Source organism: Mesorhizobium sp. B2-4-7, assembly GCF_006442685.1.
Classification (GTDB): domain Bacteria; phylum Pseudomonadota; class Alphaproteobacteria; order Rhizobiales; family Rhizobiaceae; genus Mesorhizobium.
This window is the reverse complement of the sequence record NZ_VFVH01000001.1, coordinates 110,374-167,855: the sequence shown is the minus strand read 5'-3', so window position 1 is coordinate 167,855 and position 57,482 is coordinate 110,374. Positions and strand designations below refer to the sequence as shown.

The window sequence follows — 57,482 nt, the reverse complement described above, 5'->3', positions numbered from 1 at the left end:
GCAACTTCCGTCCTTCCGACGACAGCGTGATCCCCCATTTCCGCAAAGTGACGGAAGCGATCCGCGGCAATGGCGCCGTCGCCATCCAGCAGCTCTATCATGTCGGTCAGCACGCGGACGCGGACAACTCGTTCCATGCCGGCTGGTCCCCTTCCGGACTGCCGAGTTATCACGACTCTGACGGTTCGCATCGAATGTCCGAAGCCGAGATCGAGGAAACGATCGACGGTTTCGTACAGGCGGCGCGCCGTTGCCGCGAGGCCGGTTTCGATGGCGTCGAGGTCTGGGCGGCGTATCATTCGATGCTGGACCAGTTCTGGACGCCCTGGTCGAATCGCCGCGACGACCGGTGGGGCGGCAGCCTTCAAAATCGCACCCGGATGAGCCGTGAGGTGATGAGCAGAATTCGCCGGGAATGCGGCGATGATTTCATCATCGGCCTTGCGGTCAACGACGAACCGGAAGTCGAAGTGGCGCTGAAGCGCGAAGCATTGGCCGAGATAATCGACCTCCACGACCGCCATTCTTTGATGGATTATGTGACTTGTGGAACGGGCTCCTACTTCGATTTCTCCAAAATCATCCCGACCTTTGTTTATCCGGAAAAGCTCGGCGCCGACCTGGCGTCCGTGCTCAAATCCACCGTGCGCCACGCGTTGGTCACCGCCGAGAGTCACATCCGTACCCCGCAGAATGCCGAAAGTGTGCTGAGCGAAGGCCACGCTGATCTGGTTTCCATCGTGCGGGGGCAGATCGCCGATCCGCACCTGGCCGCAAAGGCCGCCGCCGGACGGCCGGAAGACATTCGCGGGTGCCTGTCCTGCAACCAGATGTGTTGGGGCCGACGCAGCCGCGACTACTGGATCAGCTGCGTCATCAATCCCTCGGCGGGGCGGGAATGGGAATGGGGCGGAGATCGCTTCGCCCCGGCTAGCCAACCCAAGCGCGTACTGGTCGTCGGCGGCGGTCCCGCCGGCCTCGAAGCGGCGCGTGTAGCAGCCGAACGCGGTCACCGTGTCACGCTGGCCGAGGCTTCCGACCGTCTTGGGGGGCAGTTCCGCCTTGCGGGGCTGCAACCGCGCCGCGCCCAGATTCTGGATCTGATCGACTGGTACCAGCGCCAGCTCAGCCAGCTTCAGGTCGACGTCCAGTACGGACAATATGTCGAGGCGGAGGATGTCGAGCGCGAAGGCGCGGACCACGTCATCATCGCAACCGGCTCGATGCCGTCAGACGGCGCTTTCCAACGGGCATTGCCGCAGTGGGAAAGCATCCCGGGCGGCGGGCTGGTTCTCTCGGCCGAAGCCGTGATGGCCCGTGAGGCGAGACCAGGCAAAAATGTTATCTTGCTCGACGATGGCGGCAATTGGAAAGGGTGCGGCACCGCCTGGAAACTCGCCGAGGACGGTCACAATGTGACGCTTGTGACACCCGACGCCCTGGTTGGCAAAGAGCTTCAGCGAATGGCAGTCGACGCGCCGCTGCGCCGCGCACTCGCCAGGCTGCGGGTGCGGTTTTTGACCGAGAGCGCCATCGTTCATTGGGACGGGAAGGCCGCCAGGGTCGCTTCCCTGCTCGACGGAACCGAGCAGGACGTCGAAGCCGATGCGCTGGTCTTCGCCACGACGAATATGGCAGCCGACATGCTTTCCGTCGAACTCGACAGGCGCAAAATTGCCCACACGTCGATTGGTGATTGTACCGCCTCAAGGCAGGCGGCTTTTGCCATCCATGATGGCCGCAAGGTGGCGCTTGGTCTCTGATCGCAGTCTTGGCACGCACGACTGTCGGATGACCTGCATCGGCCGCGACGCGGCCGCGGGCTTCATGAGCCGCAAAAAAGCCGATATGCAGGATGCGTGCTACTGGATTGCGCCAAGCCATCAAAAGCCGGAGATTCTGCATGAGACTGACAGTGCTCCTTGCCGCCCTTGCGACGGCCTTTCCCGCTGTCGCCCTGGCCGGTCCGGCGTCGGACGCCGTGAAGTTCTTCTATGTTCCGGATGTCAAGTTCGAGGCCGACGCAAAATACCGGGATCGCTTCACCGAGCCGGTGACGAGACTGTTCGACCTCAACGATCAGGCAACGAGGAAGAATCCGGACCAGGTCGCCTGCATCGATTTCGATCCGGGCCTCGATGCGCAGGATTTCGACCAGAAGACCGTCTCCAAGACCCTGAAAGTGTCCGAGATGGTGGATGGCGATACTGCCCAGGTGGTGGCGAGCTTCAGCCTCTTTCCCGAAGGAGACGATGCACAACGCGAAATGCATTGGTCGCTGAAGAAGATCGACGGCAAGTGGAGGATATCGGACATCGCATCGAAGACCAGCGATTGGACGCTGAGCCAGCTCGAATGCCTGGCGGGCCAAGATCCGGAGTGATCCGATGGCCCGCCGCCGGTTCCTGGCACTGTCGGCCGTGTGCATTATGGCGGCGGACTTGAGTGGCGGCGCCGCGCAGGGGCTGCTCGGCGCGCCGCCGGCAAACGCTCCGGCGGCCACCGCGCCCGACGACAACGGGTCGCCGCCAGCGCCTGCACCTCGCGCAGCCGCCGAGCCGGCAACACCACCGGCTGCCTCGCCGAGCGAACCTGCCGCCCCAATTCAGCCGGGCTCGCCGACAGCGGTGGTCCGGCCATTCTACGACCAGGTCGGCTTGGAGGTCGATCCGTCGCAGCGCCGCCATTTCGTCGATCCGGCGAAAACGGTGCTCGACAAGAGCGATGCGCTGCGCAAATCCGGGCAGGGCGAGTGCCTCGACCCCAACATGGCGCTCGACAATGCCGACTATGATAAGGCCGAGATCGACAAGAGCCTGAAGACGCTCGAGGCGATCAATGGCGACCAGGCCAAGGTCATCGTCGCCTTCGTCGTCGCCGGCAACCCGCACCGCCTTGAGTGGAAGTTCAAAAGGGTCGACGGCGAATGGAAGATATCGGACCTGCTATCGGTGACCGGTGAATGGGCGCTCAGCCAGTACCAATGCGAATAATGGTTCGAGCTAGCCTCGCCCGCGATAGGGCGCCACTCCGGTCTCGGGCAGCCAGGCGCCTTCCGGCGGCGCGCCCGTCTGCCAGAACACATCGATCGGAATGCCGCCGCGTGGATACCAATAGCCGCCGATGCGCAACCATAGCGGGCTCGTTGCCGCCACGATGCGGCGGCCGATCATGACGGTGCAATCCTCATGGAAAGCACCATGATTACGGAACGAGGTCATGAACAGCTTGAGCGACTTCGATTCCACCAGAGCCGCGTCGGGTGCGTAGTCGATGACGATATGGGCGAAATCAGGCTGGCCGGTGACCGGGCACAGCGAGGTGAATTCCGGGCAGGTGAAGCGCACGATGGCCGGCGGGCCGTCGCCGCGCGAAAACGGCACGGTTTCCAGGACCGCCGCTTCCGGGCTCTGTGGCGTCTCGACATGCGCGCCGAGCTGGGTGAGGGTTTTGGTATCGATCATGGACGGCTCCTTGCCTGCCTGTCGCCGGAAGCACGCTTCCATGGCGGTCGGCGCGAACGAAGATTGGAATAAACGCCGCAATCCACTCAGGGGCGGCGCATCTGGCCGCTCAATAACACAATTTGAAACCGCAGGAAGACGATGACCAGCAACGATCCGCTTCTCCAGCCCTATCAGCTCAAGCATCTGACGTTGAAGAACCGGGTGATGTCGACCAGCCACGAGCCTGCCTATTCGGAAGACGGCATGCCCAAGGCGCGGTACCGGCTCTACCACACGGAGAAGGCCAAGGGCGGCATGGCGCTGACAATGACCGCCGGCTCGGCCATCGTTTCACGCGACAGCCCGGCCGCCTTCGGCAATTTGCATCTCTATGATGACGGGATCGTGCCATGGCTCGCGGAACTGACCGACGCCTGCCACGAGCATGAATGCAAGGTGATGATCCAGATCACCCATCTCGGCCGTCGAACCGGTTGGAACAAGGCCGACTGGCTGCCCGTCCTGTCGGCTTCGCCGGTGCGGGAGCCGGCGCATCGCGCCTTTCCCAAGACCATCGAGGATTGGGATATCGAACGCATCGTTTCCGACTATGCTTCCGCCGCCCAGCGCTGCCAGGCCGCCGGTCTCGACGGCATCGAATTCGAGGCTTACGGCCATCTGATGGACGGCTTCTGGTCTCCGTCCACCAACCATCGGGAGGACGAGTTCGGCGGCTCGCTCGACAACCGGCTGCGGTTCACCGACATGGTGCTCGACGCCGTGCGGGCGGCCGTCGGCGAAAAATTCGTCGTCGGCATACGCATGGTCGCCGACGAGGATTTTTCGCAAGGCCTGTCGAAAGAGGAGGGCGTCGAGATCGCCAGGCGGCTTGCCTCATCAGGCAAGGTCGATTTCCTCAACATCATCCGGGGCTCGATCGAGACCGACGCGGCACTGACCAAGGTCATTCCGGTGACCGGCATGCGCTCATCGCCGCATCTCGACTTCGCCGGCGAGGTGAGGGCGGCGACGAAATTCCCGACCTTCCACGCGGCGCGAATTTCCGACGTCGCAACTGCGCGCCACGCCATCGCCGCCGGCAAGCTCGACATGGTCGGCATGACCCGCGCCCACATCGCCGATCCGCACATCGTCCGCAAAGTGATGGAAGGGCGCGAGCACGAAATCCGCCCGTGTGTCGGAGCCACCTACTGCCTCGACCGCATCTACGAAGGCGGCGAGGCGCTCTGCGTCCACAATGCGGCGACCGGCCGCGAGGCGGACATTCCGCATATCATCACCAAGGCCGAGGGACCAAAGCGAAAAGTCGTCGTCATCGGCGCTGGTGCAGGCGGACTGGAAATAGCGCGCGTGGCCGCGGAGCGCGGCCATCAGGTGACGGTGCTGGAGGCATCGGGCCAGGCCGGCGGACAGGTCAGGCTGGCGACGCAGAACCCGCGCCGCAAGGAATTGATCGGCATCGTCGACTGGCGGTTGGCCGAACTCGACCGGCTCGGCGTCGAGATCCGCTACGACAGTTGGGCCGAGAAGGACGACGTTCTGGCGTTGTCGCCCGATGTCGTGGTGATCGCCACCGGCGGACTGCCGCAGAATCCGCCGCTGACGGCGGGCGACACTCTTGTCACATCGAGCTGGGACATCATGGCTGGCAGCGTCAAGCCGGCTGAAAACGTGCTGCTCTATGACGACAATGGAGGCCATCAGGGAATGGGCGCTGCGGAACTCGTCGCGGCTGCCGGTTCGAAGCTGGAACTGGTTTCGCCGGAGCGATTCTTCGCGCCGGAAATGGGCGGCATGAACCACGTACCCTACATGCGCGCCTTCCAGGAGAAGGGGGTCACCATCACTATCAACACAAGGCTGCGCTCGGTGCGCCGCGAGGGCAATCAACTGGTTGCCGAGCTTGCCTCCGATTTCGCCGACGGCTGGCGCGGCGAGCGGCGGGTCGACCAGGTGGTGGTCGAGCATGGCACGGCGCCGCTAGACGACCTTTATCTCTCGCTGAAGCCATTGGCGACGAACGGCGGCGCCATAGACTATGAGCGGCTGGTGAGTGGCGGCGACATTTTTCCCGAGCGCAATCCGCAAGGATCTTTCGTGCTGTTCCGCATCGGCGATGCCGTCGCCTCGCGCAACATCCACGCCGCCATCTATGACGGCATCCGGTTCGGGCTAAGGATTTGAAAGGCTGCTGTCGCTAACAATTTCGAGGAGGCGCGCAACGGAACCTCCGCAAGGAGAGCCATCTGCTGCCTTGGTTCGTTGCGCGCCGCGTACGCCGCCTGCTTGCGCCGGCACCGTACGATCCGTGATCAGAACATTCTGGCGGTGGCCATGCAGAGCACGGTGAGAACCAGCAGCCAGGCGGCGATTCGCTCGCCTTGGGCCATCTTCGCGCGCAGGGCAGGTTCGGTGGCCGCGTCGGCGCCAACAAGCTGCGTGCTGGTGCGGCGGACCATGGCGCTGAGCACTCCAGCCGCGGCGAAAGCGGCAACGATGCCGAGGGCCAGCACCATTTCCATCGAGCCGAAATAGGCACCATGGAAAAAATACCAGAGCAGCGCACCGGTGAGAAACACCATGCCGGCCGCTCCCATTTGCGGTCCAATGAAGCGTTCAGCCCGGATCTCGGGGTCGCGCGCCAGCGTGATGGTGGTGCCGGCCCAGAACACCCCCGCCATGACGTGAAGACCGATGGTGATGATGTAGACATATTGCATACCAGCTCTCCTCTCTTGCCCGCCGTCGCCTAAATAGTTAGATATCTAACTGTTAGATGTCAATGTATAAATGAGTGCCAGTTCCATCCGTGCAAAACACCGTCTAGTGTCTTGCCATGACGCCCTTTGAACGCCCGCCGGTTGGCATGAATCTCGGCCGCACCGCCAAGCTTGTTGCACAGGCCTTCGACACCGCGTTGGTTGAAGCGGGCGGCACGTTGCCCGTCTGGCTTACTCTGCTGTCGGTCAAATCGAGCGAGCTAGCCAACCAGCGCGAGCTCGCCGGAATGATCGGCATACAGGGAGCGACGCTCACCCATCATCTAAACGCGATGGAGGCGCAAGGATTGCTGACGCGCCGCCGCGATCCCGTCAACCGCCGGGTCCATCTGGTCGAATTGACAGAGGCCGGAGAAGCGATGTTCGAGACACTGCGCAAGGCGGCGCTTGCCTTCGACAAGCGGCTGCGCGTGGGCCTGTCAGACGACAGGCTGGCGGAGTTTGCGCAAGTGCTGGCGACCTTGCGGGCCAACGTGGAAAGCTGACGATGTCCAAGGCGCGCCGCGTGAATCTCTTCGACACTACGCGCTGTAGGAAAGCCGGATCACCGCCTCAGTCGTCATAACTCTGGATTGTCCCAAAGGCATAGCCGCGCTGCTTCAGCGCGGTAATCAGCATGGCCAGTTTCGTCTTGCCGTCGAAGCCGTCCTGGAACATCTCGTCATGCATGAGCAGGATCATCTTTCCGTGCTTGACGAAGCGGCCATAGCCGAACAGGTGATCGATCTCGCTGACCAGGTGGTCGACGCTCTGCACCGGCTTGCCTGTGTCGTCATGCACCCACTCATGGTCCCAGCCATAGAGATAGAAGCCGGAAGCGGCGACGAATTCGTAGTCCGGCTCCTCCCGGCCTTCCTGCGCAAGGCCGAGCGAGGTGTCGTTCTTCGACATTGAGGGCAGTCTGAACACGTCGCGCCCAGGCAGCCTCGCATGAACCTCCGGAGCGAGCCCGAGCACGGCGTTGGCCCGCAGCATGTCTGCCACCACGCCTTCCGTATCGGCATAGAAATGTTGGTAGCGGTTGTTGGCGTGGCTGTAGCTGTGATTGCCGACCGTCACCAGCGGCAGAGCTTTTGCGCGTCTGACTAATGCCTTGTTGCCCGCGCTCGCCTGCGCATGCATGCCGACCATGAACAACGTCGCCGGCACCTGCTGCGCTTCCAGCACGTCGAGGATGTTGCTGGTGCCGTTCAGCGGTCCGTCATCGAAAGTCAGATAGATGGTGCGATCCACTGCATAAGCGGGAAATGCGGCGAGCATGGTCAGCAAAGCAAGCAGAAGCGGCATCGGGACTACCCGTTTGCGATCGTCACAGGGCGCCATCTCGGTGATGAGTCGTCAAGCGCGGGTGAGGGCTGCCTACGCCAGGCTTCCCTGCAGCACCGTTAGCCTGGCCTTCTTCGGCATGCGGGCGCTCAGCCAGTCACGGGCTTTGTCCTGCGGCATCGGGAAGGCGATGGAGTAGCCCTGCACCTGGTCGCATCCGATGGCCATCAGTGAATCGAGTTCGGCTTCGGTCTCGGCGCCCTCCGCGACGATCGAGATACCAAGGCCGCGCGCGAGCTCGGTGATGGCGCGCACGATCTTGGAGTTGTCACCGTTCTCATGGATGTTCTGGACGAAGCGGCGATCGATCTTCAGCCGGTCGATCTCGTTGGGATTGACGTGGCTGAGCGATGCGTAACCGGTGCCGAAATCGTCGAGCTCAAGATGAACGCCGGCGGCCCTGATATGGCGTAGCTTTGCCGCGATGCCTGTCTTCTCGTCATCGAGAATGACGGATTCGACGATTTCCAGCGACAGTTTCTGCGGCGGCAGGCCGGCCTTCTCAAGCGTCTCGAACAGGAAAGCATCGAAGTCGTGCTCGCGCAATTCGGTTCCGGATACGTTGACCGCAAGTCGTCCGAAAGCAATGCCGTCGCGGTTCCATTCGGCGGCTTCGTTGATCGCCTTGCTGATGACGATGCGGCCGATATCAGGCATGAAACCGCATTTCTCGGCGACGGGAATGAATTCGCCAGGCGAGATCATGCCGCGCTCGGCATGGTTCCAGCGCACCAGCGCCTCGATGCCACTGATCGTGCCGTCGCTCAGTGAAACCTGCGGCTGGAAATAGACCTGGAATGCCTGCTGTGAAATGGCAACCTTGATGTCGTGCTCGAGTTGCTTGCGATAATCGAGTTCGCGACGCAATTCCTCGGAGAAGAACGAGAAATTGCCGCCGCCCATCTTCTTGGCGGAGTAAAGCGCCAGATCGGCGTGAACCAGCAGGTCCTGGGCGTTGTCGGCGTCGATCGGATAGACGGCGATGCCGCCGCTGGCGCCCGGTAGAATGGTCGTGCCCTGGAAGACGATCGGCTCGTTGATGTGCGCAAGAATGCGCCGTGCCAGCATGTTGATGTCTTCGCTGCCGCCGGCGCCGTTGAGGATCATCACGAACTCGTCGCCACCGAGGCGCACGCACAGATCCGACGCCCGACAGGAATCGCGCATGCGCTGGGCCGTGATGACCAGCACATAGTCGCCGGCGGCGTGGCCGAGCGTGTCGTTGATCTGCTTGAACCGGTCGAGATCAAGCTGCACCACCGCAAGACGTTCGCGCCGACGATGCGCGCTCTTGATCAGCGTGTCGAAATGGTCGGTCAGGAATGTGCGGTTGTGCAGACCTGTCAGCCCGTCATGAACGGCGATGAAGGCCATCGAATTGCGCGCATCGACGAGTTCGCGCGTCTTGCGCAGGATCGCGTTTGACATGGGCCGGAAGATGAACAGCGCCACCAGAACGATGACGCCGATCGTGGCGTAAAACAGCGTGCGGTGCAGATCGAGCATCTTTTCGGATCGTTCGTCGGCGAAAGCGCTGATGCGCTGGCCCAGCGCCGAATAGCCCGACAATGTTGCGTTGGCGACCGAGGCGTCGAGGGTGACGCGCTCGTAACCGCCCTTGTAGCCGCCATTGTCGCCGAGTGCGAGTTGGGACGAGAAGGCCGATACCAGGCGTTCGCCATTGGCGACCAGCCCGACGGAAAAATAGTCGAGATGGAAAGGCTTGCCGAAAAGGACGTTCTCGATCGTCTTCGGATCGAGCCTGGCCGGCGACTTTGGATCGGCGGCCGTCTGCTTGAGCAGCAGGTCATAGTTGGTTTCGAACTCCGCCGTCGCCTGCTTGAGCGCGTTGACGAGCGCCGGCTGCTTGTCGCGCGAAGCAGCACCGGTCGCACCGGCGAGGAAGACGATGCGCTGCGACAGCGTCTTTTGCGTGCTGACGATATCGAGCAGCGTATGGTTGTGCCGTTGGGTGGCCATCACCTGCTGCAGCAGGATGAAGGAAGCCACCACCATGGCGGCGATGATCAGCAGCGCCAGCCAATAACCAGCCTTGATCAGCAGTATGAGCTTGCCTGAAACGGTTTGCACCGGCTGCTGCGACATCTTGGGGGGCGGCCCTCTCGCCAACGGATTCCTGTATGAGCATCATTGAACTGCAAACATTAACAGGACTGGAAATCGACAGCTGGCCGACAAGGGGAAAGGCTTAAAGGTCGCGAAATGGTTATCGGCCTCTTTCGCGGCCGGTCCGCATTTGAACATTCGCCGGCCCATGTGATCCGGATCGTCCCTCGAGCCATGCCTGCGGCATCCGTTCGACATTACCCAGCCACCTGATCCGGTCGCTTTTGCGGTGGATTTTTTGTGCGTGCGGGACGACAGTCGGCCCACGTCAAACGAGGCACGATCATGACCGCAGCATTTCTCTCCCATATCGACGGCGAACTTGAGGGGCTCAGATCGGCCGGACTGTACAAGTCCGAGCGGGTAATTTCCTCCACGCAGTCGGCTGAGATCGAGGTCGGCGGCGAGAAGGTGCTGAATTTCTGCGCCAACAACTATCTCGGCCTCGCCGACAGCCCCGACCTGCGCGAGGCGGCAAAGCACGCGCTCGACCGCTACGGCTACGGCATGGCTTCGGTGCGTTTCATCTGCGGCACGCAGGAGGAGCACAAGCAGTTGGAAGCGACGATATCGTCCTTCCTCGGGATGGACGACACCGTCCTCTACGGCTCCTGCTTCGATGCCAATGGTGGACTGTTCGAGACGCTTCTGGGCGAGGAGGACGCGATCATCTCCGATGCGCTGAACCACGCCTCCATCATCGACGGGGTCAGGCTGTCCAAGACCAAGCGCTTCCGCTACGCCAACAACGATATGGCGGATCTCGAGGCGCGGCTGAAGGAGGCGAAGGATTGCCGGTTCCGGCTGATCGCCACCGACGGCGTGTTCTCGATGGATGGCATCATCGCCAATCTCGCGGGTGTGTGCGATCTGGCCGAAAAATACGATGCCATGGTCATGGTCGACGACAGTCACGCGGTCGGCTTCGTCGGCAGGAACGGCCGCGGCTCGGCTGAGCATTGCGGCGTCGAGGGCAGGGTCGACATCATCACCGGTACGCTCGGCAAGGCGCTGGGCGGCGCTTCCGGCGGCTACACGTCCGGCAAGAAACAGGTGGTCGACTGGCTGCGCCAGCGCTCGCGGCCCTATCTGTTTTCCAACACGCTGATGCCGGCGATCGCCGGCGCCTCGATCAGAGTGTTCGACATGATCCGCAATGGCGATGCCCTGCGCGAGCGCCTATATGCCAATGCGGAACGGTTTCGGACACAGATGGGGAAGCTCGGCTTCACGCTGGCAGGCGCCGGCCATCCGATCATCCCGGTCATGCTGGGCGATGCCAGCTTGGCGCAGGAGATGGCGGCGCGCATGCTGCAACGCGGCATCTATGTCATCGGCTTCTCCTTCCCGGTGGTGCCCAAGGGCCAGGCGCGCATCCGCACGCAGATGTCGGCTGCGCATTCCAGCGCCGACATTGATCGGGCGGTCGAGGCTTTCGGTGCGGTTGGCAAGGAACTAGGTGTGATTTCCTGAGCGACCGGCGCCGCAAACCGCTTCCGGATCAAGAGATTCAAGGGACAAAAGAATGTCGAACATGATGAAGGCGCTGGTGAAGGCCAAGGCCGAGCCGGGCATCTGGATGGAAGAGGTGCCGGTGCCGGAAATCGGCCCCAACGACGTCCTGATCAAGGTGAAGAAGACCGCGATCTGCGGCACCGACGTCCACATCTACAATTGGGACCAGTGGGCGCAGAAGACGGTGCCCGTGCCGATGGTGACCGGCCATGAATTCGTCGGCACCGTCGCGGATTTCGGCGCCGCGGTCACCGAATACAAGGTCGGCCAACGCGTGTCTGGCGAAGGCCACATCGTCTGCGGACATTGCCGCAACTGCCGCGCGGGCAGGGGGCATCTGTGCCGCAACACGCTCGGCGTCGGCGTCAATCGCCCGGGCGCCTTCGGCGAGTACCTGGCGATCCCACAGCACAATGTCGTGCCGATCCCCGACGATGTGCCGGACGAGATCGCCGCGATCTTCGATCCCCTGGGCAATGCGGTTCACACCGCATTGTCATTCGATCTGGTCGGCGAGGACGTGCTGGTCACCGGCGCCGGACCGATCGGCATCATGGGCGCGCTGGTGGCGCAATGCGTCGGCGCCAGGAAGGTCGTTATCACCGATATCAATCCGGTTCGGCTGGATCTTGCGCGCAAGCTTGGCGTCCAGCACGTCGTCGACGCCTCCAAGGAAAAACTGCGCGACGTGATGCCGGCGCTCGGCATGACGGAGGGTTTTGATGTCGGCCTGGAAATGTCGGGGGCAGCCCCCGCCTTCCGCGACATGATCGACACCATGAACAATGGCGGCAAGATCGCCATCCTCGGCATTGCGCCGACCGGGTTCGAGATCGACTGGAACAAGGTCATCTTCAAGATGCTGCATCTCAAGGGCATCTATGGCCGCGAGATGTTCGAGACCTGGTACAAGATGATCGCGCTGGTCCAGGGCCCGCTCGACGTCTCAGGCCTGATCACGCACCGCATCGGCATCGATGATTTCCAGGTTGGATTCGACGCGATGCGCAGCGGCAGTTCGGGCAAGGTGGTGATGGACTGGTGATCGATGCGCCGGGAGTCTCAGGCTTCGAGGCTGGCGATGCTAGGGTCGCCTGGTTTTCAGCCATCGCACCTGTCGCCATGCGCGCCGCAACGCAGTTGCGGCGGCGCCGATGGCAATGGCGGCGAGCGCAAGCGTCAAGACTTCGTTGTGGCCATTCCAAAGGAATTCTCCGGTAGATAGCAGTGCCGCGACGGTTGCGACTGCCATGCGATGTGGCTTGGCCATCGGTCCGGTGAAATCGCTCGGCGTCTCGTTGGCCCGCCCCAATTCCCGCACATAGGCGGTGAGAACCGAAAAACAGGCCGCTGCCCAGCCAAGGCCAGGCATGCCGATGCCGTAACCTATGCCGGCCATGATGGCGATATCGGCGAGCCTGTCCGGGAACTCGTTCCAGAACGGCCCGTCGGCCGACGCCTTGCCGCCCTCGACGGCGACCATGCCATCGAACAGATTGCACAGCAGCCGCAGTTGGCAAAACAGCGCCGCGCCCAGCAACAGCAGCGAACGAGAAGTGCCGCCGCTCTGCCCGCCAAGCCAGAAAGCCGTGCCTGCCAGCGCGCCGGCGAGGATACTGGCCTGCGAAATCTGGTTGGGGGTCACGGAGAGTGCGGCGAGACGTCTGGCCGTCGCTTGTGCCCAGCGCGTGTCGCGGCTTGCAAGTGGTCTGCGATCGCCCGTGTTCATCACTGCCTCATCCCGGTGACCAGAAATAACGAGTGAGATGGAAGAAGATCGGAGCGGAGAAAACCACCGAATCCAGCCGATCTATCAGGCCGCCATGGCCGTCGATCAGATGGCCCCAATCCTTCACGCCGCGGTCACGTTTGATGGCGGACATCACAAGGCCGCCGAAAAAACCCATCAGCGTGATCAGGAAGGCCATCGCGCCCGCCTGAAGCGGAGAGAACGGCGTGATCCACCACAGGCCAGCGCCGATGAGGCTGGCGCTTGCAACGCCGCCGAGGAAACCTTCAAGCGTCTTGGACGGCGAAAGCTTTGGTGCGATCTTCGTATGCCCGATCGCCTTTCCCCAGATGTATTGCAGTACGTCGCTCAATTGCACGACGATGACAAGGAAGGCTATCAGAAGCACATTGCGACCCTCGTAGCCGGGAATATGCAACGTCAGAAGAGCCGGGACGTGGGAGGCGCAGAAAACGCAGATCATCAACGCCCATTGCACCTCGGCAATTCGAACGAGGAAGTGCTGGGTGTCGCCCCGTGTGGCTGAGATGATTGGCATCAACAGGAAGGCGTAGACCGGGATGAAAACAGAAAAGATCCCGTAGTCCTCGATCCAGAGCAGCACATACTGTACCGGCAGCACGACGAAAAACGCCGTGGCCAGCGCCCAGTGGTCGGCACGCCGGGTGTTGGTCAGCGTCACGAATTCGCGAAGTGCGGCGAAGGAACAGAAGCCGAAGAGAAGCAGGACGCCGATCCGCCCGGCGATGAATGCTATGGCGATGAGGATCGCCATTACCCACCAGGCATTGATACGGGCGTTGAGGTTCTCGATGGCTGGGTTGGAGCCTTCTGGCGACAGCCGTCGCTCCAGGATATGCCCCACGAAAGAGGCCACGAGCAGGATCCCGCAGACGCCGAGCACGAGAACCATCATATCGAATTGGGTTGAGCTCATTCCGCTGCCTTTTTCGGTGCCAGCGCCAGCAGCGCCCCACGTGCCCGCTCGAGGAACATATCCTTGCTCTCGCCATCAGCCAGGTTCATTGGCTCGCCGAACGTCACGGTGCAGATCAGCGGGATAGGCACGAATTCCCCTTTCGGCATCACCCGGTTGAGATTGGCGATCCATACCGGCACCAACTCGAAATCCGGGTGCGATGCCGCTAAATGGAACAGGCCGGACTTGAATGGCTGCAAGGACGCGTCGGATTGGTTGCGCGTGCCTTCCGGGAAGAGAATGAGCGAAGAGCCTTCCCTCATCGCCTCTCCCATGCTTTCGACAGGATCCATCGTGCGTCCATCGCGATTGCGCTCGATCAGGACGGCATTGAAAACGTCACGGCCGATGAAGGCTCGGACTTTTGATTTCAGCCAGTAGTCGGCACCCGCTACGGGACGCACCCGCCGCCGCAGGCGCGGCGGCAGAACAGCCCAGATCAAGATGAAATCGCCATGGCTGGAATGATTGGCAAAGAAGATCGAGCGACGCCGAGGCAATCTGCCTTCATGCCAAAACGGCCGCACAGCGGTGATGGCTCTGGCAAACAGCAAGACGACCACGGCCACCGGCCTCGCGAGCAGCGACTTCATCCTTCCCCCCAATTCGCCCGTCGATGATCACCGGCTTACATACAGCGCTGAAAATCCGCCACCGAGCAAGCAGCGATCGAAAATGACCGCCAGACAGTCTCTGCTTCAAGGCGCAGTCGCGTCGAGCCACCGTCTCATATTCTATCTGCCGATAGCCGCTATCTCAGACCCAACGCGCTTTCCAATGACGCAACGCCTTTGACGATGGAGGCTTGCTGGTCGGCGCTCAGCTGGGCCAGCAGCTCCCGTTCGAAAGCCTTTGCCAGTGGCACCATCTCGCTATAGGCCGCAAGTCCGGCTCTGGTCAGCGCCAGGTGCTCGACGCGGCGATCGTTCTCGTCAGTGGTTCGGATGAGCCAGCGGCGACGCTCAAGCTCCGCCACGGCACGCGAAACCTTTGTCTTGTGCATCGCCGACTGCGCGCCGAGTTCCGTCGCGGTCATTGTGCCGCGCTGGCCAAGCCCCGAAAGCGTACGCCATTCCGGCCGTGTGAGGCCGTGACGCTCCTTGTAGATCCGAGAGAATTCGCGGCTCAGCGCATCGGCCAGCCGATACAGCCGGTAGGGCAGAAAGCTTTCGAGTTCCAGGATTTCGGATTCCATGACCAGCCATCGAGAAATGCCCGCGCACGGCATTGATAGTTACATTTTGGATGGTTACAAATGAAACCAATTTGGTCAAGCATTCGCGAGGAGGAAGCGATGGCCTTTTCCTACATGCCGGGTTTCGGTAACGATTTCGAAACCGAAAGCCTGCCGGGTTCGCTGCCGCACGGGCGTAATTCACCGCAGCGGCCGGCCTACGGCCTCTATGCCGAGCAGCTCTCCGGTTCGCCCTTCACCGCGCCGCGCGGCACCAATGAGCGCTCCTGGCTTTACCGCATCAGGCCGAGCGTCAGACATACCGGGCGCTTCAAGTCGGTGAGCTATCCCTTCTGGAAAAGTGCGCCCAATGTCGGCGATCATGAGCTGGCGCTCGGCCAGTATCGCTGGAGCCCGGTGCCGATGCCGAAGGAGCCGACTGACTTCATCGCCGGCATGCGCTCGATCACCACCGCCGGCGACGTGCTTGGGCAGACCGGCATGGCGGCGCATGTCTATGTCGCCAACAGGTCGATGGTCGACGACCATTTCTTCAACGCCGACGGCGAGTTGCTGGTGGTGCCGCAGGTGGGCGCCTTGCGCTTCGTCACCGAGATGGGAGTCATCGAGCTCAGGCCCGGCGAGATCGCGGTCCTGCCGCGCGGCCTCGTCTTCAAGGTCGAACTGGTCGATGCCGAAGTGCGCGGCTATGTCTGCGAGAACTACGGCGCCAAGCTGACGATGCCCGACCGCGGCCCGATCGGCGCCAACTGCCTGGCCAATCCGCGCGATTTCAAGACGCCCTGCGCCTGGTTTGAGGAGAAGGAGACGCACTGCCGGCTGATCGTCAAATGGTGCGGACATTTTCATGTCACGGAAATCGGCCATTCGCCCCTCGATGTTGTGGCGTGGCACGGCAACTATGCACCCTATAAATATGATCTGGCGGCGTTTTCGCCGGTTGGTGCGATCCTCTTTGACCACCCCGATCCGTCGATTTTCACGGTGCTGACGGCGCCGAGCGGCGAGGAGGGCACCGCCAACATCGATTTCGTCATCTTTCCGCCGCGCTGGCTGGTGGCGGAGGATACGTTCCGCCCGCCCTGGTATCACCGCAACATCATGAGCGAGTTCATGGGGCTGATTCACGGCCAGTACGACGCCAAGGAAGAAGGGTTCGTTCCCGGCGGCATCAGTCTGCACAATCTGATGCTGGCCCATGGCCCGGATGCACCTGGCTTCGAAAAGGCCTCGCGCGCGGATCTGAAGCCCGTCAAGCTCGACAACACCATGGCCTTCATGTTCGAGACCCGGTTCCCGCAGATGCTGACCCGCTACGCTGCCGAACTCGACACCAGGCAGGACAATTACATCGACTGCTGGGCCGATCTGAAGAAGCGCTTCAATGGCACGCCCGAGGGCGATTGGTCCTGAATGGATCGCTGCCGTCGGAAAACTGCCTTCAGGAAAGTTGAGCCGGCGGCTTGACGATCGCCCATAACAGCTTTGTTGTGGGCCAAGCGGCGCAAGGCCGCGTCAGGAGAGGAAACCGCATGAAGCTTGCTACATTGAAGAACGGGACGCGCGACGGAAAGCTCGTCGTCGTCTCGCGCGATCTTACACGCTTCACCGACGCCTCCTTCCTGGTGCCGACGCTGCAGGCGGCGCTCGACGATTGGCGGCGGATTTCGCCGCATTTGGCCGCAATGGCGGAGTCGCTCGAGAGCAATGCGGTGCCGTCGGCGCGCTTTCACGAACATAATGCCCATTCGCCGCTGCCGCGCGCCTATCAATGGGCTGACGGTTCGGCCTATGTGAACCATGTCGAGCTGGTGCGAAAAGCACGCGGCGCCGAAATGCCGGCAAGCTTCTGGACCGACCCGCTGATCTATCAGGGCGGCTCCGACAGCTTCATCCCGCCGCGAGACCCGATCCGCACGGCCGACGAGGCCTTTGGCATCGACATGGAGGCGGAAGTCGCGGTCGTTGTCGATGATGTGCCGATGGGCGCTGGCCTTGAAAAAGCGCGGGAGGCGATTCGCCTGGTGATGCTGGTCAACGACGTGACGCTGCGTGCCATTACCGGACCGGAACTCGCCAAGGGGTTCGGCTTCTTTCAATCCAAGCCGTCCTCGGCCTTCTCGCCGGTCGCGGTGACGTCGGACGAGTTGGGCGAGGCCTGGGATGGCGGCAAGGTCAGCCTGCCGCTGCTTGCCGACCTCAACGGCAAACCTTTCGGCCGGGCGAATGCCGGCGTCGACATGACGTTCGATTTCCCTGCGCTCATCGTGCACGCGGCGAAAACACGGCCGCTGGCGGCCGGCACCATCATCGGCTCCGGCACCGTCTCCAACAAGCTCGGCGGTGAGCCTGGCAAACCTGTCTCGGCCGGCGGCGCTGGCTATTCCTGCATCGCTGAACTGCGCATGATCGAGACCATCGAGAGCGGCGAGCCGAAGACGCCGTTTCTGCGTTTCGGCGACACGGTGCGCATAGAGATGAAGGACAAGGCCGGGCATTCGATCTTCGGCGCCATCGAGCAGACGGTCGAGAAATATGAAGGGTGAGAGCGCAAGAAGTTGAAGGATGAACCTGCTTGATCATCTGCGCCGAATGGCCCGCAACAACCGCTGGTCGAACGACCGGCTCTACCGCGCCGTGCTTATGCTGGGGCCTGGTGAATTCGAAGCCAATCGCATCAGCTTCTTCCCGTCGATAAGGGCGACGCTCAACCACATCCTTGCGGTCGATCTTCTCTATCTCGATTTTCTGGAGCAGGGCGGTATCGGCGCCGCGGTGTACGATGATTTCGTGCCGTTCGATAACGCAGCCGATTTGTCAGTGGCCCAGATCAAGTTCGACCGCAGGCTGATCACCTTCTGCGATGCCTTGTTGGAAGCCGACCTCGACCGCCATGTCATCACTGACCGGCGTGGAGACGGCATGATCCCGGAAAAGATCGGCGATATCCTCGCCCATGTTTTCCTGCATGACATCCACCATCGCGGCCAGGTGCACGCGATGCTGTCCGGCACGTCGGTCGCGCCGCCGCAACTCGACGAGTTCCTGCTCGATTATGATTTGAAGCTGAGGCAGGAGGAGGTTGGACGGCTGGGTTTGTGAGACCACTGCTTATGTCAGGGCGACGTCGTAGCGGGCGAAATGCGGGTCGGATGTCATGATGGTTAGTTTGTCCATTTGCGCCTGCGCAATCAGTAGTCTGTCGAATGGATCGCCATGGTGGTGGGGTAGGCCAGCGACAGCGTTCGCATGCTGGAAGGTGACGGCGAGCGGCTGAAATTGCATCCTTGGAAGCAGTGTTGGCAGATCATCCGGCGCATCGAGTTTTCTGATTGAGCGCTTGATGGCAATTTCCCAGACGCTTGCCGCGCTGGCGAACACCACCGCTTCCGAAGCCAGGATGGCGCGGTAGTGCTTGCTGAGACGTCGATCGTCCGAAATCGACCAAAGGATGATATGTGTATCGGCGAGAAACGGGCCGATCATCATTTGACGTACTCGTCCCATTCGGGGCCGAGTTCGTCAAAATCGTCCGCAATCCAGATCTTGCCTTTCAACGCGCCGATACGCGGCAAGGGTTCCGCCGTTGCCGGAGGCACGATACGCGCAGCTACCTTGCCGTGACGCGTGAGTACAATCTCTTCACCGGCTTCCGCGCGGCTGACGAGTTCCGACAATTTGGCCTTGGCCTCGGCGATGGAAACATTCATGGCTCGATCCTTTGTGACCATAATTTAGGTCATAATTTATCGAACCGCAAGCCGCCGGTCGGGATCGATCTACTCCGCGGCCTGCACCTTGATCACGCCGCGCTTGATCTGGTCCTGCTCGATCGATTCGAACAGTGCGCGGAAATTTCCTTCGCCAAAGCCTTCGTCGCCCTTGCGCTGGATGAATTCGAAGAAGATTGGTCCGATCAGGGTCTTGGAGAAGATCTGCAAGAGGATCTTCGTCGTGCCGCCGTCGACCACGCCTTCACCGTCGATCAAAATGCCATGCTTCTTCATGCGTTCGAGCGGCTCGTCATGGCCGCTCACGCGTGCATGCGACATCTCGTAATAGGTCTCCGGCGGGCCGGGCATGAATTTCAGCCCGTTGGCGGCAAGCTTGTCGGTGGCCTCGTAGATCGCGTCGGTGCCCACCGCTATGTGCTGGATGCCCTCGCCATTGTACTTCTTCAGATATTCGGCGATCTGGCTGGTGTCGTCCTTGGACTCGTTGAGCGGAATGCGGATCTTGCCGCAGGGCGAGGTGATCGCCCGGCTGACCAGCCCGGTGATCTTGCCGTCGATGTCGAAGAAATGGATCTGCTTGAAGCCAAACAGGTCGCGGTAGAAATCCCACCATTTGTCCATGTTGCCGCGGTAGACATTATGCGTGAGGTGGTCGAGGAAATAGAAGCCGACGCCTTCCGGCCTGGGGTCGCGTTTGCCCAGCCATTCGAATTCGGCATCATAGGCCGAACCCCTCTCGCCATAGGTTTCGATGAAGTAGAGCAGCGAGCCGCCGATGCCAACGATCGCCGGCACGTCAAGCGTCTTGTCGGCGCCTTCGTAAGGCGTGGCTCCTTTCGATACCGCGTGTTCGAAGGCATGCTTGGCGTCCACGACCCGCCACGCCATCGAGGAGGCGCATGGGCCATGCTTGTCGACGAACTTCATCGCATGCGAGCTGGGCTCGGCGTTGACGACATAGTTGATGTCGCCTTGCCGCCAGACGGTGATGTCCTTCGTGCGATGCCTGGCCACGGCTACGTAGCCCATGCGGGTGAACAACTCGGCCAGCTTCCGCGGCTCCGGATGCGCGAATTCGACGAACTCGAAACCGTCGGTGCCGGCGGGGTTGGTCTTGCTGATCTTGGCGGGCGGGGCGTCGTGCGGGAAGGGACCCATGATAATCCTCCGGAAGCTGGCTTGGCCTGCATAGGCCATCTCAACTCATCATAGCGCGGGCAGGTCGCACGGTGCTTGCATTCAAACGCTTGAAATGTTTATCTGATGCATGAAATGTGCATGGTTTTTGGAAGTATCATGAATGATACGCGTCTTGATCAGTTTGATCGCAAGATATTGGCGCTGTTGCAGTGTGACGCACGGCTCACCAACAACGACCTTTCGGAGCGGGTGAACCTCTCGGCCTCGCAATGCTCGCGCCGCCGCCAGCGGCTTGAGGAGGACGGCTATATCAAGGGCTATCGCGCCGTGCTTGACCGCGACCGGCTGGGCTTTTCGCTGGTCAACGTCATCTCGGTGACCTTGGCCACTCACAACCGCGACAATGCGCGGCGCTTCGGCGAACTGGTGGCGCGGCTGCCCGAAGTGCAGGAGGCGCACGCGCTGACCGGCGAAATGGATTATATCCTGAAGGTGGTTACGCCCGACCTGAAATCATTGTCGGAGTTCGTCAATGGCGTGCTCTTGCCCCACGAATCTGTGCAGCACGTCAAGACGGCGATTGTGCTCGAGACGCTCAAGGAGACGGGCGCGCTGCCAATCTAACCCTTCGACTGCTGAATCAGCCCATAGAGATTGGTGCAGCGGGCGCCGGAACGGCAGTAGGCGAACACCGGGCCTTCCAGCTCGTCGAGCGCTTGTCCCTGGTCCTCGACATTCTCCGCCGTGATCTGGCCGCTGATGACGGGGATGTAGCGGAAGGCAAGCCCGGCAGCCTCGACTGCGGCCTTGAGCGTGTCGGCCGAAGGCTGGCCGGGCTGCTCGTCGTCCGGCCGGTTGCAGATCACGCTCTTGAAGCCGGCTGCCTTGATGGCGGCGACGTCCTCGGGCTGGATCTGGCCCGAGACCGAATAGTCCTCGCTGATCTCGCGGTATTCCATTGTGGTGTCCTCGCAATCTGGTTGGGCAGTCTTGCCACTCCCCGGCACGGCCGGCAATCCACGCCGAGGGATTTCTCTGCCAAATAGCGAGTGCTGACCGGAAAATCCAACCGGGCCGCGAGGGCCCGGTTGGGTCGGAGCGGCTCAACTGCCGAGGATCGCGCCTTTGATCTGCGTGATGTTGTTGTGCATCATGTCGACATAGGTCGAGGCCGGGCCTTCGGGCTGCGACAGCGCGTCGGAATAGAGCGTGCCGCCGACCTTGATGCCGGTCTCGCTGGCGATCTGCTCGATCAGGCGCGGATTGGTGATGTTCTCGACGAAGATCGCCGCCGCTTTGTCCTGCTTGACCTGCTCGACCAGCTTGGCGACGTCGGCGGCCGACGGTTCGGAATCCGTCGAGACGCCCTCCGGCGCTAGGAAGGTCAGGCCGTATTCGTGCTCGAAATAGCCGAACGCGTCATGCGAGGTGATGACAACGCGTTTTGCCTCGGGGATGGACTGGATCGCCGCCTTCACTTCACCTTCGAGCGCGTCGAGCTTCTTTGTGTAAGCCGCGGCGTTGGTCTGGTAGCTGACGCAGCCATCATTGTCGGCCGCGCAGAACGCTTCGGCAATGTTCTTCACATAGATCTTGGCGTTGGCGATCGACTGGAAGGCATGTGGGTCGGTGACCGTCTTGCCGCCGCCGGTACCCGCGCCCTCCGCCGCGTCCGCATCGGCGAATTCCGGTTTGAAGTCGATCGCCGCCACGCCCTTGGTCAGGGTGACGATCGAGGCCTTAGTGGCGCTGGCATCGACCAGCCGCTGTAGAAAGCCCTCGAAATGCAGGCCGTTGACCAGCACCAGATCGGCGCCCGCCATGGCTACCGCATCAGCCGGGCTCGGCTCGTAGACATGCGCATCGCCGTCGGGTCCCACGATGGTGGTGATGTTGACGCGGTCGCCGCCAACATTCCTGGCGAAATCAGCAATGACGGTAAAACTTGCGACCACTTTCAAGGGCGCCGCAAAGGCCGACGACGCGTCGAGAGCAGTTAATGTTATAACGCTCATCGTAAGGGCGGCGCGGATCGATTTCAACATGGGCGGTCTCCTTGGAGGCTGGGGTGGATCAGGCCGTCCGATGACGGTGATGGATGATGCGGGCGCGCAGCGCGCCGCGTGTGCCGAACAGGATCGAGGCGAAATAGACGACGCCTGCCGACAGGATGATCGCCGGGCCTGAGGGCAGCGAGGCGTGGTAGGACAGAAGCAGTCCGGCGATGCAGGAGGCAAAGCCGATCAGCACGGCCAGCACGCACATCGGTTCGACGCGCACGGTCCAGAAACGGGCCGCGGCGGCCGGCAGCATCATCAGTCCGACCGACAGAAGCGTGCCCAGCGCCTGGAAGCCGCCAACGAGGTTGAGCACGACGAGGCCGAGGAAAATGAAATGCACCGGACTGCCCCACCGGCTGACCGAGCGCAGGAACAGCGGGTCGAGGCATTCGGCGACCAAGGCCCGCCAGAAGACGGCGAGACTGGCAAGCGTCACCAGCACGATGCCGCCGATCAGCGTCAGCGCTTCATCGTTGAGCGCCAGCACCGTACCGAACAGCACATGCATGAGGTCGACGCTGGAGCCACGGACCGAAACCATCAGCACGCCGACGGCGAGCGAAATCAGGTAGAAGGCGGCCATCGAGGCGTCTTCGCGCTGGATGGTGAATCGCGAGACGGCGCCCGCGCCGAGTGCAACGACGATGCCGGCGATCAGGCCGCCAATGGTCATCGGCAGGATTTCCAGCCCGTAAAGCAGGAAGCCGGCGGCGGCGCCCGGCAGGATCGCGTGCGCCATGGCGTCACCCGAGAGGCTCATGCGCCGCAACATCAGGAACACGCCGACCGGACAGGCGCCGAGCGACAGCATCAACGAGCCGAACAGCGCCCGCTGCATGAAGGCGAAATCGGCGAAAGGCGCGATGAAGAGTTCGTAGAAGACGTTCATCATGCAGCCCTTGGTCCGGCGCCATGATGGTGGTGACGATCCTGTGCATGGGCAGGCTCATCATGATTGTGATCATGTCCGTCATGGTCATGATCGGGTCCGCCCGGCTCGCACCATGGCGCGTTCTCTTCCCACGCTTCATGGAAGCGCCTGGCCCGCAGGAGATTCTCAGGCCGCAGCGTCTCCTTCGTCTCGCCCCAGGCGACAGGCTGGCGGGCCAGCAGCAGCGTTTCGGGAAAATTCTGCCGGACAAGGTCGAGGTCGTGGACGACGACCATGATTGTGCGTTCCTCGCCATGCCAGCGCTTGATCAGCGCAATAAGATCGCCCATCGTCTTTGCATCGACGGCGTTGAACGGCTCGTCGAGCAGGATTAGATCCGCATCCTGCAACAGCACGCGGGCAAACAAGGTGCGCTGCAACTGGCCGCCCGACAGCGTGTCGATCGGGCGGGTCTCGAAGCCGCCAAGGCCGACCGCCATCAACGCCTCGCTGACGGATTGGCGATCCTCCTTGGTATGGCGGCCGAGCAGCCCGCGTTTCGGCCACAGGCCGAGCGAGACCAGATCGACGACCCGGGCCGGAAAGCTGCGGTCGAGTTCCGACTGCTGCGGCAGATAGGCGGCGCGCACGCCAGGCGCCCGCGTCACAGCGCCGGCCATCGGCTTCAGCACGCCGACGATACCCTTCATCAACGTCGACTTGCCCGAACCATTGGCGCCAACGACGGCGGTCAGCGAGCCTTTGCGTATGATGCCGTCCAGATGATGGATCGCCGGATGGCTGTTATAGCCAAGCGTCAGGTCACGGAATGTCAGGCAGGTTTCGGTCATTTGACGGTCCGTGGGGCGGTAGTGCGGCTGCCGGGCAGCGCCGATTGGATATGTGATGTTATTACATTAGTCAACAAGCCAATCGAGCGGAATTGTGGCTGCCGGCTCAACTTGCCGTGACCCTCCGGCGCTGCTGGTCCAAGGGGATTTGGAACGCTCGGCCTTGCCCGAAGCCGGTGCCAACTCTAAAGAGGCGCGACCACAAAGGAAGGAAACCTCCCATGAGCATTCGTCGCATCGATGTTGGCCCGCGCATGAGCCAGATCGTCATTCACGGCAATACCGTCTATCTGGCCGGCCAGGTCGGAGAGCCGGGCGGCAATGTCGCCTCGCAGACCCGCGATATTCTGGCGACGATCGACGAATTGCTGGCCAAGGCCGGCACCGACAAGACCAAGATCGTCCAGGCGATCATCTGGCTGGCCGACATGGGCACCTTCGCCGAGATGAACTCGGAATGGGACAAGTGGGTGCCGCAGGGCCACACACCCGCACGCGCCACCGGCGAAGCCAAGCTCGCCGGTCCGGAATATCTGGTCGAGATCATTATCACCGCGGCGATCTGAGGCGCTGCGCTTTCCCTTCTCCCCTTCCTTGCGAGGCAAAAAGGGGAGAAGGGAAGAGATGCTATCCGTGTGACGGCGTGAATCTTGCCACCAACGTGTGGCTCTCGGCTGCATAGGTGAAGCGCACATGGGTGACCGGGTGCTCGGCGCTCCATGTCCGGCGCTCGACCACAAGACAGGCCGCGCTCAGGTCGATGTCGAGGGCATCGGCAACACGCTCGTCGGCGGCAACAGCACGAATGCGATGCTCGGCCTCGCTCCATGGCACACGGCCGATCAGCCACGGGCCCGGTGCAATGTCGAGGAACTCTTCCTCGCCGGCTTCCGTGACGGCGGAGAGATTGATCAGCCGCTCTTCGAGCGCGAACGGTCGCTCTCCGGCGAAATGCAGGCATTCCAGCGATAGTACCCAACCCGAGGCAGAAAGCCCGAGCAGCGACCGGTCTTGCGCGCTGCTGCGCCGCTTCAGGCGCGCCAGCCGCTCATAGCGATAGGGCAGGCCGAGCGCTTCGACCTCGATCCTGATGTCGTGGATTTCCAGCACCGCCGCTTGCGATTGCGGCTGACGCACGAAGCTGCCTGAGCGCCGGCGGCGTTCGATCAGTCCTGACTTGGCAAGCTGCGACAGTGCTTTGTTCACCGTCATGCGCGAGCAATCATATTCGGTCGTCAGCTCGTGCTCGAACGGGATGCGATGCCCCGGCGCCCAGGCGCCGGACAGGATTTTCTCGCTTATGTCGGACAGGATACGCTGATGCAGCGACACCGTCTCGCCGCCCTCCGTCTCCGCTGTCGCCACCATGCTCATGGGCTGTCCCTGATCAGCCTGCCGAAAGCGCGGTCATGACATTGCGGAAACGCGCCGCGATGGCGTCGCGCCTGGCGTGCCTGCCGCCGCTGACTTGCTTTTGGCCGTGCACCCAGACGCAATCGATCTTGGTGCCGTTGGCGAAGATCCAGGCGTCGAGGATCGCGTCTCCGGCCTTGCCGGCAAGCGAAGCCTGGCTGTGGTCGAGCGAGACGAGATCGGCGGATGCGCCAATGGCGATCCGCGAGGCGCCGGCGCCAAGGGCGACGCTGCCGCCGTCAAGCGCTGCGTCGAACAGCGCGCGGCCGGTCGAGCCGCCGGCGACCGCCAGCACGTTGCGGGCGCGGTGGGCAAGACGCTGCGAATATTCGAGTTGCCGAAGCTCGTCCGGCAGGCCGATCAGCACGTTGGAATCGGAGCCCACGCCGAAGCGGCCGCCATGTTGCGCGAACAGCGGCGCCGCAAAAATGCCATCACCGAGATTGGCTTCGGTGATCGGGCACAGCCCCGCGATCGCGCCGCTTTTTGCCATCGCCATGGTCTCGGCATCGGTCATATGGGTGGCATGGATCAGGCACCAGCGCCGGTCGACATTGGCATGGCCAAGCAGAAACTCGACTGGACGCGCGCCCGACCAGGCAATGCAGTCCTCGACCTCCTTCACTTGTTCCGCGACGTGGATGTGGATCGGTCCGTCCGGCGTCATCGCAGCGACTTGTCGCAACTCCTCGACCGTCGCCGCACGCAAACTATGGGGGGCGACGCCGATGACCGCTTGATTCAAGGCGCGAACGCATTCGCGACTTTTCTCAACCAGGCGTGAGAACCGGTTAACATCATTGAGGAATCTGCGCTGACCTTCGTTGGGAGCCGCGCCGCCGAAAGAAGAGTGTGCATAGAAGACCGGCAGCAGCGTCAAGCCTATGCCGGTTTCTGCGGCGGCGGCCGCGATGCGCTCGGCCATTTCGGCAATGTTGGCGTAGGGCTTTCCGTCGCGGTCGTGATGCAGATAATGAAATTCGCCCACACGCGAAAAGCCGGCCTCCAGCATCTCGACATAGAGCTGGGCGGCTACCGCCTCGACCTGGTCGGGCGTCATCGACAGCGCGAAACGGTACATCACCTCGCGCCAACTCCAGAAACTGTCGGCCGACGGGCCGCGCAACTCGGCAAGTCCGGCCATGCCGCGCTGGAACGCGTGGCTATGCAGGTTGGGCATGCCCGGCAGGACGATGGCGTGGCGCTCGTCGCCGGTGTTCGGCGCAACCCCGGCGTCGATTGCCGCAACGCGGCCTCCGCCCAGGGCGATGCGCACATTGCTTCGCCAGCCTTCCGGCAGAAGCGCCTGTTCCGCAAAGATCGCCGTCACGTTGTTCTCCGAATCCTGGCTTATGATGACAATAGCACTTGCGGTGCTTTTTAATATGTATATACATAACCGCCATCCTTTCAAAGGGAAAATATGATGGCTGGAGAAAGCAGGAGCCGGGCGGCGGCGGTTCGCATATGGCGCAATGCGCGCCTGGCGACTTTTGCCGAAGGGGCAGGGCAGGGCGTCGTCGAAAAGGGCGCCGTCACCGCGCGTGACGGCATCATCGTCTATGCCGGCGCCGAAGCCGATATTCCGGCGGCGTTCGAGCAGCGTGCCGAGATCGTCGATTGCGAGGGCCGCTGGATCACGCCCGGCCTGATCGACTGCCACACCCATCTCGTCCATGCCGGCGACCGCGCCAACGAGTTCGAGATGCGGCTGGCCGGCGCCACCTATGAGGAGGTCGCCAGGGCCGGCGGCGGCATCGTCTCGTCGGTTAGGGCCTTGCGTGCCGCGGGTGAGGACGAACTGGTCGCTCAGACACTGCCGCGTCTCGATGCGCTGATCGCCGAGGGCGCCACCACCGTCGAGGTCAAGTCCGGCTATGGCCTTGACCTGGAAAACGAGAAAAAGTCGCTGCGCGCGGCGCGCCGCCTGGGCGCCGAGCGCCCGGTGACGATCCGCACGACCTTTCTCGGCGCCCATGCCTTGCCGCCGGAAGCCAAGGGCGACAAGGACGCCTTCATCGATCTCATCACCGCCACGATCCTGCCGGCCATTGCTGCCGACGGGCTTGCCGACGCCGTCGATGGTTTCTGCGAAGGCATCGCGTTTTCGGTCGAGCAGATGGCACGGGTCTTCGAAGCCGCAAAGGCGCTTGGCCTCCCGGTAAAGCTCCATGCCGACCAATTGTCGAACCTGCATGGCGCCGAACTCGCCGCGCGCTATGGCGCGTTGTCGGCCGATCATCTCGAATACACCGATGAGGCAGGCGCGGCGGCAATGGCTGCATCGGGCAGCGTGGCGACGATCCTGCCCGGCGCCTACTATTTTATTCGCGAAACGAAGAAACCTCCGATCGAATTATTCCGCAGGCATGACGTCAGGATGGCCGTCGCCACCGACAACAATCCCGGCACCTCGCCGCTGACGTCGTTGCTGCTGACCATGAACATGGCGGCGACCTTGTTCGGCATGACGGTCGATGAATGCCTCGCGGGCGTGACCCGCGAAGCCGCCCGCGCACTGGGTCTGCTCGGACAGACCGGCACGCTGGAGGCGGGGAAATCCGCCGATCTAGCGATCTGGAGCATCGAGCGCCCTGCCGAACTCGTCTACCGCATGGGCTTCAACCCCTTGCACGCGCGCATCTGGAGAGGACAATGACCGAACTCGTACTGAAACCCGGCAACGTGACCCTGGCCGACTGGCGCGCCATCTATCGCGGCGCCGTGCCCAGGCTCGACGATGCCTGCCGGCCAAGGATCAAGGCGAGTGCGGAGGCTGTCGCACGCATCGTCGCCAAGGGCGAGCCGGTCTATGGCATCAACACCGGTTTCGGCAAACTGGCCAGCGTCCGCATTCCTGCCCAGGATCTCGAAACGCTCCAGCGCAACATCGTGCTCTCGCACGCCGCCGGCGTCGGCGAGCCGATGCCGGTCGCTGTTTGCAGGCTGATGATGGCCCTGAAGCTTGCCAGCCTGGCGCAAGGCGCCTCCGGTGTGCGGTCGCGTACCATCGAGCTGCTGGAAGCGATGCTGGCCAACGATGTCATCCCGGTGGTGCCGGCGCAAGGTTCGGTCGGCGCCTCCGGCGACCTCGCGCCCCTGGCGCACATGACGGCCGTGATGGTCGGCGTCGGCGAATGCTTCACCCCGCATGGCCGCTTCCCGGCCAAGGTCGCCTTCGTGTCGCATGGGCTGGAGCCTGTCATCCTTGGCGCCAAGGAAGGGCTGGCGCTGCTTAACGGCACGCAATTCTCGACCGCCTACGCGCTGGCGGCCCTGTTCGAGGCCGAGGTTCTCTACCAGTCGGCACTGGTCGCGGGTGCATTGTCCACCGACGCCGCGAGGGGCTCGGACGCCCCCTTCGATCCGCGCATCCATCTCTTGAGAAGGCATCGCGGCCAGATCGAGACGGCGGATGCGCTGCGCAGTCTGATGGCCGGCAGCGCCATCCGCGAATCCCACCGCGTCGGCGACGAACGCGTACAGGATCCCTATTGCCTGCGCTGCCAGCCGCAGGTGATGGGGGCGGCCCTCGACGTGTTGCGCAAGGCGGCCGACACGCTCGGCACGGAAGCCAATGGCGTCACCGACAATCCCTTGATCTTCGCCGAGGACGACACGGCCTTGTCGGGCGGCAATTTCCATGCCGAGCCGGTGGCTTTCGCCGCCGACATGATTGCACTCGCCGTCTGCGAGATCGGCTCGCTGTCGGAGCGCCGCATCGCCATGCTGGTCGACCCTGCGCTGTCGGGCATGCCCGCCTTTTTGACGCCGAAGCCCGGCCTGAACTCCGGTTTCATGATCCCGCAGGTGACGGCGGCGGCACTGGTTTCCGAAAACAAGCAGAAGGCCTATCCAGCAAGCGTCGATTCGATCCCGACCTCGGCCAACCAGGAGGATCACGTCTCGATGGCCGCACATGGTGCGCGCCGGCTGATCGGCATGGTCGAGAACGCCACGGCCGTCATCGGCATCGAGTTGCTGGCCGCGACCCAGGGCTGCGATTTCCACGCGCCGCTCGCTTCCAGCACCGCACTCGAAGCGGTGCGCAAATTGGTCAGGGCGGAGGTGCCGCATCTCGACAACGACCGGCATTTCCATCCCGACATGGAGAAAGCCATCGCCATGGTGCGCAGCGGTGCAGCGGTGAAGGCGGCGAGCGCGGTGGCGCTGCCGGGAATTGCCTCATGAGAGTGCTTGGCATGGTAGGTTGCGTTCCTTCTCATCCCAGCCGTAGAGCTCCAACATGCGGAGGCCTCGCATGACACCTCCTTGGCTGACGGTAAAACAAGGCACCGCGCCGCTGCTGGTTTCCATGCCGCACACCGGCATCGATCTCGCCGGTCTCGACAACCGGCTGGTCTCGAGCTGGCTTGGCCAGCGCGACTGCGACTGGTGGATCGACAAGCTCTATGATTTCGCCGCAGGTCTTGGCGCCACCGTCGTGCACACCGCCATCTCGCGCACCGTCATCGACGTCAATCGCGATCCGTCCGGCGCCTCGCTCTACCCTGGTCAGGCGACGACCGGGCTGTGCCCGACCGAAACCTTCGACGGCGATCCGCTCTACCGTACAGGCGAGGAACCGGGGCCGTCGGAAATCGACGAGCGCCGCCGAAAATTCTTCATGCCCTATCATGCCGCGCTCCAGGCCGAGATCGACCGGCTGCGCGGATTGCATGGCAAAATCGTCCTCTATGACTGCCACTCGATCCGCTCTGTGCTGCCGCGCCTGTTCGATGGCACGCTGCCGGTCTTCAATCTCGGCACCAATGACGGCAAGAGCACGGATCCGGCGCTGCAGGAAAAGGTCGCCGGGATCCTGGCCGAGACCGGCGAGACCTTCGTGGTCAATGGCCGCTTCAAGGGCGGGTGGATCACGCGCCATTTCGGCCAGCCGCAAAACGGCGTCCATGCGCTGCAGATGGAACTGTCCAACCGCGGCTACATGCGAGAGCCCGAAGGCAAGGGCGCGCCCGACAACTGGCCGGTGCCTTACGACGCCGCCTTCGCCGCGCCGATCCGCGCCACGCTGACATCCATCCTCGAGACCGCGATTTCGTGGGTCGAGAGCTGACGCCTCGCCGCACTCATCTGAAAGGGAAGTGACGACATGACCGATCCTCGCCACAACATCCGCGAAGTGCGCAGCCCCCGCGGCGACAAGCTCAATGCCAGGTATTGGACGACCGAAGCGCCGCTGCGCATGCTGATGAACAATCTCGATCCCGATGTCGCCGAAAATCCCAACGAACTGGTCGTCTATGGCGGCATCGGCCGGGCCGCGCGCACCTGGAACGATTTCGACCGCATCGCCGCTTCGCTGAAGACGCTTGGCGAGGACGAGACGCTGCTGGTGCAGTCCGGCAAGCCGGTCGGCGTCTTCCGCACCCATCCGGACGCGCCGCGCGTTTTGATCGCCAACTCCAATTTGGTGCCGCATTGGGCGACCTGGGAGAAATTCAACGAGCTCGATAGGAAAGGCCTGATGATGTACGGCCAGATGACGGCCGGCTCGTGGATCTATATCGGCACGCAAGGCATCGTGCAGGGCACCTACGAGACCTTCGTCGAAGCCGGACGCCAGCACTATGGCGGCGATCTCAGGGGCAAATGGATCCTGACTGGCGGCCTCGGCGGCATGGGCGGCGCGCAGCCTCTCGCCGCCGTCATGGCCGGCGCCTGCTGCCTGGCCGTCGAATGCGATCCCGACCGCATCGATTTCCGGCTGCGCACCCGCTATGTCGACGAGCGGGCGGACACGCTTGACGAGGCGCTGGAGAAGATCGAGCGCTGGACCAGGGCGGGCGAGGCGAAATCGGTCGGCCTGGTCGGCAACACCGCCGATATCGTGCCGGAACTGGTGCGGCGCGGCGTGCGCCCCGACATGGTCACCGACCAGACTTCGGCGCACGATCCGTTGAACGGCTATCTGCCCAAGGGCTGGACGCTCACCGAGTGGCGCGAGAAGCGCACGTCCGACCCGAAAGCAGTCGAGAAAGCCGCCCGCGCCTCGATGCGCGAGCATGTCGAGGCGATGGTGGCCTTCTGGAACGCCGGCGTGCCGACGCTCGACTACGGCAACAACATCCGCCAGGTCGCCAAGGAAGAAGGCTTCGAGAACGCCTTTGCCTTTCCCGGTTTCGTGCCGGCCTATATCCGCCCGCTGTTCTGCCGCGGCATCGGCCCGTTCCGCTGGGCGGCCCTTTCCGGCGACCCGCAGGACATCTACAAGACCGACGCCAAGGTGCGCGAACTGACGCCCGGCAACACCCATTTGCACAACTGGCTGGACATGGCGCGCGAGCGCATCGCCTTCCAGGGCTTGCCGGCGCGCATCTGCTGGGTCGGCCTCGGCGATCGCCACCGGCTGGGCCTCGCCTTCAACGAGATGGTCGCCAAAGGCGAACTCAAGGCGCCTGTCGTCATCGGCCGCGACCATCTCGATTCCGGCTCGGTCGCCTCGCCGAACCGCGAGACAGAGGCGATGAAGGACGGCTCGGATGCTGTTTCCGACTGGCCTCTGCTCAACGCTCTGCTCAACACGGCATCGGGCGCTACCTGGGTGTCGCTGCACCATGGCGGCGGTGTCGGCATGGGCTTTTCCCAGCATGCAGGCATGGTCATCGTCGCGGACGGCACGCCTGAGGCAGCCAGGCGCCTGGAGCGGGTGCTGTGGAATGATCCGGCGACCGGCGTCATGAGGCACGCCGACGCCGGCTACGACATCGCCATCGACTGCGCCAGGGAGCATCAGCTCAATTTGCCCGGCATTCTGGGATAACAGGCCGACCGATGCGCGTCCTGCGGGCAGCCGAATACAAATCGATGCCATGGAAGAACGGCGGCGGCGTGACGACGGAAATCGCCGTCTCGCCGGCCGATGCCGGGCTCGACGCCTTCGACTGGCGTGTCTCGATGGCGCGCGTCGAAGGCAGCGGGCCGTTCTCCAGCTTTGCCGGCATTGACCGCACCCTGTCGGTATTGGAAGGCGAGGGGATCATTCTTGATGTCGCCGGCGAGCCGCCGGCGTGCCTGACCGCCGCTTCAGCGCCGTTTTCCTTTCCAGCCGACCGGCCGACCAGTGCCGAACTGATCGCCGGTCCGATCACCGATCTCAACGTGATGACCCGGCGTGGCCGCATGAGGCATTCCGTCGAACGCCTCGTAATGTCGAACCCTTTGGAAATCGGGATTGAAAGCAGAGCGACCCTCGTCCTGTGCCTGGGTGGGGAAGTCTTGGTTTCCGCCGCAGAGCCTATTCGCCTTAGCCACCTCGACGCACTCCTGACTGCCTCAGCCACAGCTGGCCTGCGCATCAAGCCCATCGACCACCCGACAGTATTCGTGGTCCGGATCGATGGCATTCGACCCAACGATTAACGCTTGTTTCCAAACATGATCGTGATGCCGGCGAAATATAGGGTAAGCTCCAGCCAGGATCACGAAAAAGCCTGAATCCTTTCCGTCGATCGGTCTCGGCGGGAGTGAGGGGCGTTCGTCTTTGAAACTGTCGAAAGACGATGCCTTGTCGTGGTGCGGAAACAATTTTCGGCAAAAGCTGGGCATGCAACCAATTGCATTTGAATCGGTTTTAGGGCCATTGCCGTGGCGGTGACGCCGCTGAGTGCCCGCTTACGGAATTTTCAATGAATATTCAGACGAATCCAGCACAAATCGAAAAGACTAGCGCGAGCTTCCCGCCCATCACGGAAGAACCGATAAGATCCATTTTCCTGCCGGAGGAACGCCTTCGGCTGCTCGGTGAAAGCCTGGCCAAGGGCGATCTCGCGGATCTGTTCGGCCTGACGCCATTCGATTTCCAGGCCCGCATCCGCGACAGCGCCAAGAAGATCCTCGAAGTCTACCGTTCGACCAACGCCGCGCAGGCGAGGGGCGAGACCATCACGCCCGCGGCGCAATGGCTGCTCGACAACAACTATCTGGTCGAGGAAACCATTTTCCAGGTCAAGCGCGACCTGCCGCGCCGCTTCTATCGTCAACTGCCGACGCTGAAGCTGCCGGACGGCGGCGGCGTGCCGCGCGCGCTGGCGCTGGCCTGGACTTATGTGGCGCATTCCGACAGTTCCGTCTCCGCGACCATGTTCAAGGCCATCGTCCAGGGCTTCCAGTCGGTCGAGCCACTGAAGATCGGCGAACTCTGGGCGCTGCCGTCGCTGTTGCGCTTCGTTCTGATCGAAAATCTTCGCCGCCTTGCGGTCAGGGTCAACCGCACCCGGCAGATGCGCCAGATCGCCAATGATGTCGCCGACAAGGTGCTGGCGACCGACGATACCCGCGACCGGCAAGCGATCCTGGCCAATTTCAGCGCGCACGCCCAGGACACCACCTTTGCCACGCAACTGCTCTACCGCTTGCGCGACGGCTCGCAGAATGCAGGCAAGGCGCTGGAGTGGCTGGAAGGCGAACTCGAGAAGACCGGCTCGGACGCTGAGGAAATCATCATTTCCGAGCATCATACGCTGTCCAGCGGCAATGTGACGACCGGCAACATCATACGCGGCCTGCGTCTCATCAACGATATCGACTGGACGGTGTGGTTCGAGGGCGTCAGCCGTATCGACACGGTGCTGCGCGAGCGCACCGACTTCGCCGCGCTCGATTTCTTCTCGCGTGACCAGTACCGGACCGCGATCGAAGAGCTGGCCCGCCGCTCGAATCTGTCGGAATATCGCGTCGCCGAAAAGGCGATCGAACTGGCCGGCCAGATCACCAACGAAATTGCATCCGCCGCCGACGGCGCAGATGGCCTTGCGGCTCCTTTAGCGCACACGGATGTCGGTTTTTTCCTTGTCGGGCCACGCCGGCTGGAGCTGGAAAAGGCGATCGGCTACCGACCGACCGTCAGTCAGACCGTCAAGCGCACCTTTGCCAAGACCGGATGGCTGGGCATCGTCCTGCCGGTCTTTGCGCTGACCGTGCTGCTTCTGGTGGTTTCCGGCAATGCCCTTGCCAATCTCGGCCTGTCTGTGCCTTCGATCGTCTTGATGCTGGCGCTATTTGCCGTGCCGGCCAGCGAAGGCGCGCTCGCTTTCTTCAATACCGTTGTCTCGCTGTTCCTCAAGCCGACGCGCCTTATCGGCTATGACTACAGGCACGGCGTGCCGTCCGAGGCACGCACGCTGGTGGTGGTGCCGTCGCTGATCGGCTCGCGCGACGACGTCGAGGAAAACATCCGCAACATCGAAGTGCACTACCTCGCCAATCTGGCGGACGAGATCCACTTCGCCCTGCTGTCGGACTGGCCCGACAGCAAGACCGAGATCGACGCGGCCGACACCGAGATTCTCGAATTCGCCCGTGACGAGATCGCCCGCCTCAACGCCCGCTATCCCGCCGAAGGCGCGCCGCGCTTCTATCTCCTGCACCGGCGCCGGCTCTATAATGCCGCGCAGGGATGCTGGATGGGCTGGGAGCGCAAGCGCGGCAAGCTGCACGAGCTTGACCTGCTGCTGCGCGGCGACAGCGACACCACCTTCCTGCCGCTCGATGTGCCGCTGCCGGAAAAAGTCGTTCACGTAATGACGCTCGACGCCGACACGCGCACCACCCGCGATGCGGTCGCTACGCTTGTCGGCAAGCTCTGCCACCCGCTCAACCGCCCGCATTTCGATGCCACCAGGCGCGTCGTCACCTCGGGCTACACGATCCTGCAGCCACGCATCACCGCTTCGCTGACCAGTGGCGACGAGGCGTCGTTCTTCCAACGGGTCTTCTCGGCCAATCGCGGCCTCGATCCTTATGTCTTTGCGGTGTCCGACCTGTACCAGGACGTCTTCGGCGACGGTTCCTTCACCGGCAAGGGCCTCTACCACGTCGATGCCTTCGAGGCCGCGTTGCAGGGCCGCATCGAGGAAAACACCATCCTCAGCCACGATCTGCTCGAAGGCGCGCTGGCGCGTTCGGCGCTCGTCACCGACGTCGAATTGGTCGAGGATTACCCGACCCGCTATTCGGTCGATGCCTCGCGCCACCATCGCTGGGCGCGCGGCGATTGGCAGCTCCTGGGCTTCATCCTCGATCCGCGCTCCGGCGTCCCGGCACTGTCGCGCTGGAAGATGGTCGACAATCTGCGCCGCTCCCTGACGCCGATCTTCTGGGTGATGGCGGCGATCGCCGGCTGGACGCTGCTGCCCTTCACGCAGGCAGCACAATGGCAGGCATTGCTGATCCTCAGCCTGTTCATGGCGCCCACTTTCGACGTCGTCAACGCCATACTGCCCAAGAGCGGTGACCAGACGCCGCGCGGCCATTTCTCCGCACTGGCGCGCGACGTCGCCTTCGGCACCGCCATGGTGGCCTTGAAGATCGTGCTGATGGCGCATAACGCCTGGATGATGGGCGACGCCATCGTGCGCACGCTCTACCGGCTGTTCGTCTCCCGGCAGAACCTGCTGGAATGGCGCACCGCCTCGCAGGCGCACAAGGCCGGCGACAACGATCTCGGCTCCTACTACGGCATGATGTACGGCGCCGTGATCATCGGCTTCGTCGGCCTCGCCATTCCGGTGCTGGCCGATTCCACCGGCGCCTTCGTCGCCTTTTTCTTCGCTCTGTTCTGGATCGGCTCCCCGGCGATCGCCAGCTGGATCAGCCGTTCGGCCGAGACCGAGGACCGGCTGCGCATATCGCAGGCCGACATCCATGCGCTGCGCACGGTGGCGCGCCGCACCTGGCACTATTTCGAAACCTTCGTCACGGCCGAGCATCATCATCTGCCGCCGGACAATTTCCAGGAGAGCCCGGCGCCAGTGGTCGCGCCGCGCACCTCGCCGACCAACATCGGCGTCTATCTCCTGTCGGTCGTCTCGGCCCGCGATTTCGGTTGGATCAGCCTGTCCGATGCCATCACCCGCATCGATGCCACCATGACGACCATCGAGAGCATGCCGCGCAACCGCGGCCATCTCTTCAACTGGTACGACACCACCACACTGAAGCCGCTCTATCCGCTCTACATCTCGGCTGTCGACAGCGGCAATCTCGCCGGCCATCTGGTGGCGGTGGCGGCGGCCTGCGCCGAATGGGCCGAGGCGCCGTCCGTTCATCTCCAGGGCGATTTCGAGGGCATCCTCGACACAGTGACCATCCTCGGCGAGAGCCTGGATGAGCTGCCCGACGACCGCCGTCAGCTGCGGCCGCTGCGCCAGCGCCTTGCCGACCGCCTCGACGGCATGCGGCGCGCCGTCGACACCATCAAGGCGCAGCCGGAAATGGCCTCGATCCGCACCATCAATTTGGCTGTGCTGGCCGGCGAGATCCGCAAGCTCGCCACCGCCATCCACACCGAGGCGGCATCGCCACAGAGCGATGTCATCGTCGACTGGGCGGCCAGGCTCGAAGCGACCTGCGAGGCGCATGTCCACGACGCCCACAGCGACGACAACGCGGTCGAGGCGCTGCGGGCCAAGCTGCTCACCCTGCGCGAGCGCACGCGCCGCTTCGCCTTCGAGATGGAGTTCTCGTTCCTGATGCGGCCGGAGCGCAAGCTGCTGTCGATCGGCTACCGGGTCGAGGAGCACCAGCTCGACGAGAGCTGCTACGATCTTCTGGCCTCCGAGGCGCGGCTGACCAGCCTGTTCGCCATCGCAAAGGGCGACCTGCCGACTGAGCACTGGTTCCGGCTTGGCCGGCCGATCGTCGAGATCGGCTTCCAGGGCGCGCTGATGTCCTGGTCCGGCTCGATGTTCGAGTATCTGATGCCGCCGCTGGTGATGAAGGAACCGCAAGGTTCGATTCTCAACCAGACCAGCAAGCTGATCATCAAGCGCCAGATCCAGTATGGCCGTCAGAAGAATGTGCCCTGGGGCATTTCGGAAGCGGCCTACAATGCCCGCGACCGCGAGCTGACCTACCAGTACACCAATTTCGGCGTGCCCGGTCTCGGGCTGAAGCGCGGTCTTGGCCAGAACACGGTGATCGCGCCTTACGCCACCGTGCTGGCCGCGCAGTTCAACCCGCGTGAAGCGGTGCAGAACCTCGCGCGCCTGCGGGAACTCGGCGCGCTTGGCCGCCATGGTTACTACGACGCGGTCGATTTCACGCCGCAGCGCGTGCCGGAAGGCACCGATCACGTCGTCGTGCAGAACTACATGGCCCACCATTCCGGCATGTCGATCGCGGCGGTGGCCGATGCCATTTTCGAGGGTCGCCTGCGCGACCGTTTCCACAGCGATCCGGTCATCGAGTCGGCCGAACTTCTGCTCCAGGAGAGGGCGCCGCGCGACATCCCGACCGCGACCGTCAGGACCGAGGCGGACGAACGGGCGAAGGACGAGACCGAAACCGAGAGTCCCGACACCCGCATCGTGCTCGATCCTGTGCGGGCGCTGCGTTCGACCAACGTGATGTCGAACGGCCGCTATTCGGTGATGGTCACCGCGACAGGCTCCGGCTACAGCCGGTGGGGCGATCTGTCCGTCACGCGCTGGCAGCCGGACCCGACCGAGGACCGGCTCGGCTCCTACATTTTCCTGCGCGACGCCGGCACTGGTGATTGGTGGTCGGCGACGGCGGAGCCCAAGCGCGCGGCCGAGGAGCGCACCCAGACGCTGTTCTCCGACGACAAGGCGAGCTTCGTCAAACTGGTCGGCACGCTGCGCTCCGAGGTCGAATGCATCGTCATCTCGGAAGGCAATGGCGAAGGCCGGCGCGTGACGCTGTTCAACGAGGGACCGACCGACCGCCACATCGAAGTGACCTCCTTCGCCGAGCTCGTGCTGGGCCTGGAGGTATCTGACAATGCCCATCCCGCCTTCTCGAAAATGTTCGTGGAGACCGAAATTGCCCCCAACAATGGGGCGATCTTCGCCACGCGGCGCAAGCGCGAGACCAGCGAGCCAGACGTGACGATGGTGCATTTCGTCACCGACCCGTCCGGTCCGGCGCGCGACGCCGAAGCCGAGACCGACAGGCGCGCCTTCATCGGCCGCGGCCGCACCATCGTCGACGCTGCGGCGTTCGATCCGGGCGCCCGGCTTGGCGGCCATTCCGGCTTCACCCTCGATCCCGTCGCCTCGCTGCGCCGCCAGGTTCGCGTGCCCGCCAACAAGAAGATATCGCTGACCTTCTGGACCGTCGTCGGTTCCAACCGCGCGGAGCTGGAGGAGGCCATTGCCCGGCTCGACCACCCGGAGAGCTTTGCCCGACAGGCAATGCTTGCCTGGACGCGCAGCCAGGTGCAGACCCGGCATCTCGGCCTCAGCCTGGCCGACGCCGCCAACGTACAGAAGCTGGCGCGCTATCTGATCTATCCCGATCCGTTCCTGCGCCTGCCGGCCGAATCCATCGCTTCGGGACTGGGCAAGCAGTCGAGCCTGTGGCCGACCAGCATCTCCGGCGATTTCCCGATCTTCCTGGTCAGGATCGGCGACGTCGCCGATCTCGAAATCGTCGCCCAGGCGCTGCGTTTCCAGGAGTACATGCGCACCCGTGGCATGATGATCGATTTCGTCGTCGTCAACGAACAGGCCTCGTCCTATGTGCAGGACCTGCAGCGAGCAGTCGAATCCCTGTGCGAGAACAGCCGCTTGCGCGGCAAGGAGCTCGGACCGCGCCAGCACATATTCGCCGTGCGCCGCGACCTGATGGACGAGACCACCTACAAGACGCTGCTTGCGGTTGCCCGCGTGGTTCTGCACACGCGCAACGGCACCATCTTCGATCAGATCGAGCGGGCCGAAGTGGCCGCCTTGCAGGCGCGCGATGCCCAGCAGCCGGCGGCATTGCCCGAATTGGGGTCTATGACGCATTCCTTTGGCTCGCAGGCCCTGGCGGCGGACGGGCACGGGCTCAGCCAATGGAACGGGTTCGGTGGTTTCGAGGGCGACGGGCGGCATTATGTCGTGCGCCTGGCCGGCCGCAGCACCACGCCCCAACCCTGGATCAATGTTATTTCCAACGCCTCGTTCGGCTTCCACGTCTCCGCCGAAGGCGCTGCCTTCACCTGGAGCCGCAACAGCCGCGATTACCAACTGACGCCGTGGTCGAACGATCCGGTTTCGAACCGGCCCGGTGAGGGCATCTATATCTATGATCACGCCAGTGGCCGGGCATTCTCGCCGCTCGCCGCCGTGGTGCGCGATCCGTCGATGACTTACGAGACGTGGCACGGCCAAGGGTTCTCCACCTTCCGGTCGAAGCGCGGCTCATTGTCGATGGACCTCACCCATGTCGTCGACCCGGTCGACCCGGTGAAGATTTCCCGCCTGCGCATCCAGAATGCCGGCCCGGCGCCGGCCAGGCTGCGCGTCTATGCCTATGCCGAATGGGTGCTGGGCGGACATCGCTCGCGCACGGCGGCGACCATCGTTCCGTCGCGCGATGCCGCCACCGGCGCCTTGCTGGCACAGAACCCCTACGGGCTCGATTTCGGGGAGCGCGTCGCCTTCCTCGCCGCCGATGACGGCGTGCATTCGGTGACAGCAGACCGGACTGAATTCCTGGGCCGGCACGGCACCAGCGAGTTTCCGCAGGCGGTGCTGAGCGGCGCGGGACTGTCAGGCCGCGTGGAGGCCGGCGACGATCCCTGCGCTGCAATCGCCCGCGACATCGATGTTCCGGCCGGCGGCGACGTCACGCTGTTCTGGCTGCTCGGGGACGCCGGCTCGGCCGCGGAAGCGAGCGCCCTGGTGCGCAAGCATCGGGGCAGGGATTTCGACCAGCGTCTGGCCGACAACGAGCGCGAGTGGCGCGGCTTCCTCGACACCATTCAGGTCGAAACGCCGGACAAGGCGCTCGACGCCATGGTCAACCACTGGCTGCCCTACCAGAGCCTCGCCTGCCGCATCCGCGCCCGCTCTGCCTTCTATCAGGCCAGTGGCGCCTTCGGCTTCCGCGACCAGTTGCAGGACACGCTGGCTCTGCTGGCGCACGATCCCAAACTGGCGCGAGACCAGATCCTCAACGCGGCGCGTCGGCAGTTCCCTGAAGGCGACGTGCAGCATTGGTGGCTGCCGCGCACCGGGGCGGGTGTGCGTACGCTGATCTCCGACGACGTGGTCTGGCTGGCCCATGCCACCGCGCGCTACCTGCTGGTGACGGGTGACGCCACCATCCTGAAGGAGCAGCTGCCCTTCATCGATGGACAGCCGCTCGGCGAGGGCGAGCACGATGCTTTCTTCACGCCCGAAATTTCGAAAAAGACGGCGTCCCTTTACGAGCATTGCGCGCGTGCGCTCGATCTTGCCATTGCGCGCAGCAGTCCCGCCGGGCTGCCGCTGATCCTCGGCGGCGACTGGAACGACGGCATGAACCGCGTCGGCGAGCAAGGCAAGGGCGAGAGCGTCTGGCTCGGATGGTTCCTGCTGCGGACGCTGGGCGACTTCGCCGCCGTGGCCAAGACCGAGGGTGATGCCAAGCACGCGCAGGCCTGGGCAAAGCATGCCGACGCGCTGAAACGCGCGCTGGAGAGCACGGCGTGGGACGGCGAATGGTATCGGCGCGGCAGTTTTGACGATGGCACGCCGCTCGGTTCGCGCTCATCCCAGGAGTGCAGGATCGACTCCATCGCCCAGTCCTGGAGCGTGCTCTCGGGCGAGGGCGATCCGGCGCGTTCGACGACGGCGATGCAGCAGGCGACCAAGCTGCTCGTCGACGACGAACTCAAGATCCTCAAGCTGTTCACGCCGCCCTTTTCGAAGACGAAGAAGGACCCGGGATACATCAAGAGCTACCCGCCGGGCGTTCGCGAGAATGGCGGCCAGTATACTCATGCCGCCACCTGGTTCGTCATCGCGCTGGCCGAAATGGGGCTGAACGACGAGGCCTATCGCTGCTTCTCGATGCTGAACCCGGTCAACCACGCATTGGACGAGGCCTCGGCAGAGCGCTACCGCGTCGAGCCCTACGTGGTTGCGGCCGATATCTACGCCGGCGACGGCAATGCCAGCGACAACAAGGGCGGCCGCGGTGGCTGGACGTGGTACACGGGCTCGGCGGGCTGGCTGTACCGGGCGGCGGTCGAAGGCATTCTCGGCATCGAGCGGCGTGGAAAGCAGATCACGTTTAGGCCGAAACTGCCCAGCCATTGGGATGGCTACGCCGCCACGCTCAAAATGCTGGGGGCCGAAGTCACGGTGCGTGTCGTCCGCGACAAAAAGACCAAGTCGATCTCGCTTGAAGTTGATGGTTCGAAGACGAAATCCGCGTCTTTCCAACCGAAGGCTGGTAGCAAGGTCGAAGTCGTCGTGAAGATACCTTCGTAAAATCAACAGCTTCAACCCTGTCCCGCGCATTCTCCGGAATGCGCGGGATAGTCTTTTGTCTATTTGCAGATCTCCGCTTCGGCAGCCGGCGGATCCGGTCGGGCCATGCCGGGCAAGATCGCCGTGATTAAAAATGTGGCAGCGCTCAGCGGCTGCCATGATTTTGCCGCAAGGCTGACATTTCACCTTTTATCTCAACCCGTTAGGTGATCACGTGAGATTTCGCATCGTCGTCATCTTTTGTTCGCTAAACGGGAACGGAAGGGATAGACGGGCATTGTTTTGCGACGCGTTAACCGATACGTGTCAAGAAATGGTGCGGTGCACAATAAATGTTTTGGCGGAGTAGCTGAAGTGTCCCTTCTGCAAATCTACTGGCGAGCGCTCGGTTATTTGGCAGCTGACAGGAAACGCGTAGCGCTGATCTGCTCAGCCAATGTCGCGCTGGCCATCATCGCCATCCTGGAGCCGATCATGTTCGGTCGCGTGATCGACGCGATTTCCGCACACGGCTCCGTCTTTTCGACCCTCGCCCTCTGGGCCGGCCTGGGCGCCTTTAACATCATCGCGTTCGTTCTTGTGGCGCGCGGCGCCGACCGCTTCGCCCACGCCCGGCGCAGCGAAGTGCTCTGCGACTCCTTCGAGCGCGTCATCACCATGCCGCTCGCCTGGCATCATCAGCGCGGCACGTCCAATTCCCTGCACACGCTGCTGCGTGCCGTGGAGACCTTGTTTAGTCTCTGGCTCGAATTCATGCGCCAGCATCTGTCCACGGCCGTCGCGTTGTTCCTGCTGATCCCGACCGCGCTCAGCATGGACGTGCGCATGTCGATGGTGCTGCTGGCTCTCGGCGTGCTCTATGTCGGCATCGGCCGGCTGGTGATGAAGCGGACCAAGGCAGGCCAGGCCGCCGTGGAGCGCCACTATCACACCGTATTCGCCCATGTGACGGACTCGGTCAGCAACGTCGCCGTTTTGCAGAGCTACAACCGCCTCGGCCATGAGGCCGATACGCTGCGCCGCTACGTCAAGAACCTGCTCGATGCGCAGAACCCTGTGCTCGACTGGTGGGCCATGGCCAATGCGCTGCATCGTCTGTCGTCGACGATTTCGATGATGGTGGTGCTTTTGATCGGCGCCTATCTGGTCACCCACGGCCAGCTGCGCATCGGCGACGTCATCGCCTTCACCGGTTTTGCAACGCTGCTGATCGCACGTCTCGACCAGATGTCGGCATTCGCCAACCAGATTTCGGAAGCCCGCGCCAAGCTCGAGGATTTCTACCATCTCGAGGACTCGGCGGCCGACGCCGCCGAACCGGACGGGCTGCGCGATCTCACTAACGTCACCGGCCATGTCCGCTTCGAGAATGTCGGCTTCGAATTCGCCAATTCGGGGCAGGGCATCCACGACGTCTCCTTCGAGGTCCAGGCGGGCCAGACCGTAGCCATCGTTGGGCCGACCGGCGCCGGCAAGACCACGCTCATCAATCTGTTGCAGCGCGTCTTCTCGCCGTCCACCGGCCGTATCCTGATCGACGGCATCGACACCCGCACCGTGACCCGCAAGTCGCTGCGCCATTCGATCGCCACCGTGTTCCAGGATGCAGGCCTGCTCAACCGCTCGATCGAGGACAACATCCGCGTCGGCCGCTCCGATGCGACCAACGACGAGATCCATGCCGCCGCCAACGCGGCTGCCGCACAGGACTTCATCCTGGCCAAGAGCAATGGCTACGACACGGTAGTCGGCGAACGCGGCGGCCAGTTGTCTGGCGGCGAGCGCCAGCGCATCGCCATTGCCCGCGCCGTGTTGAAGGATGCTCCGATCCTGGTGCTGGATGAGGCGACCAGCGCCCTCGACGTCGAGACAGAAGACCGCGTCAAGGAAGCGATCGACGAATTGCGCCGCGACCGCACCACCTTCATCATCGCCCACCGCCTGACTACCGTCCGCGACGCCGATCTGGTCGTGTTCATGGACAAGGGCAGGGTGGTCGAAATGGGTGGCTTCGCCGAGCTGTCGCTGCGCAACGGCCGTTTCGCCAGCCTGCTGCGCGCCGGCGGCCTGCTCAACGACGAAGAGGTCCGCCGCCTCAGCCGCTCGATACAGGGCGAGGCCGCCTGAGCGGGTTCTTTTACCTCCCCCCGTGGGAGGTCGGACCGAAGGTCCGGTCGGGGAGCGCCGCCGTCCTCACCCCGCTGCTTCGCAGCAACCCCCCAAGGGGAGGTGACAAGGCCTGCTACACTCCCTCGATTGCCCCAGACGCATAGCCGGGCTATTTAAAGCGGCATGAGCGACAGCACTTCACGCCTGAGCGGCTGGACCGATCTTGCCAACCCGACACGGTTCGTGGCGCTTGCCGACCGGGTGGTGCCGTGGCTGGCGACGATTGCGGCGCTGACCCTTGCCGCCGGGCTCTATATGAGCTTCACCGCGCCCGAGGACTTCCAGCAAGGAATCACCGTCCGCATCATGTACATCCATGTGCCTTTCGCCTGGTTGGCCATGATGTGCTACACGCTGATGGCGCTCTCGGCGCTCGGCACATTGGTCTGGCGCCATCCGCTGGCCGATGTCGCACTGAAATCGGCGGCCCCCATAGGTGCCGTCTTCACCGCGCTGGCGCTGGTCACCGGTTCGATCTGGGGCAAGCCGATGTGGGGCACCTGGTGGGTGTGGGACGCGCGGCTGACTTCGGTTTTCGTGCTGTTCCTGATGTATCTCGGCATCATCGCGCTGACCCGCGCGCTCGATGATGCCGGCCGCGCCGCCTGGGCCGCCGCCATCATCACGCTGGTCGGCTTCATCAACATACCGATCATAAAATTCTCGGTCGATTGGTGGAACACGCTGCATCAGCCGGCCTCGGTGTTCCGCATGGGCGGATCGACCATCGACCCCTCGATGCTCTGGCCGCTGCTGGTGATGGCCATCGGCTTCACGGTGCTGTTCTTCGCGTTGCACCTGATGGCGATGCGTACCGAAATCCACCGGCGGCGGGTGATTGCGATGCGCAGGGTCGCGGCCCGGCAGGCTGAGCGTCAGCCGGCTTGAATCACCCGCGCCTGGCCAAAGAAGTCATCCCATCCGCCCACGTGCGGCCACCGGCAGGGTTTCCAGCACCGTCTCGCCGTCGATCAAATTGACCTCATTGAACAGGTTGGTGACGACGCAGCAATGGTCGGGCACCACGCGCACGCGCTCGCCGATGCGAAGCTTGCCATCGCCTGACAAAGTGACCGTGCCGTGTTCCTCGCTCAGGCTGGTCACCCGTGCTCCCGCAACGCCGAGCAACTCGCCGAAATCGGCGAGCCCCAGCGTGTCGCTCGACAGCGCCTTGCTGCCGGCGTCGAGAATGGCACGCGTCCGCGTCGGATGGCTGACCACGGTCGACAGCACGCTCAGCGCGCAATCGTCGAGGCTGCCGACGCCCTTGGCGACCTGGTAGCGGTCGAGATAGATGTAGGTGCCGGGGCGGTATTCCGTGACGACGCTGTCTTCGCCCGAGCGCCACATGTCGGGCGTACCGCCGCTGGAGATTCGCGCGCAGGCGAGACCGCAGGCGGCCAGCGCCTGCCTGGCGCCGGCGAGCCAGGCCTCGGCCTCCCCCGCACGGCCCGCGGCCGGATAGGTCATCAACCCGCCGAAGGCGAGGCCCTTTGCCGTCTCGATCTGTCTTGCCAGGCCAACCGCTTCAGCGGCCGTCTGCACGCCGCAGCGCCCCATGCCAGTGTCGCATTCGACCAGCACCGGCAGGGGAAGGCAAGCATCGGTGAAGGTGGCGGCCAAGCCTTCGATCGTCTCCATGCTGTCCGCCGTCACCGACAGGGTGACGCGCCCATGCAGCGCCTTCAGCCGCTCCAGCTTGGCGCGGCCAAGGATGTTGTAAGGGAGAAAAATGTCGGTCAGCCCGGCATCGGCCATCACCTCGGCCTCGCCGATCTTCTGGCAGGTGATGCCGACCGCGCCCGCGGCGACCTGCTTCTTCGCCCAATAGGGCAGCTTATGCGTCTTGATGTGCGGCCTGAGCTTCAACCCGTGGCGGTCGGCATGCGCTTGCGCGCGGGCAATATTGGCTTCGGCGCGCGCTGCGTCGATCAGGATCGATGGCGTATCGAGGTCGTGAATGGTCGGCATCATCTGTCACCCTGTGGAATCCGCAGCGGTTATGGCCTTGAAACCGCCTTATGTCACGCGGCCAGCCGAGCGGACCCGTGGTTCCATGCGGCCACGCCGCAAGCCGGGGCGGGCAATACGGATCGACACCGCATCGGCGTTCGGCTATGCGACTTATCGGAAAAGTCGACACGAGGACCACGATCATGAAACGCTCCGCCATCAACGACATCATCCGCGAAGCCGACGCTTTCATCCGATCGTTCGGCTACATCATGCCGCCCTTCGCCTACTGGTCGCCGGAAGAGATGAAGGCGCGCCAGATCGATTCTTCGGCCATTTTCACCTCGCGGCTCGGCTGGGACATCACTGACTACGGCCAGGAAAAATTCAAGGAGCTTGGCCTGTTCCTGTTCACAGTGCGCAACGGCCGCTACGAGGACATGAAGAAGGGCATGGGCATGCTCTATGCCGAGAAGATCATGATCTCGCGCAAGGACCAGCTGTCGCCGATGCACCGCCACAACATCAAGGCCGAGGACATCATCAACCGTGGCGGCGGCAAGCTGGTGCTGGAACTGTTCATGCACGATCGCGACGGCGGCATCGATCCCAAGGCCGAGGTGTCGGTGCCTGTCGACGGAACCATCCATCGGTTGCCGGCGGGCGGGCTGCTGAAGCTCGATCCGGGCCAGAGCGTCACGCTGCTGCCCGGCGTCTGGCATGCCTTCTGGGCCGAAGGCAAGGACGTGCTGATCGGCGAGGTGTCGACCGTCAATGACGATCTCACCGACAATGTGTTTCGCGAGCCGATCGGCCGCTTCTCCAACATCGACGAGGACGTCGCCCCGCTGCACCTGCTGGTGTCCGACTATGAGAAGTGGCTGGGGTAAATCAGCCGTGAATTGAGGCACCGGGCGGCTGACGGTCAAGGCCGGCAGCGCCTCAATGTGGCAGCAGCCAAGTGAAAGTGAGTCCCCCGGTTGCCTCTACGGCGATCCCTGGTCGATCGATCCCACCGCTTCGCCGGTGAAGATGACCTTCGTGCCCTCGTGCACTTCGGAGGCGAGGTCTTCGGCGTCCCAATTGGTCAGCCTGATGCAGCCATGCGAGAAGGTTTTCCCGATCTTGCTCGGGTCCGGAGTCCCGTGAATGCCGTAACTTTCGATGGACAAATCAATCCACACCGATCCCACCGGATTGTTTGGCCCGGCGGCGATCGTGAAGGGGCGCTTGGTCCTGACCCCCTTGAAGGCGAAGTCGGGATCGTAGTGATAGGTCGGGTTGTGCACCACGCGTTTGACCTCTGCCTGGCCGCTCGGCGCCGGCTTCTCCTGGCTGCCGATCGAGGCGGGGTACACTGCAAGCACTTTGCCGGAAGTGTCGAGCACGCGAAGCTGGCGAGCGCCCTTGTCAACCTCGACCTCAGCAACACCCGCGGGCGGATCGCCTCGGGTGACGGCAGGCACCAGCACCTTTTGCCCGGCCTTCCTGAAGCCGACGCCAGGGTTGAGCCGTTGAAGCAACTGTTGGCTGACGTGGAAGCGCTCCGCTATTTTTTCCGCCGCGTTGTGGTAGCCGAGCCTGCGCAGGCGGGCCATTTTCTCCATGCGCGCCGGAATTCGCCTGGTAAACGGTCCGCGCACATCCTTGCGCGTCAGCTCGTACGTCTCGAGCGCCGGGCTCGGGGAGGTCGCGACCAGCTTGTCCCAGGTCTGGCGGGTGAGCTTACCATCGGCGGGCAGCCCGTTGGCCGCCTGAAACGCCCGGACCGCCTTGGCGAAGTTCTCTGCTGCGCGGCCGTCGATCAGGCCCGGCGAGAAGCGCGCGCGATCCAGAAGGATCTGTGCCTTCAGCACGGTCGCACTGACGCCTTTTGCTTCGCTGTCGTCGAATTGCGTGTTGTTGACGGTTGCGACGTCCAGCTTTGCCGCCGCCGATACGTCACATGCCATGGCGAGCACGACAGCCGCGACGAGAAGGAGCCTGGTCATCGACGTCACACTCCTGCATGAGCACCTGCTTCTATGACGTTGCAGGGCCGATCTGGTTCCATTCCCCCTGCATTTGAGCCGCGATCACCGACCGCCAGTATGAGGAATACGGATCGGGACGTCCGGCAGTCGCGCGGATGCATGTGATGATAGACTTAACGGGAAGAACTCGGCGCCGGCTGCACGCTCGTCCTGCACACAGGCATGACGAGCTGATTGGTACATCCGTCTTGGCCAACCTTGCTTGCAGCGCCGGCAACGCCTCGCTCTCGCCGCGCCGTGTCAGGCATTCCAGCAGCCCGTGCAGCGCCTATGACAAAGCCGGGCTCACCCGCATCGGTGCCGAACGCCCTTAACTGCCAGGCCTGCCCTTGTTTTGTTTGCGCGCATAGACGACGCATGCGTCGACGGCGCTGACACACAGCCCATCGCGGCGGTTTGGAAGGTTGTTGTCGCCCGCATAGGCGACCTCCGCCACACGGCCATCGACGATGCGCACCTGTGTGTTGCAATAACCGCCCGGAGCGACATTCACCGAACCGCCGACGGAAGGGATAGGGCCCACCGCGAAGGTGGGAAGCACGACATTGACATTGCCCCGCTGCACCGCGCGCTCGTAACTCCAGATTTGCCCCGATGCTCCTTCGTCGGCGGTGGCGGTGGGGAACCCCGCGCACATTCGCAGATCCGCTTCGCTGAGACCGACCATTTCCTTTTGGGCGGCTGCCGTCGTGGGATCCTCTTTCGCAAGCTTGGACGTATCGTCGGGAACGACGCAGGACCAGAGCGCGACCGTGCCGGTGAGAAGAAACAGAATAGCCGGTAGTCGAATCCCGCGAGACGCCAAAACCGCTCTCCGATCTGCTGGATTGTTCGCCCGCCCTTCACCGAGGTAAGAGGCCGTCCCGATATTTCAACCCGCGATCGGGCTGCCTGTTCGATCGCGAGACGGCGGATCAGGCTGGTTGGTCTGGTGCGGACGGTGGGAGTGAAGCTGGCTGGGGAACCTGGATTCGAACCAGGACTAACGGAGTCAGAGTCCGTGGGTCTACCGTTAACCTATTCCCCAGCAGGCGAGGTCATAAACCGCGCGGGCCGAGCGGGCGAACCGCTGTGAGCGCTGCCTTGTAGCCGCCAGCAGAAAATAGTCAAGCCTGCCGGTGTTTCAATTGTGATGTTTCGGCGCGGCTTTTCAATTGCCTGTCCGCCCGAACTGCGAGCGCTCGAAATAGAGCACGATGCCCAGGCCCAGAAACAGCGGGACGATGAGATAAAACAGCCGGAATACCAGCAGGGCCGCCAGCACGCCCACGGGGTCCATGTCGGAGAGCCCGGCCAGGAACACCACCTCGAACACGCCCAGCCCACCCGGCGCGTGCGAGATCTGCGCGATCGAGAAGGAGACGAGGAACACGCCGAGCACCACGAAATAGCCGGGGTTATGGGTCCCGGGGAGGGCAAAGAAGATGATCGCGGCTGCCGCCAGGAGTTCGATCGGGCCGATCAGTAATTGTCGCGCCACGATCGGCAGGGCCGGATAGTGAATCTGAAAGCTGCCGATCTTCAGCGGCCGCAGATGCAGCCAGCTGCCGAAGATATAGGCGGCGACGACGGCAAGCATGACGATGCCCGCAGCCCGCGACAGGCCGTGATGGGCTATGCCGGAGAAGCGGTCGATGATCTGCGGTTCGAGCACCAGAACGAGGCCGGAGGCAAGTACCGTCGACAGCACGAAGGTAATCCAGCAGATCGCCACCAGCACGCCGACGTCCTGTCCGCTCAATCCCCTCGTGCCATAGGCGCGATAACGGATGACGGCGCCCGAAAACACCGAGCCGCCGATATTGTGCGACAGCGCGTAGGTGGTGAAGGAGCACAGCGTGACGAACAGCCACGACACGCGTTTGCCGATATGCAGGAGCGCGATGTGGTCGTAGCCGGCGAGCGAGGCGTAGGCGACAACCGAGCTCAGCCCCGCGAGGATCCAGCCGCGGGCCGGGATCGCCGCAATACCGTCCCAGACATCATCCAGCGAAATGCCGCGCAATTCGTGCCAGAGCAGCAGGAGCGAGAAAATCACCGCCCCGACGCCGACGACCGGCCAGAAATAGCGTCTCCAGTTCATTGCCTGACTGCCATGCGTTGCGGGCCCGTTGCCTTCGCTGTCATTGCGGGAAAGCGGTCGGCGATTCCGATCGCTTTGCCCCGTCTATTTCAGAGATGCCTCATCGAAGCCGGCTATTCAACCGCCGGCCCTTGCCGCCATGGCAAGCCGCAATCGTTATCGTCGTCGAGAGGCGGAAAATCGACAGCCGAGCGGGAATATCGGCCCGGCCATGCGACCGTCTCCGCATGCATTTGTGCTGAAAGTCGCTGTTTACCCCCACTTTGCGTAAGACGCGGCAGCAGGCGGTTTGCGGACAGCCGGCAAAATTCGTGCCATGCGGCACTTGGTGATCCGGGCCGGCGCTGCTAGTCTGGCGGCAACTTGAAACAAAGAAGCGCCTGCTGCGTCCGTTCGCCGGTTCGCGCGGCGCCGGAAGGAACGACAGTGGAAGACCGCGACACCGGCGCCGGCGCGCCGGAGGTGGGCGCGTCCAGCGCTTCCCCGGGGCCGGCAGGCCCGGGGACCGCCAAATGGCAGCAACGCCGCCCGACGGAGCCACGCTCCGCCGACGGGCAGGCGAGCGACGCGAACCACCATCAAAAGGGCAAGGCCAAGAAAAGGCGCAAACGCCGGCGCGGGCGCAAGGTTTTTGCGCGCGACGATATCCGTCCCGCGGCGAACGGGGCGCCGACGGCACGCGCCGCCGCGGCTGGCGCGGCGCTTGCAGGCATAGCCACACCGCCCATCGCGGTGGCTCGGCCCGAATCGGGGGCTCATCGGCCGCCGATGCCAGAATTGCCGGTCTTCGCCGCGCTCGATCTCGGCACCAACAATTGCCGGCTGCTGGTCGCCGTGCCGGCGCGTCATGGCCAGTTTCGCGTCATCGACGCCTTTTCGCGCATCGTGCGACTGGGCGAGGGGCTCACGGCCAGCGGCCGCCTCGGCCAACCGGCGATGGACCGCGCGGTCGAGGCCCTGAAAGTCTGCGGCGAGAAACTGCGCAACCGCAAAATCAGAAAGGCGCGGCTGATCGCCACCGAGGCCTGCCGCTCGGCGGCGAACGGGGTCGAATTCCTGGAGCGCGTCGAGCGCGAGGCTGGCCTCAAGCTCGAAATCATCGACCGACAGACCGAAGCCCGGCTCGCGGTGTCCGGCTGCGGTTCGCTGGTCGAGCGCGACACGCAGGGCGTCGTGCTGTTCGACATCGGCGGCGGCTCCTCCGAGATCGCGCTGATCGATCTCACCGGCCGCCGCTCGCCGCGGCTCGCCAACCATATAGTGTCATGGACGTCGTTGCCGGTCGGCGTCGTCTCGCTGGCCGAGCGTTTCGGCGGCCGCACGGTGACGCGCGAGATTTTTGGCGCCATGGTCGACGACGTCGCCGCCCGGCTCGCCGCCTTCGATGGCCGCGATCGGCTTAGCCACCTCAAGGCCAGCCCGAAATTTCATCTGCTGGGCACTTCCGGAACGGTGACGACGCTTGCCGGCGTCCATCTCGATCTCGAGCGCTACGACCGCCGCCGCGTCGACGGCCTGTGGATGGACAGGGACAGCGTCGACCGCATGGTGGAAAAACTTGTCGGCTGGGATTTCCAGCAGCGTGTCGCCAATCCCTGCATCGGCGCGGACCGCGCCGACCTGGTGCTGGCCGGCTGCGCCATCCTGGAAGCGATCCGCGCCGTGTGGCCGTCGGAGCGGCTGCGCGTTGCCGACCGTGGCTTGCGCGAGGGCATATTGAGCGAGCTGATGGCCGATGACGGCGTCTGGCGCAACGATGGGCGCGGCAGAACATGATCCCGAACCGCAGAACCGCGTCAGCTAAAAGTGGCGACCGGTTTTCGCGGACAAACGGCTCCGTTTGTCCAGAAGTCACGCTCGGGCAAGCTGGCGCAAGCGTTGCTCCGGTGAGCAGTCGACCCCCACTCCGTCGAGCTTCGCTCGACACCTCTCCCCCGATCGACGGGGGAGAGGAATGGCGCGAGCTAGCCAATCTTGGCGCCCTTCCTCTCCCTCCGGAGGGGGGAGAGGTGGCGCTGCGAAGCAGCGACGGAGTGGGGGAAGCCGTTTGCCAAACGCGCTGCCGCCGAAAAGCGGCCACAACCCGGCAAGCGAGAAAACTTGGACAAGAAGTCAACCAATGACCAAGAAACCGGAAAAGCCGGGCTCAGCCGGCATTCGCGTGCTGAAGACGCGGATCAAGAAGAAAAGCGGGCTGAAGGAATCGTCGCGCCGCTGGCTGCAGCGCCACATCAACGATCCCTACGTCCAGCGCTCCAAGGCTGACGGCTACCGCTCGCGCGCGGCCTACAAGCTGATCGAGATCGACGACAAGCACCATCTGCTGAAACCCGGCATGAAGGTGATCGACCTTGGTGCGGCCCCCGGCGGCTGGTGCCAGGTCGCGGCCGCGCGGACCAAATCGACCGCGGAAAATCCGCATGTCGTAGGCATCGACTATCTGGAGATGGACGCGGTGCCCGGCGCGCCGGTGCTGTTGATGGATTTCCTCGATCCCGAGGCGCCGCGGAAGCTGGCCGAGGCGCTTGGCGGCGATCCCGATGTCGTGCTGTCCGACATGGCGGCGCCCACCACCGGCCACAAGCGGACCGACCACATCCGCACCATGCATCTGTGCGAGGTGGCCGCCGATTTCGCGCTGTCGGTGCTGAAGCCGGGCGGCCACTTCCTGGCCAAGACGTTCCAGGGCGGCGCCGAAAACGAGCTGCTCTCGATGCTGAAGAAGAATTTCCGGTCCGTCCACCACGTCAAGCCGCCTGCGTCGCGCGATGAGTCGGTGGAGCTGTATCTACTGGCGAAGGATTTCAAAGGGCGAGAATCCGGTCCGCCATCAGGCGGATCGGAACGTCCAGTGGATGTCTCGAAGAACTTGAGCGCACGGAGCCATGGCGAAGGGCCGGCGGACGGCGACGGCTGAACCGTCTCACTCCCCCGGCGACCTCACCGGTTCCAGCGGCTTGGGCATGGTCAGGCGGCCGTGGCCCGATACGGCGTTGCCGGCATCGGGCGCCAGCCGCATGAACGACAGCGATGCGGCGGCGGAAATTGCCGCGACGATGAAGAAGGCGGTATGGAAGTCCGGCAATGTCAACGGGCCGCCGTGGATACCCGTCGATACTTCCAGGATGCCGCCGGCAACCGCCACGCCCAGCGCGATCGACAGTTGCTGGAACACGGCGGCGATCGGTGTTGCCTTGCTTGTGTCCTCGGCTGAAACCTCGGCGTAGGCGAGGGCGTTGATGCCGGTAAAGAACATCGAGCGGATGAAGCCGCCCACCAGCAGCATGGCCAGCATCAAGAGATAGGGCGTATCGGGCGTGAACAGGCCGTTGACGGCGATCGACGCGGCGGCCACCAGCGAGCCGACGATCAGCACGCGACGAAAGCCGACGACGCGGAAGATCAGCGCTGTGACGAATTTCATGCCGATGGCGCCGATCGCGGAGACGAAGGTAATCATGCCGGACTGGAACGGCGTCAGCCCGAAACCGATCTGGAACATCAGCGGCAGCAGGAACGGCACGGCGCCGATGCCGATGCGGAAAAGTCCGCCGCCAAGCACGGAGGAGCGGAATACCTGGTTGCGGAACAAGTCGAGCGCCAGCAGGGGGTTCCTGGCACGGCGCGCATGCATGAGGTAGAGAGCGCCCGACACCAGCCCGACGCCCACGGTGATGAAGCCGGTCGCCGGCGGCAGATAGGGCAAGCTGATCACTGACAGGCCGAACACGACGCCGGACGCCGCCAGCCCGCTCAGCACGAAGCCGACGAAATCGAGCGGCGGCGTCTCCATCGATTCGGTTTCCGGCAGGAAGCGGGTGGCCAGCCAGATGCCGATCAGGCCGATCGGCACATTGATCAGGAAGATCCAGTGCCAGGTGAAGTAGGTGGTGATGAAGCCGCCGATCGGCGGTCCGACCAGCGGGCCCACCAATGCCGGCACGGTCAGCCAGGACATCGCCGCGACAAGTTCGCTCTTGGGCGTGGCGCGCACCAGCACCAGGCGCCCGACCGGCGTCATCATGGCGCCGCCTATGCCTTGCAGGAAGCGCGACACCACGAAGGCCGGCAGCGAGCCCGAAACGGCGCAGGCGACCGAACCGACGATGAACACCGCGATCGCGGCGCGGAAAACGTTCTTGGCGCCGAAGCGATCCGCCATCCAGCCGCTGATGGGAATGAAGATCGCCAGCGACACAAGATAGGAGGTCAACGCCAGCTTGAGCGCGATCGGGCTGGTGTGGATGTCGAGGGCGATCGCCGGCAGCGATGTGGCGATGACGGTCGAATCCATGTTTTCCATGAAAAGAGCGACCGCCAATATGAGCGGAATGGTTCGGTTCAAAGGAACGCGTCCGGGCTTGATTCCAGATGTTGCCGACCGGGAGTTTGCCGGCAGGCAGGGCGGTTATCACGGCTGGACACCAATGTCGTGTTAAATTGCTGTCACTTTTATGCGACCGCAACCTCCGGTGGCGGCTGCGATACGCGATTGCTTGCAAAAAGCGGACACTATCCCTATTGTAGTGAAAATAACTACAGGACGTTATGATCATGGAAGAGGCCGTTTCGGCAGCCGATGCCAATCGCAGATTTTCTCGCATCCTGCGTGAGGTACGCGAGGGCCAGAGCTACCTCGTGACAAGCCATGGTCGGCCGGTGGCACGGATCGTGCCTGCGGAGAGGCACGAGGGTGTGGCCTCCCGCTCGCGCGCGGCATTGCTGTCGCGACTCGAACGGCAGCCGGTTGCCGATGCAGGACGCTGGACCCGCGATGAGCTCTACGAGGATGACCTGTGAGGGTCGCGCTCGACACCAACATTCTTGCCTACGCAGAGGGCGTTAACAACGTAGCCAAACGCGACCACGTTCTCGAACTGCTGCGCAAGGTTCCACAAGACGCTGCCATTGTTCCGGTCCAGGTGCTGGGTGAACTGTTCAAGGTCCTTGTCCGCGAGGCTGGAAGGTCGCCCAAGGAGGCTCGGGATGCGCTGCTTAGCTGGCGCGACGCGTTCCCGGTTGCCGGGACGACGCCGGAGGTGATGACGATGGCTGTCGATCTTGCGGCGGACCATCGCTTCGGCATCTGGGATGCCGTCATTCTTTCGGCTGCATCCCAAACGGGTTGCCGGCTGCTTCTGTCGGAAGACCTGCAGGACGGCTTCACCTGGGGCGGTGTAACCGTCGTCAACCCCTTTGCATCGCCGCGTCACGCTTTGCTGGATGCTTTCCTTGGTTCGCAATAGAAGCTGAAGCGTCCGCAACGATCGGCTTTTCTTCCGTGCCGGGACGTGGTACCAGCCACCGCCAATCCTGAAAGGGAAGAAGAGAGTCGCGCTGTCCATCCCGGTCCAGCGCTTTTCCCGCATTCAAAGGGCTGGCCATGGCAAAAATCATCGAAACGTCCACCGGCGCGCTGGCGCTGACCTTTGACGACGTGCTTTTGCAGCCCGGCCATTCCGAAGTCATGCCCGGCCAGACCGACATCCGCACCCGGATTGCCGGCGACATCGACCTCAACGTGCCGATCCTGTCGGCGGCCATGGATACCGTCACGGAGGCAAGGCTTGCCATCGCCATGGCGCAGGCCGGCGGCATCGGCGTCATCCACCGCAATTTCTCGCCGGCCGAGCAGGCCGAGCAGGTGCGGCAGGTGAAGAAATTCGAATCCGGCATGGTGGTCAACCCGGTCACCATCGGTCCCGACGCGACGCTGGCCGACGCGTTGTCGCTGATGCGCACCTACTCGATCTCGGGTATTCCGGTGGTCGAGAATGGCGGCTCCGGCGGCCACAAGAGCGGCCGGCTGGTCGGCATCCTGACCAATCGCGACGTGCGCTTCGCCTCCGATCCGGCGCAGAAGGTCTACGAATTGATGACCCGTGAGAACCTGATCACGGTCAAGGAGAATGTCGACCAGGACGAGGCCAAGCGGCTTCTGCATCAGCACCGCATCGAAAAGCTCGTCGTCGTCGACAAGCAGGGCAATTGCGTGGGGCTGATCACCGTCAAGGACATCGAGAAATCGCAGCTCAACCCGCACGCCACCAAGGACGCGCAGGGGCGTCTGCGCGCCGCGGCCGCCACCAGCGTCGGCGACGACGGTTTCGAGCGCGCCGAGCGCCTGATCGAGGCGGGCGTCGACCTTCTGGTCATCGACACCGCGCATGGCCATTCGCAGCGTGTCCTCGATGCCGTCACGCGGGCGAAAAAACTCTCCAATTCGGTGCGCATCCTGGCCGGCAACGTCGCCACCGCCGAGGGCACCCAGGCGCTGATCGATGCCGGCGCCGATGCCGTCAAGGTCGGCATCGGCCCCGGCTCCATCTGCACCACCCGCATCGTCGCCGGCGTCGGCGTGCCGCAGCTGTCGGCCATCATGTCGGCGGTGGAAACTGCGCACAAATCGGGCGCCTCGGTGATCGCCGATGGCGGCATCAAATATTCCGGCGATCTGGCCAAGGCGCTTGCCGCCGGCGCCAGTGCCGCCATGATCGGCTCGCTGCTTGCCGGCACCGACGAAAGCCCGGGCGAGGTCTATCTGCACCAGGGCCGCTCCTTCAAGGCCTATCGCGGCATGGGTTCGGTCGGCGCCATGGCGCGCGGCTCGGCCGACCGATACTTCCAGGCGGAGGTTCGCGACACGCTGAAACTGGTGCCGGAAGGCATCGAGGGGCAGGTCCCCTACAAAGGACCTGTGTCTGGCGTGCTGCACCAGCTTGCAGGCGGCCTGAAAGCCGCTATGGGTTATGTTGGTGGCCGCGACCTTGCCGATTTCCGCGAACGCGCCACCTTTGTGCGCATATCCAACGCCGGACTTCGTGAAAGCCACGCCCATGACGTCACGATCACCCGCGAAAGCCCCAACTATCCCGGCGGAGCCTGATCGGCCCGACCAGTACACGTTCTGGCGCAATCTGGCCGCGACCATCTTGCGGCTATCGCGCCACGCTGCCGCCCTTTGCACCGCATCGGTGGCGGTTTTCATCGCCATGACGCTCATGGAGTTCTTCTATTTCCGCCAGTTGAGTGGCGATTTGCCGTCGCTCGACATGCGCGTTTTTGGCTTCACGCCGGATGAAGGCATGGCCTGGCTGACGGCGCTCGGCCGGCGCGGCGGCGAGATCATCCTGGTCTGGCACTATCTGACCTTCGATCTTCTGTTCCCCGCGCTGTTGTCGGTGACGCTGGTCAGCCTGATCCTGGCAACGGGAAGGCGGTTGAGGAATTTCCGCGTGCTTCCGGGCCAGATGCAATCGATCTTCGCACTGATCCTGGTGCTGCCCTACACGATCGCCAACTACGCCCAGAACATCGCCGTGGCCCGCCTTCTGTCGGATTTCCTGTCGGCCAATCCCGATTCCCTGGGTCTCGCCTCGGCGCTGATCGTCACCAAATTCGCGCTGCTCGCAATTCCGGTGATCGTCATCGCCGTCTTCTGGCTGGCGGGTCAGAAACAGAATTGATCTGACCCGGCACCGGGCGGGGAGGGTTCATGAACCAGACATCGATTTTCTGGCCTGTTCTGGCGCACGTGTTGCTGGTCTACATCGTCTATGGCGCCATGGCCCGGCGCAGGTATGTCGCCATCCAATCGGGCGAAGCCAAAGTCAGCCAGTACAAGGCGCGCTCGACCGAGCCGGCCTCCTGCGTGACAGTTGCCAGCAACCTCAGCAACCAGTTCGAACTGCCGGTGCTTTTCTATGTGCTGTGCCTGATGTTGCACCTGACCAACGGCGTCAACTATCTGACCTTGGCCCTGATGTGGATCTTTGTCGCGACCCGCTATTTTCATGCCTGGGTTCACCTG

Annotated in this window: 50 protein-coding genes and 1 tRNA gene (2 of these 51 only partly in view); 28 read left to right on the top strand and 23 right to left on the bottom strand. The window is 63.4% G+C overall.

Features of this window, described 5'->3' with window-relative positions:
- The 3 genes from FJ946_RS00830 to FJ946_RS00820 form a co-directional block, all read left to right on the top strand.
- Nucleotides 1-1,763 carry the 3' portion of an FAD-dependent oxidoreductase gene (locus FJ946_RS00830; RefSeq protein ID WP_140565144.1) on the top strand. Its footprint begins 220 nt before the window's first position, so only the last 1,763 of its 1,983 coding nucleotides appear in the window; the start codon falls outside the window, past its left edge; its stop codon occupies nucleotides 1,761-1,763.
- A gap of 140 nt (nucleotides 1,764-1,903) precedes the next feature.
- Entirely contained in the window at nucleotides 1,904-2,383 is a 480-nt protein-coding gene (locus FJ946_RS00825) for a DUF3828 domain-containing protein (protein ID WP_140565146.1), read from the top strand.
- Nucleotides 2,384-2,387: 4 nt separating this feature from the next.
- On the top strand, nucleotides 2,388-2,993 hold the full coding sequence (locus FJ946_RS00820) for a hypothetical protein (protein WP_140560535.1): 606 nt from the start codon (nucleotides 2,388-2,390) through the stop codon (nucleotides 2,991-2,993).
- 9 nt (nucleotides 2,994-3,002) lie between these two features.
- Here the strand turns inward: FJ946_RS00820 and queF are convergent, their stop codons facing one another.
- The gene (gene queF, locus FJ946_RS00815; RefSeq protein ID WP_140515582.1) at nucleotides 3,003-3,464 is read right to left on the bottom strand and encodes a preQ(1) synthase; all 462 of its coding nucleotides are present in this window, start codon (nucleotides 3,462-3,464) and stop codon (nucleotides 3,003-3,005) included.
- A gap of 141 nt (nucleotides 3,465-3,605) precedes the next feature.
- On the opposite strand from queF, the gene FJ946_RS00810 reads away from it, so the two are divergent.
- Nucleotides 3,606-5,651: an NADH:flavin oxidoreductase gene (locus FJ946_RS00810; RefSeq protein WP_140560536.1), complete on the top strand. Its 2,046-nt coding sequence runs from the start codon at nucleotides 3,606-3,608 to the stop codon at nucleotides 5,649-5,651.
- 128 nt (nucleotides 5,652-5,779) lie between these two features.
- Here the strand turns inward: FJ946_RS00810 and FJ946_RS00805 are convergent, their stop codons facing one another.
- Nucleotides 5,780-6,187: a hypothetical protein gene (locus FJ946_RS00805; protein WP_140560537.1), complete on the bottom strand. Its 408-nt coding sequence runs from the start codon at nucleotides 6,185-6,187 to the stop codon at nucleotides 5,780-5,782.
- Between the two features lie 146 nt (nucleotides 6,188-6,333).
- On the opposite strand from FJ946_RS00805, the gene FJ946_RS00800 reads away from it, so the two are divergent.
- On the top strand, nucleotides 6,334-6,732 hold the full coding sequence (locus FJ946_RS00800; protein ID WP_224655784.1) for a MarR family winged helix-turn-helix transcriptional regulator: 399 nt from the start codon (nucleotides 6,334-6,336) through the stop codon (nucleotides 6,730-6,732).
- A gap of 67 nt (nucleotides 6,733-6,799) precedes the next feature.
- Here the strand turns inward: FJ946_RS00800 and FJ946_RS00795 are convergent, their stop codons facing one another.
- Together FJ946_RS00795 and FJ946_RS00790 are read right to left on the bottom strand one after the other, a co-directional pair.
- Nucleotides 6,800-7,534 carry a polysaccharide deacetylase family protein gene (locus tag FJ946_RS00795; RefSeq protein ID WP_140515589.1) on the bottom strand — a complete coding sequence of 245 codons (735 nt, stop codon included), beginning with the start codon at nucleotides 7,532-7,534 and terminating at the stop codon, nucleotides 6,800-6,802.
- A gap of 72 nt (nucleotides 7,535-7,606) precedes the next feature.
- On the bottom strand, nucleotides 7,607-9,679 hold the full coding sequence (locus tag FJ946_RS00790) for an EAL domain-containing protein (RefSeq protein ID WP_140494180.1): 2,073 nt from the start codon (nucleotides 9,677-9,679) through the stop codon (nucleotides 7,607-7,609).
- A 306-nt stretch (nucleotides 9,680-9,985) separates the two neighbouring features.
- Here FJ946_RS00790 and FJ946_RS00785 point away from each other — a divergent pair, with 306 nt between their 5' ends.
- The gene (locus tag FJ946_RS00785) at nucleotides 9,986-11,173 is read left to right on the top strand and encodes a glycine C-acetyltransferase (RefSeq protein WP_140565147.1); all 1,188 of its coding nucleotides are present in this window, start codon (nucleotides 9,986-9,988) and stop codon (nucleotides 11,171-11,173) included.
- Nucleotides 11,174-11,225: 52 nt separating this feature from the next.
- On the top strand, nucleotides 11,226-12,260 hold the full coding sequence (gene tdh / locus FJ946_RS00780; RefSeq protein ID WP_140549151.1) for an L-threonine 3-dehydrogenase: 1,035 nt from the start codon (nucleotides 11,226-11,228) through the stop codon (nucleotides 12,258-12,260).
- Nucleotides 12,261-12,299: 39 nt separating this feature from the next.
- Here tdh and FJ946_RS00775 read toward each other — a convergent pair whose 3' ends face one another.
- From FJ946_RS00775 to FJ946_RS00760, 4 genes are all read right to left on the bottom strand, one after another.
- On the bottom strand, nucleotides 12,300-12,947 hold the full coding sequence (locus FJ946_RS00775; RefSeq protein WP_181165122.1) for a CDP-alcohol phosphatidyltransferase family protein: 648 nt from the start codon (nucleotides 12,945-12,947) through the stop codon (nucleotides 12,300-12,302).
- Between the two features lie 4 nt (nucleotides 12,948-12,951).
- Nucleotides 12,952-13,902, bottom strand: a complete 951-nt coding sequence (locus FJ946_RS00770) for a phosphatidate cytidylyltransferase (RefSeq protein ID WP_140494172.1) — start codon at nucleotides 13,900-13,902, stop codon at nucleotides 12,952-12,954.
- A complete protein-coding gene (locus FJ946_RS00765; RefSeq protein WP_140565149.1) occupies nucleotides 13,899-14,537 on the bottom strand; it encodes a lysophospholipid acyltransferase family protein in 639 nt (212 codons plus the stop codon). Before FJ946_RS00765 ends, FJ946_RS00770 begins: the two co-directional genes overlap by 4 nt.
- A 158-nt stretch (nucleotides 14,538-14,695) precedes the next feature.
- Entirely contained in the window at nucleotides 14,696-15,139 is a 444-nt protein-coding gene (locus tag FJ946_RS00760) for a MarR family transcriptional regulator (RefSeq protein WP_140494170.1), read from the bottom strand.
- A gap of 99 nt (nucleotides 15,140-15,238) precedes the next feature.
- On the opposite strand from FJ946_RS00760, the gene hmgA reads away from it, so the two are divergent.
- The 3 genes from hmgA (at nucleotide 15,239) to FJ946_RS00745 (ending at nucleotide 18,241) form a co-directional block, all read left to right on the top strand.
- Complete coding sequence (gene hmgA / locus FJ946_RS00755) at nucleotides 15,239-16,552, top strand: homogentisate 1,2-dioxygenase (RefSeq protein ID WP_140565151.1); 1,314 nt, start codon at nucleotides 15,239-15,241, stop codon at nucleotides 16,550-16,552.
- A gap of 119 nt (nucleotides 16,553-16,671) precedes the next feature.
- Nucleotides 16,672-17,685 carry a fumarylacetoacetate hydrolase family protein gene (locus FJ946_RS00750; protein WP_140565153.1) on the top strand — a complete coding sequence of 338 codons (1,014 nt, stop codon included), beginning with the start codon at nucleotides 16,672-16,674 and terminating at the stop codon, nucleotides 17,683-17,685.
- Nucleotides 17,686-17,704: 19 nt separating this feature from the next.
- A complete protein-coding gene (locus tag FJ946_RS00745) occupies nucleotides 17,705-18,241 on the top strand; it encodes a DinB family protein (RefSeq protein WP_140494164.1) in 537 nt (178 codons plus the stop codon).
- A 9-nt stretch (nucleotides 18,242-18,250) separates the two neighbouring features.
- On the opposite strand, the gene FJ946_RS00740 is transcribed toward FJ946_RS00745, so the two are convergent.
- The 3 genes from FJ946_RS00740 to hppD form a co-directional block, all read right to left on the bottom strand.
- Nucleotides 18,251-18,628: a type II toxin-antitoxin system VapC family toxin gene (locus tag FJ946_RS00740; RefSeq protein WP_140494162.1), complete on the bottom strand. Its 378-nt coding sequence runs from the start codon at nucleotides 18,626-18,628 to the stop codon at nucleotides 18,251-18,253.
- Nucleotides 18,625-18,849, bottom strand: coding sequence for a type II toxin-antitoxin system prevent-host-death family antitoxin (locus FJ946_RS00735; protein WP_140557060.1), 225 nt, complete (start codon nucleotides 18,847-18,849; stop codon nucleotides 18,625-18,627). The genes FJ946_RS00740 and FJ946_RS00735 overlap by 4 nt, the downstream gene beginning before the upstream one ends.
- A gap of 69 nt (nucleotides 18,850-18,918) precedes the next feature.
- Complete coding sequence (gene hppD, locus FJ946_RS00730; protein WP_140565155.1) at nucleotides 18,919-20,031, bottom strand: 4-hydroxyphenylpyruvate dioxygenase; 1,113 nt, start codon at nucleotides 20,029-20,031, stop codon at nucleotides 18,919-18,921.
- Nucleotides 20,032-20,169: 138 nt separating this feature from the next.
- Between hppD and FJ946_RS00725 the strand changes: the two genes are divergently transcribed.
- On the top strand, nucleotides 20,170-20,637 hold the full coding sequence (locus FJ946_RS00725) for an Lrp/AsnC family transcriptional regulator (RefSeq protein ID WP_140494158.1): 468 nt from the start codon (nucleotides 20,170-20,172) through the stop codon (nucleotides 20,635-20,637).
- Here FJ946_RS00725 and FJ946_RS00720 read toward each other — a convergent pair.
- The 4 genes from FJ946_RS00720 to aztA form a co-directional block, all read right to left on the bottom strand.
- The gene (locus tag FJ946_RS00720) at nucleotides 20,634-20,972 is read right to left on the bottom strand and encodes a TIGR01244 family sulfur transferase (RefSeq protein ID WP_140494156.1); all 339 of its coding nucleotides are present in this window, start codon (nucleotides 20,970-20,972) and stop codon (nucleotides 20,634-20,636) included. The two genes, FJ946_RS00725 and FJ946_RS00720, sit on opposite strands and share 4 nt — an antisense overlap.
- 144 nt (nucleotides 20,973-21,116) lie before the next feature.
- Nucleotides 21,117-22,058: a zinc ABC transporter substrate-binding protein AztC gene (gene aztC, locus FJ946_RS00715; protein ID WP_140565156.1), complete on the bottom strand. Its 942-nt coding sequence runs from the start codon at nucleotides 22,056-22,058 to the stop codon at nucleotides 21,117-21,119.
- A 28-nt stretch (nucleotides 22,059-22,086) separates the two neighbouring features.
- Entirely contained in the window at nucleotides 22,087-22,962 is an 876-nt protein-coding gene (aztB, locus tag FJ946_RS00710) for a zinc ABC transporter permease AztB (protein WP_140515812.1), read from the bottom strand.
- Nucleotides 22,962-23,795, bottom strand: coding sequence for a zinc ABC transporter ATP-binding protein AztA (gene aztA, locus FJ946_RS00705; protein WP_140494152.1), 834 nt, complete (start codon nucleotides 23,793-23,795; stop codon nucleotides 22,962-22,964). The genes aztB and aztA overlap by 1 nt, the downstream gene beginning before the upstream one ends.
- Nucleotides 23,796-24,016: 221 nt before the next feature.
- On the opposite strand from aztA, the gene FJ946_RS00700 reads away from it, so the two are divergent.
- Nucleotides 24,017-24,361: a RidA family protein gene (locus FJ946_RS00700; RefSeq protein WP_056562755.1), complete on the top strand. Its 345-nt coding sequence runs from the start codon at nucleotides 24,017-24,019 to the stop codon at nucleotides 24,359-24,361.
- A gap of 61 nt (nucleotides 24,362-24,422) precedes the next feature.
- Here the strand turns inward: FJ946_RS00700 and hutC are convergent, their stop codons facing one another.
- Together hutC and FJ946_RS00690 are read right to left on the bottom strand one after the other, a co-directional pair.
- Complete coding sequence (gene hutC / locus FJ946_RS00695) at nucleotides 24,423-25,169, bottom strand: histidine utilization repressor (protein ID WP_140521715.1); 747 nt, start codon at nucleotides 25,167-25,169, stop codon at nucleotides 24,423-24,425.
- Nucleotides 25,170-25,182: 13 nt separating this feature from the next.
- The gene (locus FJ946_RS00690) at nucleotides 25,183-26,538 is read right to left on the bottom strand and encodes a formimidoylglutamate deiminase (protein WP_140565158.1); all 1,356 of its coding nucleotides are present in this window, start codon (nucleotides 26,536-26,538) and stop codon (nucleotides 25,183-25,185) included.
- A gap of 96 nt (nucleotides 26,539-26,634) precedes the next feature.
- Between FJ946_RS00690 and hutI the strand changes: the two genes are divergently transcribed.
- The 8 genes from hutI (at nucleotide 26,635) to FJ946_RS00650 (ending at nucleotide 44,491) form a co-directional block, all read left to right on the top strand.
- Nucleotides 26,635-27,867, top strand: coding sequence for an imidazolonepropionase (gene hutI / locus FJ946_RS00685; protein WP_140565160.1), 1,233 nt, complete (start codon nucleotides 26,635-26,637; stop codon nucleotides 27,865-27,867).
- Entirely contained in the window at nucleotides 27,864-29,399 is a 1,536-nt protein-coding gene (gene hutH / locus FJ946_RS00680) for a histidine ammonia-lyase (protein ID WP_140494143.1), read from the top strand. The genes hutI and hutH overlap by 4 nt, the downstream gene beginning before the upstream one ends.
- Before the next feature lie 70 nt (nucleotides 29,400-29,469).
- Entirely contained in the window at nucleotides 29,470-30,285 is an 816-nt protein-coding gene (gene hutG / locus FJ946_RS00675) for an N-formylglutamate deformylase (protein ID WP_140494141.1), read from the top strand.
- 36 nt (nucleotides 30,286-30,321) lie between these two features.
- On the top strand, nucleotides 30,322-31,992 hold the full coding sequence (gene hutU, locus FJ946_RS00670) for a urocanate hydratase (protein WP_140565162.1): 1,671 nt from the start codon (nucleotides 30,322-30,324) through the stop codon (nucleotides 31,990-31,992).
- Nucleotides 31,993-32,003: 11 nt separating this feature from the next.
- A complete protein-coding gene (locus tag FJ946_RS00665) occupies nucleotides 32,004-32,591 on the top strand; it encodes a HutD family protein (RefSeq protein WP_140494137.1) in 588 nt (195 codons plus the stop codon).
- Nucleotides 32,592-32,857: 266 nt separating this feature from the next.
- A complete protein-coding gene (locus FJ946_RS00660; RefSeq protein WP_140565164.1) occupies nucleotides 32,858-41,434 on the top strand; it encodes a glucoamylase family protein in 8,577 nt (2,858 codons plus the stop codon).
- Nucleotides 41,435-41,788: 354 nt separating this feature from the next.
- Complete coding sequence (locus tag FJ946_RS00655; protein WP_140494133.1) at nucleotides 41,789-43,561, top strand: glucan ABC transporter ATP-binding protein/ permease; 1,773 nt, start codon at nucleotides 41,789-41,791, stop codon at nucleotides 43,559-43,561.
- A gap of 165 nt (nucleotides 43,562-43,726) precedes the next feature.
- Nucleotides 43,727-44,491: a heme ABC transporter permease gene (locus tag FJ946_RS00650; RefSeq protein ID WP_140521733.1), complete on the top strand. Its 765-nt coding sequence runs from the start codon at nucleotides 43,727-43,729 to the stop codon at nucleotides 44,489-44,491.
- A 24-nt stretch (nucleotides 44,492-44,515) separates the two neighbouring features.
- Here FJ946_RS00650 and FJ946_RS00645 read toward each other — a convergent pair whose 3' ends face one another.
- A complete protein-coding gene (locus FJ946_RS00645; RefSeq protein ID WP_181167581.1) occupies nucleotides 44,516-45,574 on the bottom strand; it encodes a D-TA family PLP-dependent enzyme in 1,059 nt (352 codons plus the stop codon).
- A 185-nt stretch (nucleotides 45,575-45,759) separates the two neighbouring features.
- Here FJ946_RS00645 and FJ946_RS00640 point away from each other — a divergent pair, with 185 nt between their 5' ends.
- Nucleotides 45,760-46,446, top strand: a complete 687-nt coding sequence (locus tag FJ946_RS00640) for a D-lyxose/D-mannose family sugar isomerase (protein WP_140515633.1) — start codon at nucleotides 45,760-45,762, stop codon at nucleotides 46,444-46,446.
- Nucleotides 46,447-46,542: 96 nt separating this feature from the next.
- Here the strand turns inward: FJ946_RS00640 and FJ946_RS00635 are convergent, their stop codons facing one another.
- The 4 genes from FJ946_RS00635 to FJ946_RS00620 form a co-directional block, all read right to left on the bottom strand.
- Nucleotides 46,543-47,547, bottom strand: coding sequence for a L,D-transpeptidase (locus FJ946_RS00635; RefSeq protein WP_140565268.1), 1,005 nt, complete (start codon nucleotides 47,545-47,547; stop codon nucleotides 46,543-46,545).
- A 352-nt stretch (nucleotides 47,548-47,899) separates the two neighbouring features.
- Nucleotides 47,900-48,394 carry a hypothetical protein gene (locus tag FJ946_RS00630; RefSeq protein ID WP_246673005.1) on the bottom strand — a complete coding sequence of 165 codons (495 nt, stop codon included), beginning with the start codon at nucleotides 48,392-48,394 and terminating at the stop codon, nucleotides 47,900-47,902.
- A 148-nt stretch (nucleotides 48,395-48,542) separates the two neighbouring features.
- Nucleotides 48,543-48,616: transfer RNA gene (locus FJ946_RS00625), tRNA-Gln, on the bottom strand.
- A gap of 123 nt (nucleotides 48,617-48,739) precedes the next feature.
- A complete protein-coding gene (locus FJ946_RS00620) occupies nucleotides 48,740-49,672 on the bottom strand; it encodes a lysylphosphatidylglycerol synthase domain-containing protein (RefSeq protein ID WP_140494126.1) in 933 nt (310 codons plus the stop codon).
- Nucleotides 49,673-50,098: 426 nt separating this feature from the next.
- Here FJ946_RS00620 and FJ946_RS00615 point away from each other — a divergent pair, with 426 nt between their 5' ends.
- A complete protein-coding gene (locus tag FJ946_RS00615) occupies nucleotides 50,099-51,448 on the top strand; it encodes a Ppx/GppA phosphatase family protein (RefSeq protein WP_140494124.1) in 1,350 nt (449 codons plus the stop codon).
- A gap of 343 nt (nucleotides 51,449-51,791) precedes the next feature.
- The gene (locus FJ946_RS00605; protein ID WP_140494122.1) at nucleotides 51,792-52,589 is read left to right on the top strand and encodes an RlmE family RNA methyltransferase; all 798 of its coding nucleotides are present in this window, start codon (nucleotides 51,792-51,794) and stop codon (nucleotides 52,587-52,589) included.
- 6 nt (nucleotides 52,590-52,595) lie between these two features.
- Here FJ946_RS00605 and FJ946_RS00600 read toward each other — a convergent pair whose 3' ends face one another.
- On the bottom strand, nucleotides 52,596-54,017 hold the full coding sequence (locus tag FJ946_RS00600) for an MFS transporter (RefSeq protein WP_140494120.1): 1,422 nt from the start codon (nucleotides 54,015-54,017) through the stop codon (nucleotides 52,596-52,598).
- Nucleotides 54,018-54,226: 209 nt separating this feature from the next.
- Here FJ946_RS00600 and FJ946_RS00595 point away from each other — a divergent pair, with 209 nt between their 5' ends.
- The 5 genes from FJ946_RS00595 to FJ946_RS00575 all read left to right on the top strand — a co-directional run.
- Nucleotides 54,227-54,472 (top strand): type II toxin-antitoxin system prevent-host-death family antitoxin, encoded by a 246-nt coding sequence (locus FJ946_RS00595; protein WP_140494118.1) that lies wholly within the window; start codon nucleotides 54,227-54,229, stop codon nucleotides 54,470-54,472.
- Nucleotides 54,469-54,918, top strand: a complete 450-nt coding sequence (locus FJ946_RS00590; protein WP_140494116.1) for a PIN domain-containing protein — start codon at nucleotides 54,469-54,471, stop codon at nucleotides 54,916-54,918. The genes FJ946_RS00595 and FJ946_RS00590 overlap by 4 nt, the downstream gene beginning before the upstream one ends.
- A gap of 137 nt (nucleotides 54,919-55,055) precedes the next feature.
- Nucleotides 55,056-56,558: an IMP dehydrogenase gene (gene guaB / locus FJ946_RS00585; RefSeq protein ID WP_140494114.1), complete on the top strand. Its 1,503-nt coding sequence runs from the start codon at nucleotides 55,056-55,058 to the stop codon at nucleotides 56,556-56,558.
- Nucleotides 56,509-57,138 (top strand): hypothetical protein, encoded by a 630-nt coding sequence (locus FJ946_RS00580; protein WP_140565167.1) that lies wholly within the window; start codon nucleotides 56,509-56,511, stop codon nucleotides 57,136-57,138. Before guaB ends, FJ946_RS00580 begins: the two co-directional genes overlap by 50 nt.
- A gap of 29 nt (nucleotides 57,139-57,167) precedes the next feature.
- Nucleotides 57,168-57,482: the 5' portion of an MAPEG family protein gene (locus FJ946_RS00575; RefSeq protein ID WP_140494110.1), read on the top strand. 105 nt of this gene lie beyond the right edge of the window; only the first 315 of its 420 coding nucleotides appear in the window; the start codon lies at nucleotides 57,168-57,170; its stop codon lies beyond the right edge, outside the window.

Coding starts and splice junctions, on each gene's coding strand:
- FJ946_RS00825 (WP_140565146.1), top strand. CDS start 1,904: ATGAGACTGACAGTGCTCCTTGCCGCCCTTGCGACGGCCTTTCCCGCT.
- FJ946_RS00820 (WP_140560535.1), top strand. CDS start 2,388: ATGGCCCGCCGCCGGTTCCTGGCACTGTCGGCCGTGTGCATTATGGCG.
- queF (WP_140515582.1), bottom strand. CDS start 3,464: ATGATCGATACCAAAACCCTCACCCAGCTCGGCGCGCATGTCGAGACG.
- FJ946_RS00810 (WP_140560536.1), top strand. CDS start 3,606: ATGACCAGCAACGATCCGCTTCTCCAGCCCTATCAGCTCAAGCATCTG.
- FJ946_RS00805 (WP_140560537.1), bottom strand. CDS start 6,187: ATGCAATATGTCTACATCATCACCATCGGTCTTCACGTCATGGCGGGG.
- FJ946_RS00800 (WP_224655784.1), top strand. CDS start 6,334: ATGAATCTCGGCCGCACCGCCAAGCTTGTTGCACAGGCCTTCGACACC.
- FJ946_RS00795 (WP_140515589.1), bottom strand. CDS start 7,534: ATGCCGCTTCTGCTTGCTTTGCTGACCATGCTCGCCGCATTTCCCGCT.
- FJ946_RS00790 (WP_140494180.1), bottom strand. CDS start 9,679: ATGTCGCAGCAGCCGGTGCAAACCGTTTCAGGCAAGCTCATACTGCTG.
- FJ946_RS00785 (WP_140565147.1), top strand. CDS start 9,986: ATGACCGCAGCATTTCTCTCCCATATCGACGGCGAACTTGAGGGGCTC.
- tdh (WP_140549151.1), top strand. CDS start 11,226: ATGTCGAACATGATGAAGGCGCTGGTGAAGGCCAAGGCCGAGCCGGGC.
- FJ946_RS00770 (WP_140494172.1), bottom strand. CDS start 13,902: ATGAGCTCAACCCAATTCGATATGATGGTTCTCGTGCTCGGCGTCTGC.
- FJ946_RS00765 (WP_140565149.1), bottom strand. CDS start 14,537: ATGAAGTCGCTGCTCGCGAGGCCGGTGGCCGTGGTCGTCTTGCTGTTT.
- FJ946_RS00760 (WP_140494170.1), bottom strand. CDS start 15,139: ATGGAATCCGAAATCCTGGAACTCGAAAGCTTTCTGCCCTACCGGCTG.
- hmgA (WP_140565151.1), top strand. CDS start 15,239: ATGGCCTTTTCCTACATGCCGGGTTTCGGTAACGATTTCGAAACCGAA.
- FJ946_RS00750 (WP_140565153.1), top strand. CDS start 16,672: ATGAAGCTTGCTACATTGAAGAACGGGACGCGCGACGGAAAGCTCGTC.
- FJ946_RS00745 (WP_140494164.1), top strand. CDS start 17,705: ATGAACCTGCTTGATCATCTGCGCCGAATGGCCCGCAACAACCGCTGG.
- FJ946_RS00740 (WP_140494162.1), bottom strand. CDS start 18,628: ATGATGATCGGCCCGTTTCTCGCCGATACACATATCATCCTTTGGTCG.
- FJ946_RS00735 (WP_140557060.1), bottom strand. CDS start 18,849: ATGAATGTTTCCATCGCCGAGGCCAAGGCCAAATTGTCGGAACTCGTC.
- hppD (WP_140565155.1), bottom strand. CDS start 20,031: ATGGGTCCCTTCCCGCACGACGCCCCGCCCGCCAAGATCAGCAAGACC.
- FJ946_RS00725 (WP_140494158.1), top strand. CDS start 20,170: ATGAATGATACGCGTCTTGATCAGTTTGATCGCAAGATATTGGCGCTG.
- FJ946_RS00720 (WP_140494156.1), bottom strand. CDS start 20,972: ATGGAATACCGCGAGATCAGCGAGGACTATTCGGTCTCGGGCCAGATC.
- aztC (WP_140565156.1), bottom strand. CDS start 22,058: ATGTTGAAATCGATCCGCGCCGCCCTTACGATGAGCGTTATAACATTA.
- aztB (WP_140515812.1), bottom strand. CDS start 22,962: ATGAACGTCTTCTACGAACTCTTCATCGCGCCTTTCGCCGATTTCGCC.
- aztA (WP_140494152.1), bottom strand. CDS start 23,795: ATGACCGAAACCTGCCTGACATTCCGTGACCTGACGCTTGGCTATAAC.
- FJ946_RS00700 (WP_056562755.1), top strand. CDS start 24,017: ATGAGCATTCGTCGCATCGATGTTGGCCCGCGCATGAGCCAGATCGTC.
- hutC (WP_140521715.1), bottom strand. CDS start 25,169: ATGAGCATGGTGGCGACAGCGGAGACGGAGGGCGGCGAGACGGTGTCG.
- hutI (WP_140565160.1), top strand. CDS start 26,635: ATGGCTGGAGAAAGCAGGAGCCGGGCGGCGGCGGTTCGCATATGGCGC.
- hutH (WP_140494143.1), top strand. CDS start 27,864: ATGACCGAACTCGTACTGAAACCCGGCAACGTGACCCTGGCCGACTGG.
- hutG (WP_140494141.1), top strand. CDS start 29,470: ATGACACCTCCTTGGCTGACGGTAAAACAAGGCACCGCGCCGCTGCTG.
- hutU (WP_140565162.1), top strand. CDS start 30,322: ATGACCGATCCTCGCCACAACATCCGCGAAGTGCGCAGCCCCCGCGGC.
- FJ946_RS00665 (WP_140494137.1), top strand. CDS start 32,004: ATGCGCGTCCTGCGGGCAGCCGAATACAAATCGATGCCATGGAAGAAC.
- FJ946_RS00660 (WP_140565164.1), top strand. CDS start 32,858: ATGAATATTCAGACGAATCCAGCACAAATCGAAAAGACTAGCGCGAGC.
- FJ946_RS00650 (WP_140521733.1), top strand. CDS start 43,727: ATGAGCGACAGCACTTCACGCCTGAGCGGCTGGACCGATCTTGCCAAC.
- FJ946_RS00645 (WP_181167581.1), bottom strand. CDS start 45,574: ATGCCGACCATTCACGACCTCGATACGCCATCGATCCTGATCGACGCA.
- FJ946_RS00640 (WP_140515633.1), top strand. CDS start 45,760: ATGAAACGCTCCGCCATCAACGACATCATCCGCGAAGCCGACGCTTTC.
- FJ946_RS00635 (WP_140565268.1), bottom strand. CDS start 47,547: ATGACCAGGCTCCTTCTCGTCGCGGCTGTCGTGCTCGCCATGGCATGT.
- FJ946_RS00620 (WP_140494126.1), bottom strand. CDS start 49,672: ATGAACTGGAGACGCTATTTCTGGCCGGTCGTCGGCGTCGGGGCGGTG.
- FJ946_RS00605 (WP_140494122.1), top strand. CDS start 51,792: ATGACCAAGAAACCGGAAAAGCCGGGCTCAGCCGGCATTCGCGTGCTG.
- FJ946_RS00595 (WP_140494118.1), top strand. CDS start 54,227: ATGGAAGAGGCCGTTTCGGCAGCCGATGCCAATCGCAGATTTTCTCGC.
- guaB (WP_140494114.1), top strand. CDS start 55,056: ATGGCAAAAATCATCGAAACGTCCACCGGCGCGCTGGCGCTGACCTTT.
- FJ946_RS00580 (WP_140565167.1), top strand. CDS start 56,509: ATGACGTCACGATCACCCGCGAAAGCCCCAACTATCCCGGCGGAGCCT.